This is a genomic window from Vagococcus bubulae (assembly GCF_003950315.1).
Lineage (GTDB): Bacteria > Bacillota > Bacilli > Lactobacillales > Vagococcaceae > Vagococcus > Vagococcus bubulae.
Window position 1 is genome coordinate 1 of record NZ_NGJT01000008.1, and the last position, 57,671, is coordinate 57,671.

The 57,671-nt window shown below is 34.4% G+C and carries 50 protein-coding genes and 1 tRNA gene; 7 read left to right on the forward strand and 44 right to left on the reverse strand.

From position 1 onward, the window contains the following. Positions 1–129: 129 nt before the first annotated feature. The 4 genes from rpoC to CBF36_RS05620 form a co-directional block, all read right to left on the reverse strand. Complete coding sequence (gene rpoC, locus CBF36_RS05605; protein ID WP_125957357.1) at positions 130–3,780, reverse strand: DNA-directed RNA polymerase subunit beta'; 3,651 nt, start codon at positions 3,778–3,780, stop codon at positions 130–132. A 45-nt stretch (positions 3,781–3,825) separates the two neighbouring features. Beyond that, positions 3,826–7,401, reverse strand: coding sequence for a DNA-directed RNA polymerase subunit beta (rpoB, locus tag CBF36_RS05610; protein WP_165865392.1), 3,576 nt, complete (start codon positions 7,399–7,401; stop codon positions 3,826–3,828). Positions 7,402–8,107: 706 nt separating this feature from the next. Next, positions 8,108–8,710, reverse strand: a complete 603-nt coding sequence (locus CBF36_RS05615; protein ID WP_125957360.1) for a class I SAM-dependent methyltransferase — start codon at positions 8,708–8,710, stop codon at positions 8,108–8,110. Between the two features lie 3 nt (positions 8,711–8,713). Next, entirely contained in the window at positions 8,714–9,277 is a 564-nt protein-coding gene (locus CBF36_RS05620) for an SGNH/GDSL hydrolase family protein (protein ID WP_125957361.1), read from the reverse strand. A 92-nt stretch (positions 9,278–9,369) separates the two neighbouring features. Between CBF36_RS05620 and CBF36_RS05625 the strand changes: the two genes are divergently transcribed. The 3 genes from CBF36_RS05625 to guaA all read left to right on the forward strand — a co-directional run bounded on the left by CBF36_RS05625 (position 9,370) and on the right by guaA (position 12,436). Beyond that, entirely contained in the window at positions 9,370–9,912 is a 543-nt protein-coding gene (locus CBF36_RS05625; protein ID WP_125957362.1) for an acyl-CoA thioesterase, read from the forward strand. Positions 9,913–9,924: 12 nt separating this feature from the next. Next, entirely contained in the window at positions 9,925–10,848 is a 924-nt protein-coding gene (gene coaA / locus CBF36_RS05630; protein ID WP_125957364.1) for a type I pantothenate kinase, read from the forward strand. Between the two features lie 61 nt (positions 10,849–10,909). Then, entirely contained in the window at positions 10,910–12,436 is a 1,527-nt protein-coding gene (gene guaA / locus CBF36_RS05635) for a glutamine-hydrolyzing GMP synthase (RefSeq protein WP_165865395.1), read from the forward strand. Positions 12,437–12,516: 80 nt separating this feature from the next. Here the strand turns inward: guaA and CBF36_RS05640 are convergent, their stop codons facing one another. The 3 genes from CBF36_RS05640 to adhE form a co-directional block, all read right to left on the reverse strand. After that, a complete protein-coding gene (locus CBF36_RS05640; RefSeq protein ID WP_125957368.1) occupies positions 12,517–13,320 on the reverse strand; it encodes a metallophosphoesterase family protein in 804 nt (267 codons plus the stop codon). A 426-nt stretch (positions 13,321–13,746) separates the two neighbouring features. Beyond that, complete coding sequence (locus tag CBF36_RS05650; protein WP_125957370.1) at positions 13,747–15,186, reverse strand: glycoside hydrolase family 1 protein; 1,440 nt, start codon at positions 15,184–15,186, stop codon at positions 13,747–13,749. 229 nt (positions 15,187–15,415) lie between these two features. After that, positions 15,416–18,001, reverse strand: coding sequence for a bifunctional acetaldehyde-CoA/alcohol dehydrogenase (gene adhE / locus CBF36_RS05655; RefSeq protein ID WP_125957372.1), 2,586 nt, complete (start codon positions 17,999–18,001; stop codon positions 15,416–15,418). Positions 18,002–18,219: 218 nt separating this feature from the next. Between adhE and CBF36_RS05660 the strand changes: the two genes are divergently transcribed. Further along, positions 18,220–18,990, forward strand: a complete 771-nt coding sequence (locus tag CBF36_RS05660; RefSeq protein ID WP_125957373.1) for a helix-turn-helix domain-containing protein — start codon at positions 18,220–18,222, stop codon at positions 18,988–18,990. A gap of 42 nt (positions 18,991–19,032) precedes the next feature. Here CBF36_RS05660 and CBF36_RS05665 read toward each other — a convergent pair whose 3' ends face one another. Genes CBF36_RS05665 through ulaG form a run of 7 tightly spaced genes read right to left on the reverse strand, consistent with a single transcriptional unit; the run spans position 19,033 to position 24,625 of the window. After that, positions 19,033–19,749 (reverse strand): L-ribulose-5-phosphate 4-epimerase, encoded by a 717-nt coding sequence (locus CBF36_RS05665; RefSeq protein ID WP_125957375.1) that lies wholly within the window; start codon positions 19,747–19,749, stop codon positions 19,033–19,035. Further along, a complete protein-coding gene (locus tag CBF36_RS05670; RefSeq protein ID WP_125957377.1) occupies positions 19,736–20,596 on the reverse strand; it encodes an L-ribulose-5-phosphate 3-epimerase in 861 nt (286 codons plus the stop codon). Before CBF36_RS05670 ends, CBF36_RS05665 begins: the two co-directional genes overlap by 14 nt. Positions 20,597–20,601: 5 nt before the next feature. Continuing rightward, positions 20,602–21,240, reverse strand: a complete 639-nt coding sequence (locus CBF36_RS05675; protein ID WP_125957378.1) for a 3-keto-L-gulonate-6-phosphate decarboxylase UlaD — start codon at positions 21,238–21,240, stop codon at positions 20,602–20,604. Between the two features lie 12 nt (positions 21,241–21,252). After that, positions 21,253–21,552: a PTS sugar transporter subunit IIB gene (locus tag CBF36_RS05680; RefSeq protein WP_125957380.1), complete on the reverse strand. Its 300-nt coding sequence runs from the start codon at positions 21,550–21,552 to the stop codon at positions 21,253–21,255. Between the two features lie 26 nt (positions 21,553–21,578). Continuing rightward, complete coding sequence (locus CBF36_RS05685) at positions 21,579–23,069, reverse strand: PTS ascorbate transporter subunit IIC (protein WP_125957382.1); 1,491 nt, start codon at positions 23,067–23,069, stop codon at positions 21,579–21,581. 17 nt (positions 23,070–23,086) lie between these two features. Then, positions 23,087–23,542 carry a PTS sugar transporter subunit IIA gene (locus CBF36_RS05690; RefSeq protein WP_125957384.1) on the reverse strand — a complete coding sequence of 152 codons (456 nt, stop codon included), beginning with the start codon at positions 23,540–23,542 and terminating at the stop codon, positions 23,087–23,089. 15 nt (positions 23,543–23,557) lie between these two features. After that, positions 23,558–24,625, reverse strand: a complete 1,068-nt coding sequence (gene ulaG, locus CBF36_RS05695; protein WP_125957386.1) for an L-ascorbate 6-phosphate lactonase — start codon at positions 24,623–24,625, stop codon at positions 23,558–23,560. A gap of 181 nt (positions 24,626–24,806) precedes the next feature. On the opposite strand from ulaG, the gene CBF36_RS05700 reads away from it, so the two are divergent. Next, complete coding sequence (locus CBF36_RS05700) at positions 24,807–25,568, forward strand: DeoR/GlpR family DNA-binding transcription regulator (protein ID WP_125957387.1); 762 nt, start codon at positions 24,807–24,809, stop codon at positions 25,566–25,568. Positions 25,569–25,609: 41 nt separating this feature from the next. Here the strand turns inward: CBF36_RS05700 and CBF36_RS05705 are convergent, their stop codons facing one another. The 28 genes from CBF36_RS05705 to CBF36_RS05840 form a co-directional block, all read right to left on the reverse strand. Further along, entirely contained in the window at positions 25,610–26,272 is a 663-nt protein-coding gene (locus CBF36_RS05705) for an HAD family hydrolase (RefSeq protein ID WP_125957389.1), read from the reverse strand. 17 nt (positions 26,273–26,289) lie between these two features. Continuing rightward, on the reverse strand, positions 26,290–26,961 hold the full coding sequence (locus tag CBF36_RS05710) for a fructose-6-phosphate aldolase (RefSeq protein ID WP_125957391.1): 672 nt from the start codon (positions 26,959–26,961) through the stop codon (positions 26,290–26,292). A 16-nt stretch (positions 26,962–26,977) separates the two neighbouring features. After that, positions 26,978–27,337, reverse strand: coding sequence for a PTS glucitol/sorbitol transporter subunit IIA (locus CBF36_RS05715; protein WP_125957393.1), 360 nt, complete (start codon positions 27,335–27,337; stop codon positions 26,978–26,980). A 30-nt stretch (positions 27,338–27,367) separates the two neighbouring features. Further along, positions 27,368–28,366, reverse strand: coding sequence for a PTS glucitol/sorbitol transporter subunit IIB (gene srlE, locus CBF36_RS05720; protein ID WP_125957394.1), 999 nt, complete (start codon positions 28,364–28,366; stop codon positions 27,368–27,370). A 17-nt stretch (positions 28,367–28,383) separates the two neighbouring features. Continuing rightward, positions 28,384–28,938: a PTS glucitol/sorbitol transporter subunit IIC gene (gene srlA, locus CBF36_RS05725; protein ID WP_125957396.1), complete on the reverse strand. Its 555-nt coding sequence runs from the start codon at positions 28,936–28,938 to the stop codon at positions 28,384–28,386. A gap of 2 nt (positions 28,939–28,940) precedes the next feature. Further along, entirely contained in the window at positions 28,941–29,423 is a 483-nt protein-coding gene (locus CBF36_RS05730; protein WP_125957398.1) for a transcriptional regulator GutM, read from the reverse strand. Further along, positions 29,424–31,271, reverse strand: a complete 1,848-nt coding sequence (locus CBF36_RS05735; protein ID WP_125957399.1) for a BglG family transcription antiterminator — start codon at positions 31,269–31,271, stop codon at positions 29,424–29,426. An 18-nt stretch (positions 31,272–31,289) separates the two neighbouring features. Further along, on the reverse strand, positions 31,290–32,090 hold the full coding sequence (locus CBF36_RS05740) for an SDR family oxidoreductase (RefSeq protein WP_125957401.1): 801 nt from the start codon (positions 32,088–32,090) through the stop codon (positions 31,290–31,292). Positions 32,091–32,632: 542 nt separating this feature from the next. Further along, positions 32,633–33,619, reverse strand: a complete 987-nt coding sequence (locus CBF36_RS05745) for a DUF561 domain-containing protein (RefSeq protein ID WP_270279656.1) — start codon at positions 33,617–33,619, stop codon at positions 32,633–32,635. Continuing rightward, positions 33,620–34,855, reverse strand: a complete 1,236-nt coding sequence (locus CBF36_RS05750) for a hypothetical protein (protein WP_125957404.1) — start codon at positions 34,853–34,855, stop codon at positions 33,620–33,622. 61 nt (positions 34,856–34,916) lie between these two features. After that, the gene (locus tag CBF36_RS05755) at positions 34,917–35,570 is read right to left on the reverse strand and encodes a 3-oxoacid CoA-transferase subunit B (RefSeq protein WP_125957406.1); all 654 of its coding nucleotides are present in this window, start codon (positions 35,568–35,570) and stop codon (positions 34,917–34,919) included. Next, on the reverse strand, positions 35,570–36,301 hold the full coding sequence (locus CBF36_RS05760; protein WP_125957407.1) for a CoA transferase subunit A: 732 nt from the start codon (positions 36,299–36,301) through the stop codon (positions 35,570–35,572). The genes CBF36_RS05755 and CBF36_RS05760 overlap by 1 nt, the downstream gene beginning before the upstream one ends. Positions 36,302–36,310: 9 nt before the next feature. Then, positions 36,311–37,093, reverse strand: a complete 783-nt coding sequence (locus CBF36_RS05765) for an enoyl-CoA hydratase-related protein (RefSeq protein ID WP_125957409.1) — start codon at positions 37,091–37,093, stop codon at positions 36,311–36,313. Positions 37,094–37,108: 15 nt separating this feature from the next. Further along, positions 37,109–37,960, reverse strand: coding sequence for a 3-hydroxybutyryl-CoA dehydrogenase (locus CBF36_RS05770; RefSeq protein ID WP_125957411.1), 852 nt, complete (start codon positions 37,958–37,960; stop codon positions 37,109–37,111). A gap of 25 nt (positions 37,961–37,985) precedes the next feature. Then, positions 37,986–39,164 carry an acetyl-CoA C-acetyltransferase gene (locus CBF36_RS05775; RefSeq protein WP_125957412.1) on the reverse strand — a complete coding sequence of 393 codons (1,179 nt, stop codon included), beginning with the start codon at positions 39,162–39,164 and terminating at the stop codon, positions 37,986–37,988. Between the two features lie 208 nt (positions 39,165–39,372). Next, positions 39,373–40,275 (reverse strand): LysR family transcriptional regulator, encoded by a 903-nt coding sequence (locus tag CBF36_RS05780; protein WP_125957414.1) that lies wholly within the window; start codon positions 40,273–40,275, stop codon positions 39,373–39,375. A gap of 128 nt (positions 40,276–40,403) precedes the next feature. Beyond that, the gene (locus CBF36_RS05785; protein WP_125957415.1) at positions 40,404–40,544 is read right to left on the reverse strand and encodes a FeoB-associated Cys-rich membrane protein; all 141 of its coding nucleotides are present in this window, start codon (positions 40,542–40,544) and stop codon (positions 40,404–40,406) included. 10 nt (positions 40,545–40,554) lie between these two features. Beyond that, positions 40,555–42,699, reverse strand: a complete 2,145-nt coding sequence (gene feoB, locus CBF36_RS05790; RefSeq protein WP_125957417.1) for a ferrous iron transport protein B — start codon at positions 42,697–42,699, stop codon at positions 40,555–40,557. Positions 42,700–42,701: 2 nt separating this feature from the next. Further along, positions 42,702–43,172, reverse strand: coding sequence for a FeoA family protein (locus CBF36_RS05795; protein WP_125957418.1), 471 nt, complete (start codon positions 43,170–43,172; stop codon positions 42,702–42,704). Positions 43,173–43,371: 199 nt separating this feature from the next. Further along, a complete protein-coding gene (locus CBF36_RS05800; RefSeq protein WP_125957420.1) occupies positions 43,372–44,814 on the reverse strand; it encodes a glycoside hydrolase family 1 protein in 1,443 nt (480 codons plus the stop codon). A 12-nt stretch (positions 44,815–44,826) separates the two neighbouring features. Continuing rightward, the gene (locus CBF36_RS05805; RefSeq protein WP_125957422.1) at positions 44,827–46,707 is read right to left on the reverse strand and encodes a beta-glucoside-specific PTS transporter subunit IIABC; all 1,881 of its coding nucleotides are present in this window, start codon (positions 46,705–46,707) and stop codon (positions 44,827–44,829) included. A 4-nt stretch (positions 46,708–46,711) separates the two neighbouring features. Then, a complete protein-coding gene (licT, locus tag CBF36_RS05810; protein ID WP_207854469.1) occupies positions 46,712–47,590 on the reverse strand; it encodes a BglG family transcription antiterminator LicT in 879 nt (292 codons plus the stop codon). Between the two features lie 209 nt (positions 47,591–47,799). Beyond that, positions 47,800–47,873, reverse strand: a tRNA-Arg gene (locus CBF36_RS05815). Between the two features lie 62 nt (positions 47,874–47,935). Further along, on the reverse strand, positions 47,936–48,259 hold the full coding sequence (locus CBF36_RS05820; RefSeq protein ID WP_125957424.1) for a PTS sugar transporter subunit IIB: 324 nt from the start codon (positions 48,257–48,259) through the stop codon (positions 47,936–47,938). Positions 48,260–48,280: 21 nt separating this feature from the next. Then, positions 48,281–49,573 (reverse strand): DEAD/DEAH box helicase, encoded by a 1,293-nt coding sequence (locus CBF36_RS05825; protein WP_125957426.1) that lies wholly within the window; start codon positions 49,571–49,573, stop codon positions 48,281–48,283. Between the two features lie 4 nt (positions 49,574–49,577). Further along, positions 49,578–50,606, reverse strand: a complete 1,029-nt coding sequence (locus CBF36_RS05830) for a Gfo/Idh/MocA family protein (RefSeq protein WP_125957427.1) — start codon at positions 50,604–50,606, stop codon at positions 49,578–49,580. A gap of 197 nt (positions 50,607–50,803) precedes the next feature. Next, entirely contained in the window at positions 50,804–52,567 is a 1,764-nt protein-coding gene (locus CBF36_RS05835) for an ABC transporter ATP-binding protein (protein WP_125957428.1), read from the reverse strand. Then, positions 52,564–54,294: an ABC transporter ATP-binding protein gene (locus CBF36_RS05840; RefSeq protein ID WP_125957430.1), complete on the reverse strand. Its 1,731-nt coding sequence runs from the start codon at positions 54,292–54,294 to the stop codon at positions 52,564–52,566. Before CBF36_RS05840 ends, CBF36_RS05835 begins: the two co-directional genes overlap by 4 nt. Before the next feature lie 380 nt (positions 54,295–54,674). Between CBF36_RS05840 and CBF36_RS05845 the strand changes: the two genes are divergently transcribed. Together CBF36_RS05845 and rnjA are read left to right on the forward strand one after the other, a co-directional pair. Continuing rightward, entirely contained in the window at positions 54,675–54,890 is a 216-nt protein-coding gene (locus CBF36_RS05845; RefSeq protein WP_125957432.1) for a DNA-directed RNA polymerase subunit epsilon, read from the forward strand. A gap of 2 nt (positions 54,891–54,892) precedes the next feature. After that, on the forward strand, positions 54,893–56,575 hold the full coding sequence (gene rnjA / locus CBF36_RS05850) for a ribonuclease J1 (protein ID WP_125957434.1): 1,683 nt from the start codon (positions 54,893–54,895) through the stop codon (positions 56,573–56,575). 57 nt (positions 56,576–56,632) lie between these two features. On the opposite strand, the gene CBF36_RS05855 is transcribed toward rnjA, so the two are convergent. Together CBF36_RS05855 and CBF36_RS05860 are read right to left on the reverse strand one after the other, a co-directional pair. Continuing rightward, positions 56,633–57,070: a GNAT family N-acetyltransferase gene (locus CBF36_RS05855; protein ID WP_125957435.1), complete on the reverse strand. Its 438-nt coding sequence runs from the start codon at positions 57,068–57,070 to the stop codon at positions 56,633–56,635. Beyond that, positions 57,067–57,606, reverse strand: coding sequence for a DUF2179 domain-containing protein (locus tag CBF36_RS05860; RefSeq protein WP_125957437.1), 540 nt, complete (start codon positions 57,604–57,606; stop codon positions 57,067–57,069). The genes CBF36_RS05855 and CBF36_RS05860 overlap by 4 nt, the downstream gene beginning before the upstream one ends. Between the last annotated feature and the right edge of the window lie 65 nt (positions 57,607–57,671).

Here is a 57,671-nt window from a genome sequence, read left to right on the forward strand (position 1 = left end):
ATCAAGTTTTTCAGGTTAAATAAGAAAAGTGAGAGAATTTCTTCCCTCACTCCAATTAATTCTATTTCATTTTTGAGACTTCTTTTTATCCCTATTATTGTCCATCAACACGATTTGACATAGAGCCTTTTATTCTTGATTTTTTAACGCTTCTGCAGCAGCCATTTGTGCTTCAATATCACTGATACTGTACACATTTTCACTTGCTACGCCCACTTCTTTTGGTTCCATGTTACGGTATTTCGCCATACCAGTACCAGCTGGAATGATTTTACCAATGATAACATTTTCTTTCAATCCAAGTAAGTGGTCTTTTTTACCTCTAATTGCAGCATCAGTTAACACACGAGTTGTTTCCTGGAATGATGCAGCAGATAAGAAACTGTTTGTTTCAAGTGAGGCTTTAGTGATACCTAACAAGACTGGACGTCCAGTTGCAGGTGTTCCACCAGAAACAAGTGTATTGTAGTTACGATCTTTAAATTCACTAATATCAACTAGTGTACCTGGTAAGATATCAGAATCACCTGGATCCATAACTCTTACTTTACGTAGCATTTGACGAACCATAACCTCAACGTGTTTATCTCCGATTTCTACCCCTTGCATACGGTAAACTTTTTGTACTTCTTTAAGTAGATAATTTTCAACAGCTAATACATCTTTTACTGTTAATAATTGTTTTGGATCAATTGATCCTTCTGTTAATGGAGTACCACGGTCAATAATATCACCTTCAGCTACTTTCATACGAGAAGTGTAAGGAACAGAGTAAGATCTTGTATCTGTTTGACCTTTAACCACCACTTCTTTTGTACGATCTGCTTGGTCTTCTGTAATTTCAATAACTTCACCAGCAACTTCAGAAATAACGGCTTGTCCTTTAGGATTACGAGCTTCAAAAATCTCTTGGATACGAGGTAAACCTTGAGTGATATCATCTCCGGCAACCCCACCCGTATGGAATGTACGCATGGTTAACTGAGTACCAGGTTCACCAATTGATTGGGCTGCAATTGTACCAACTGCTTCTCCAACTTCAACTTCAGAACCAGTCGCTAAGTTACGACCATAGCAATGTTTACATACACCATGTTTTGTATTACATGTGAAGACTGAACGAATCGTAATTTGTTCAATACCTGCATCAACAATTTGTTTTGCAATATCTTCTGTAATGATTTCATTAGCGCCAACAATTACTTCTTTTGTTTCAGGATGAATCACTGATTTACGAGTGTAACGACCTAGCATACGCTCTTCTAGTGTTTCAATGATTTCATTTCCTTCTTTCATCACTGAAATATCTAAACCACGGTCAGTTCCACAGTCAGTTTCACGAATAATAACATCTTGGGCCACGTCAACTAAACGACGAGTTAAGTAACCTGAATCGGCTGTCTTAAGGGCTGTATCGGTCATACCTTTACGAGCACCGTGAGTCGAGATAAACATTTCTAAGACGGTTAACCCTTCACGGAAGTTAGATACGATAGGTAACTCCATGATACGGCCATTAGGAGCAGCCATAAGTCCACGCATACCGGCTAACTGAGTAAAGTTGGAGATATTACCACGGGCTCCAGAATCACTCATCATAAAGATTGGGTTACGTGCATCTAAACTTTCCATCAGTTTTTCTTGAATAGCATCTTTGGTCGCATTCCAAATACCAATAACTCGTTCATAACGTTCATCATCTGTGATTAAACCACGACGGAATTGTTTTGTTACTTTTTCTACTTGATTATGTGCTTCTTCAATCATTGCTTGTTTTTCATGTAACACAACGATATCGGCAATCCCTACAGTCATACCTGCATAAGTAGAATGTTTGTATCCTAAGTCTTTCATTCTATCTAACATTTTAGATGTTTCAGTAATTTTGAAACGTTTGAAGACTTCGGCAATAATATTACCAAGATTTTTCTTCTTGAATGGTCCAACTTCTGGTTGTTCTTTAATGAATGCTGGAATATCTGCTCCAGCTTCAACAAAGTATTTATCAGGTGTTTGAACAGTCAAGTTATAATCAGTTGGTTCGTTTAAATAAGGGAATTCTGGTGGCATAATCTCATTAAAGATTGCTTTACCAACAGTTGTTGTTAAGATACGTTCACGTTGCCATTCTGTAAATGGTTTTTCAGGCATTGAGCTTGTTTGTAAACCAATACGAGTATGCAAGTGGACACAACCATTTCTCCATGCTAAAACAACTTCGTCTAAATCACGGAAAATCATTCCTTCACCGATTTGTCCTGGCTCTTCCATTGTTAAATAGTAGTTACCAAGGACCATATCTTGAGATGGTGTAACAACTGGTTTACCATCTTTTGGATTAAGGATATTTTGAGCAGCAAGCATTAACATACGTGCTTCAGCTTGTGCTTCTTCATTTAATGGAACGTGAACCGCCATTTGGTCCCCATCGAAATCGGCATTATAAGCCTCACATACTAATGGGTGAAGACGGATTGCGCGTCCTTCAACTAAAACTGGCTCAAACGCTTGGATACCAAGTCTATGTAGAGTCGGTGCTCGGTTAAGTAATACAGGATGTTCTTTAATCACATCTTCTAATACGTCCCAAACAGCGTCTTCTTGACGTTCGATTTGGCGTTTTGCATTTTTAATGTTGCTTGCAATTTCACGTTTAACTAATTCATGCATTACAAATGGTTTGAATAATTCAATTGCCATTTCTTTTGGCAACCCACATTGATACATTTTTAAGAAAGGTCCAACAACGATAACTGAACGACCTGAGTAGTCAACACGTTTACCTAATAAGTTTTGACGGAAACGACCTTGTTTCCCTTTCAACATATGAGATAACGATTTAAGCGGACGATTACCTGGTCCTGTTACTGGACGGCCACGACGACCATTATCGATTAACGCATCTACCGCTTCTTGAAGCATACGTTTTTCGTTTTGAACGATAATTCCTGGTGCATTTAAGTCTAATAAACGTTTCAAACGGTTATTACGGTTAATCACACGGCGGTATAAGTCATTCAAATCACTTGTTGCAAAACGTCCACCTTCTAATTGAACCATTGGACGTAAATCTGGTGGGATAATTGGCACAACGTCCATTACCATCCAGTCAGGATTGTTTCCTGAAGTACGGAATGCTTCTAAAATGTCTAAACGACGAATAGCACGCGTTCTTTTTTGCCCAGATGCTTTTTTCAATTCTTCTTTTAATTCAGCGACTTCTTTTTCTAAATCAACTTGTTCTAATAAACGTTTGATTGCTTCAGCACCCATACCTGCTTTAAACGCTTGACCATATTGTTGACGTTTTTCACGGTATTCACGCTCAGTTAAAAGTTGTTTTAATTCTAAGTTAGTGTCACCTGGATCTGTTACCACATAAGAAGCAAAATAAATGATTTCTTCTAATGCTCTAGGACTCATATCTAATACAAGACCCATACGACTAGGAATTCCTTTAAAATACCAAATATGTGTTACTGGAGCTGCAAGTTCGATATGACCCATACGTTCACGACGAACTTTAGAACGTGTTACCTCAACCCCACAGCGGTCACAAACGATTCCCTTGTAACGGATACGTTTATATTTACCACAAGCACATTCCCAGTCCTTAGTAGGACCGAAAATACGCTCGCAGAAAAGACCATCACGTTCTGGTTTTAAAGTACGGTAGTTTATTGTCTCTGGTTTTTTCACTTCACCATATGACCAGCTCCTAATTTTTTCAGAAGAAGCTAGTCCAATTTGCATACTTTCAAATTTATTTACATCGATCAAAAGATGTCCCTCCGTTTCTTTGTCTATCAGAATAATTCAGCTGGATTATTCTTGGTTTTCTTGTGCATCTTTCAACGATTTTTCTGCTAATGCTTTTTCTTCTTGCTCTTTAGCATATTTTGCTAAAGCATCAACAGTAATCAAATCATCGTCCTCATCATCCATATCACGTAATTCAATCTCTTGATCGTCTGCATCTAATACTCGCATGTCTAATCCTAAAGCTTGTAATTCTTTAACAAGTACGCGGAATGATTCTGGAACACCTGGTTTTTGAATTGGCTCACCTTTAACGATAGATTCGTAAGTTTTCACACGACCAACAACGTCATCTGATTTATATGTCAAGATTTCTTGTAGAGTGTAAGCTGCTCCGTATGCTTCAAGAGCCCAAACTTCCATCTCTCCAAAACGTTGTCCACCAAATTGTGCTTTACCACCAAGTGGTTGTTGTGTAACTAATGAGTAAGGTCCAATAGAACGAGCATGTAACTTGTCATCAACCATGTGAGCAAGTTTCAACATGTACATTACACCTACAGAAATACGGTTATCAAATGGTTCACCAGTACGTCCATCATAAAGAACTGTCTTAGCATCACGAGATAATCCTGCTTCTTCAACTGTACTCCATACATCTTCTTCATTCGCTCCATCAAATACTGGTGTCGCAACATGAATGTTCAATGAGCGAGCAGCCATACCTAAATGTAACTCTAATACTTGTCCAATGTTCATACGAGAAGGTACCCCTAATGGGTTTAACATGATATCAACTGGTGTTCCATCAGGTAAGAATGGCATATCTTCTTCTGGCATAATACGAGATACTACCCCTTTATTACCATGACGTCCGGCCATTTTGTCTCCTTCGTGAATTTTACGTTTTTGAACGATATAAACACGAACCAACATGTTAACGCCTGGAGATAATTCGTCTCCACCTTCACGAGTAAAGATTTTAACATCATGAACAATACCGCCACCACCATGTGGAACACGTAGAGATGTATCACGAACTTCACGAGCTTTTTCTCCGAAGATTGCATGCAATAGACGTTCTTCTGCCGATAATTCTGTTACCCCTTTAGGAGTGACTTTACCAACAAGTAAATCGCCATCTTGAACTTCTGCACCAATACGGATAATACCCATTTCATCTAAGTTTTTAAGAGCATCTTCCCCAACGTTTGGTAACTCACGAGTAATTTCTTCAGGTCCTAATTTTGTGTCACGTGCTTCTGATTCGTATTCTTCAATATGAATAGATGTGTACACATCATCTTTAACTAAACGACGACTCATAATAATCGCATCTTCGTAGTTATAACCTTCCCACGTCATGAATGCTACTAAAACGTTTTGTCCTAATGCCATTTCTCCTTCTTCCATAGAAGAACCATCAGCTAAAGTATCGCCTTTTTCAACGATTTCACCTTTTCTAACGATAGGGCGTTGGTTGTAACTTGTCCCTGCATTTGAACGGTGGAATTTAATCACATTGTATTTATCTAATGCGCCATCGTTACGACGAACACGAACTTCACGGGCATCAACATATTCCACAACACCATCATGTTTACATAAAAGAGCTGCTCCAGAGTCATGCGCTGCTTTGTATTCCATACCAGTCCCAACAAGTGGTGAACGTGGTTGAATTAAAGGAACAGCCTGACGCTGCATGTTCGCACCCATAAGAGCACGGTTAGAGTCATCATTTTCCAAGAAAGGAATACATGATGTCGCTACCGCAACTACCTGTTTAGGAGAAACGTCCATGTAGTCAACTTTATCTACTGAAACTTCCAAGTTTTCACTTTGGATACGAGCCATTACAACATCTTCAGCAAACGTTCCATCGTCATTTAATGGCGAGTTCGCTTGCGCTACCATGTAATGGTCTTCCTCGTCGGCTGTTAAGTAATCAATATGCTCTGTTACTCGTCTTGTTTCACGGTCAACACGACGATATGGTGTTTCAATGAACCCATATTTATTAACTTTCGCATAACTTGACAAACTATTGATTAACCCAATGTTTGGTCCCTCAGGCGTTTCAATCGGACACATACGACCATAATGCGAATAGTGAACGTCACGAACTTCATATCCGGCACGGTCACGTGTTAAACCACCAGGCCCTAAAGCTGATAGACGACGTTTATGTGTTAACTCACCTAATGGATTTGTTTGATCCATGAATTGTGATAACTGAGAAGAACCAAAGAATTCTTTCATTGAAGCCACAACTGGACGAATATTAATCAATTGTTGTGGTGTTAATGTTTCAGTGTCTTGAATAGACATTCTTTCACGAACCACACGTTCCATACGAGATAATCCAATACGGAATTGATTTTGTAATAATTCTCCAACTGAACGAATACGACGGTTTCCTAAATGGTCAATGTCATCCACTTTACCGATATCTTCCATTAAGTTTAAGAAATAACTGATTGTCGCTACAATATCAGCAGGACGAACAGTGCGTACATCTGCATCAAGTTGACCATTACCAATCACGTTAACCACACGTTCTGGGTCTTTTGGAGATAATACTTTAATCACTTGGACAGTCATTGCTTCTGTTACAACACCATCTTCACTAGGATAGTACGTTTCGTTGTTTAAACCATTGTCTAAATGTTTTTCTAATTCATCCATCACTGAATGAGTAATAACTGTTCCTTTTTCTACAAGGATTTCCCCTGTTTCAGGATCAACTAATGTCTCAGCTAATGTTTGATTTAATAAACGTGTTTTCAAGCTAAGTTTTTTATTAATTTTATAGCGACCTACTGCTGCCAAATCATAACGTTTTGGATCAAAGAAACGAGAATTTAATAAGTTTCTTGAACTTTCAGCTGTTTTAGGTTCACCTGGACGAAGTCTTTCATAAACATCTTTCAACGCTTCCTCAGTACGAGAATCGCTTGAATTTTTATGAATATCTTTTTCGATTGTTACCTGTAAGCTTTCACTTTCGCCAAAAATCTCTGTAATAGTTGTATCAGAACCAAAACCTAACGCTCTAACTAAAACAGTTAAAGGAATCTTTCTAGTTCTATCAATACGAGCATAAGATAAGTTTTTTGCGTCTGTTTCAAGCTCTAACCATGCTCCACGGTTAGGAATAACAGTTGTCCCAAATCCCTCATGTCCATTTTTTTCTTTCTTCTCATTGAAATAAACTCCGGGTGATCTTACTAACTGTGATACCACTACACGCTCAGCACCATTGATAATAAATGTTCCCATCTCTGTCATTAATGGGAAATCGCCAAAGAACACTTCTTGTGACTTGATTTCTCCAGTCACTTGATTATCCAAACGCAATGTTACGTGGATAGGAGCTGAGTAGTTAGCATCATGCGCGCGAGCTTCCTCAACTGTATACTTTGGTTCTTTCATTTCATAATCGACAAATTCTAATGATAACTTGTCACTAAAGTCTGTAATTGGCATAATGTCTTCAAACATTTCGCGCAAACCTTCATCTAAAAACCACTTATAAGAATCAGTTTGAATTTCAATTAAGTTTGGCAATTCTAGTACTTCACTAATCCTAGAATAGCTACGTCTTTCTCGGTGTTTTCCGTATTTAACTACGTGTCCAACCAAATTAGTCACCCCTCTGAGTTTTTTCAAAAATACCTTATGTTACAAATGTTAAAAACACATAACAATTTCATTACTTATCTGTTTTAAAGTAAAAAAAAACCAAAAATAGACGGTGAACATATCTCGATATGGTCGATCTATCTTTGTTTTCCTATAAAATAAAGGCTAATGGACAATATTTCATCGCCTTTTACATTCAAAACATAAAGGTTTCTGCAACTAATCATTTTAGCCTAAATCAATGCAAATGTCAACAGAATACCAAATAAAAAAAGCTAGAATTTCTTCTAGCCTCTCCCCCATAAAACAATCCATCATAACAAACTAACCCGTACTATATTTTTCCCCTACAAAAAATACCTACATGAGTTAATTAATCTGGACTGGCGTTCCAGCGCGTTATCTAAATTTATTCCCCTTTATAAACATTAGATAAGCTATTAAATGTTATCTTGTTTTCATTATATTTGAACCATGTACTTGTATGCCCTTACCCATACTTGTATAGTGTCTTAAACACTTGTTCGTTCTTATAGACATAAATAATCAATAAGTTTTATAATAAACCATCACTAAACGGAACCGCAATTTTATTATAATGATTTTCTATGCTTTTTTTATCCCACTTTTTTCCTATGCATATGCAAACCGTTCGTTTAATCATTTTTGAATACCATTTCTTACAACTTAACGTTCGTGTTTTAGTTTATATTTTATAACTTTTAAAAATATAGTATCCTTTTGAACTTGTTACTACTTCTACTTGTCCAAAGACTTCTTCCATTTTTTTCTTTGCACTTGGCGCTCCTTGTTTCTTCTGAATAACAATCGTTAAGGTACCATTTTGTTTTAAATGTTCCTTCGCTCCTTCAATGATACTATGAACAATTTTTTTCCCAGCTCGTATTGGAGGATTACTAACAACTGCTGCAAAATCTTTTTTTGTTACGTTATCGTATACGCTTGATTCATATACTTCGATATTTTCAATTTTATTTAACTCAGCATTTTCTTTAGCTAAATCCATTGCTCTTTCATTCACATCCACCATGTGAACAAGACGTTTAGTCGAATCAGCTAGAGATAAGCCAATCGGGCCGTAGCCACAACCAACATCTAAAATTGCCCCTTCAGGTAAATCCACATCCGAGAAAGCTTCTATTAAGACACGTGAACCAAAATCCACTGTATCTCTTGAAAAAACATTACTATCAGTTATAAATTGATATGTTTTTCCTAATAATGGGTATGTCCATGTTTTTCTATCATGAGCTGTTTCTGGTTTGTTTGTATAATAATGGGCACTCATTTTTCACACTCTTTCTTTAATTTTTTCTACTATTAATCTTGCTAACAAATCATAACCATCATCTGAAAAATGAAGTCCATCTGTTTCTAAAAAACGAGTTGGAGAGTCTGAGGCAATCATTTCTTCTAATATATCTACATAACTAATACTAAATGATTTTGCTACACGTTGTGCTGCATTATTGTATTGCATTAAATCAACTAAAGGCCGTTCATCATGATACATCATTTGATGAGCATATGGCGGACCAATTAATACAACTTTTTTTGCACCGATTTGTTCTATTAAGTAAGCCAAATTTTCTTCATACTGAATAACTGAAATACCTGAAAGTTTTGCAGCGTCATTTGCACCAAAAAAGATGGTCACAATATCTGGTTCATATGACACAACATGATCTTGAAACCGACTCAATGCTCCTTTAGTTGTGTCTCCTGGTATCCCAGCATTAATAATCTCCACTTTAGTATTAAGTAAGTGTTCAATTTTAGTGTTTAAAATAGTATCAATTTCACCATTTCTATAGCCTGCAGTGATACTATCTCCAAATAATATGATTTTTTTCATCTTTCAAACCTCATTTCCTTATCTTAGCGTTTATCTATGATATAATCAGTTAGACTTTATAATATCATACCACGAAAAAAGGAGTTTTTAACGTGTTTGTACCACTACCTAATGAAAAAAAATGCAAAGATTCTTATGCTATCCAAACACATCGCGTTTTTCCAAATGATCTTAACTCGTTTGGTGCGCTATTTGGAGGAAAACTAATGGCTTTAATTGATGATACGGCCTCTATTGCTGTATCTCGTCATTGTCGTATTCCAACGATGACTGCCTCAACAGATAGTTTGGACTTTTTACATCCTATCTATGAAAATGATGCTGTAACTGTAGAAGCTTATGTTTCAGGTACAGGAAAAAAATCGATGGAAGTTTTTGTCAAAGTCACTGGAGAGGTTTTAGATACTGGACAACATTATTTAGCTGCAACATGTTTTATGACGTTTGTTGTCGTGAAAACTGATGAAACATTTACTAGTGTGCCAACTATTATTCCAGAGTCAGTCGAAGAAAAAATGATTCATAAAGGATACAAAAAAAGACGTGAAAACAGACTAAGAGAATTGTCATTTAATAAAGAATTAGGTCGATACATCTCTCAACAATTACCTAATCTGATTGAAGATGATAAGTAGAGGGCACTGTTTATGGATGAAAAAACAAATTTTTATCATTTAACTCGTGATGAGTGGCAAGGTTTTTATCGTAATGGAACAGCTCCTTTAACAGATGAGGAGCTACAACAAATTAAAAGTTATAATGATACAATTTCCCTTCAAGACGTACAAGATATTTATATTCCGCTCACTCATTTAATCAATATCTATATGAAAGAATATGAGTCTCTTCATCTTAGTAAGGGATTATTCATGCAAAAATTTCTACCTCCCTCTCCTTTTATTATTGGAGTAGCTGGTAGTGTGGCTGTTGGGAAAAGCACGACAGCTCGTTTGCTACAAATGATGCTCTCTCGTATATTTAAACGACGTCATGTTCAACTCATTACAACGGATGGTTTTTTATACTCAACGGATGAATTAATCCAGCGAGGCATTTTAAATAAAAAAGGATTTCCTGAAAGTTATGACATGGAAAAATTATTATCGTTTTTAAATGCCGTTAAAAATGGTGGAGATAATTTAAAAATTCCAATCTATTCTCATGAAGTTTATGATATTATTCCAGGAGAATTTGAAACAATTTCGCAACCAGATATCTTGATAGTTGAAGGGATTAACGTCCTACAATTACCAGCTAACCAACACATTTATATCAGTGATTTCTTTGACTTTTCGGTGTATGTTGATGCTGATCCAAAACTCATTGAAAGTTGGTATTTAAAACGCTTTGAAGATTTATTGGTTCTTGCAAAAAATGATAAAACTAATTATTATTATGAATATGCTAATGGTTCGCGTGAAGATGCATTAGCAATGGCTCGTCGTGTGTGGAAAGATGTCAATCTAAAAAACCTCAATGAGTTCATTTTGCCAACTCGTAGCCGTGCCGATGTTATTTTGCATAAAGCACAAAATCACGAGATTGATGAAATCTATTTACGTAAGTTTTAATAAAATTAATATATAGAAAGAAAAGGTGAAGTAAGTGACGAAAGTATCTGAACTTAAAGATATGGAAAAGATTATAGTGTTAGATTTTGGTAGCCAGTACAATCAATTAATTACGCGACGTATTCGCGAATTGGGAGTATTCTCAGAATTATTGAGCCACAAAATTACTGCAGCAGAAATCAAAGAAATTGCTCCTAAGGGGATTGTTTTCTCTGGTGGACCAAACAGTGTGTATGATGATGGTAGTTTCCAAATTGATCCAGAAATATTTGAATTAGGAATTCCTATTTTAGGTATTTGTTATGGGATGCAATTAATGACACATAAATTAGGCGGAGTTGTGTCTGAAGCTGATAGCCGTGAATACGGTAAAGCAATGTTATCTTTAACAACTGAATCAACATTATTTGATTCTCTACCAAAAGAACAACAAGTTTGGATGAGTCATGGTGACTTAGTAACAGAAGTACCTGAAGGATTTACTGTTACTGCTACAAGTGAAAACTGTCCAATCTCTGCTATGGAAAACCATGCGAAAAAAATGTATGCTGTGCAATTCCATCCAGAAGTTCGTCATTCAATCAATGGTAATGACATGCTACGTCAATTTGCTTTTGACATTTGTGGCTGTAAAGGTGATTGGTCAATGGACAGCTTTATCGACATCGAAATCGCTAAAATCCGCGAACAAGTTGGAGACAAAAAAGTCTTACTTGCTTTATCAGGTGGGGTTGACTCAAGTGTTGTTGGAGTTTTACTACAACGCGCGATTGGTGACCAATTAACTTGTATCTTTGTTGACCATGGTTTATTACGTAAAGGTGAAGCAGACCAAGTAATGGAAAGTTTAGGCGGAAAATTTGGCTTAAACATCATTAAAGTGGATGCTAAAGATCGTTTCTTAGATAAATTAAAAGGTGTATCTGATCCTGAACAAAAACGTAAAATCATTGGTAATGAGTTTATCTACTTATTTGATGATGAAGCAGCGAAACTTGATGGGATTGAATTCTTAGCTCAAGGAACACTTTATACAGACGTTATCGAAAGTGGAACTGATACAGCTGAAGTTATCAAATCACATCATAACGTTGGTGGACTTCCTGAAGACATGGCGTTCAAATTAATTGAACCATTAAACACATTATTTAAAGATGAAGTTCGTGCATTAGGTACTGAACTTGATATGCCAGACTCAATCGTATGGCGTCAACCATTCCCAGGACCTGGATTAGGTATCCGTGTCTTAGGTGAAATCACTGAAGAAAAATTAGAAATTGTCCGTGAAAGTGACGCTATCCTACGCGAAGAAATCGCAAAAGCCGGTTTAGATCGTGACATTTGGCAATACTTTACTGTTTTACCAGGTATCCGTTCTGTTGGGGTTATGGGAGACGGTCGTACTTATGACTACACTATCGGTATCCGTGCGATTACATCAATCGACGGAATGACTGCTGACTTTGCTCGTATTGATTGGGACCTATTACAAAAAATCTCAGTTCGTATCGTAAACGAAGTCGATCACGTTAACCGTATCGTGTACGATATTACAAGTAAACCACCTGCAACTGTAGAGTGGGAATAACAGAAAAGAGCTTAGAAACCTTTATCTATAAAGGTTCTAGGCTCTATTTTTTTTTAACCAATCAATACTTTTCCTTATTATTAATTATCCAAAATTCTATCAAACTTTGAGTCAATCATTTTTATAATATCTTCATTTCTCCAACTTAATGATAATCTTTCTAACTTGTTATTTTCATATAATAAAATTTCACCTGATCCCAATTGCTCATAATATGGTTTTTGGTTTAAAGGAGTAACTGTAAATGTATCAATTCCCACTATTTCGATTTTGGAATTTTTAACGATGTTTACATTTTTTTGTGGTGTATGTCCAACAATTTGTTTAGGATAATCAAGATTAGGAAACCTTGTTAATTCTTCAAAGTCTGCCCACAAAGGACTTCCAGAAATATATTTTCCACCTCTATAAATTCCTACATGATTGCTCAACCAAGCTACTTTTTCGATACTTTTTTTAGAAATTTTCTCTAAATGCCACGCTTCTAGTCTATAATCCTCTGTATAACCTGCGTGACTTACAAGATAATTTCCCAATTCATAAGATACTTGTAATCCTAGCTTCATTAACTGCTCTCTAATTTTCATAAAGTAATCAGGATTTTTTAAAGAATAAATTTTAGGACTAGAAATCAAATAATCCGAATCGTGATTTCCTAGTAACATGATTACCTCGACACCATTATTTCCTAGCCTTTTCTTAAAATCTAACAAATAAGCTAATTCATCCATATACAACTTTATGTTTTCTGTTTGATTATATGCATCAGTATAATCTCCTAATAAAATCAATTGTTCACAATTAAATTCTTTCAATTTTTTTTCGGCCATTGGCAAAATAATTTGTGCGGTCAAGTGTAAATCCCCAACTAAGATAGTCCTCATACTATTCTCTCATTTCATATCAACTATTAGACAAATAAACGATTTATACATAAACATAGATTACTCTAGATTTCCCTATTCGTCCATTAGTTCAATAGTAGTATTTTGTGTATAAAATTTCCCAATACCTCAATTTTAGGAAAATATAAAGAACTAGCTTTCTTTTCATTAAATTCTCCAATATAACCAAGATGTTTTAAAATGTAATAGCCAATAGATGGACTTCGACTAATTCCTTGCTCACAATGAAGAACAAAAAATTTATCATATTCTATTCTGTTAGTCTATTGCCCCCCAACTGGTATATTTCGGTCAATTTAATCAGCAATAAACCTTTTAATTAAACAATAAGCATCAACTAAATAACTAAAAAGATGATAGATTTGATAATAGTCTCAAATCCACCACCTTATAAATTCTAAATAATTAACCTAGATCCTCACCATTTGTTGCAATGACTTGTTTGTACCAATCAAATGATTTTTTCTTAGAACGATTTAATGTTCCATTTCCTTCATCATCTAAATCAACATAGATAAAACCATAACGTTTACTCATTTCACCTGTTGAAGCTGATACTAAATCAATACAGCCCCAAGGAGTGTATCCCATAACGTCTACACCATCTTCAAGTGCTCGGCCAATTGCTTCAATGTGATCTCTTAAATATGAAATACGGTAATCATCCTCTACATATCCATTTTCATCTACTTCATCATGAGCACCTAAGCCATTTTCAACAATAAATAATGGAACATTGTATCTGTTATATAGATTGTTCATTGCGATACGTAGGCCTTCTGGATCTATTTGCCATCCCCAGTCACTTTGTTTTAAGAATGGATTTCTAACACCCCCCATTAAGTTTCCACCAACAGTTTCAGGTGTTTCTTGAGTCACATCAATAACAGCTGACATATAGTAACTGAAGCCAATATAGTCTACAGTATTAGTTTCTAGCAATGCTAAGTCTCCTTCTGCTATTTCTAGATCAGAGAAGTTAACCCCTTTACTTGAAAGGAATCGCTTAGTGTAAGCTGGGTATTTACCTCTTACTTGTACATCAGCACAGTAGTAATTAAATTCTTGATTTTCAATAATTGTCGCCATTTCATTAATTGGATTAGAGTCCATACTATAAGTTGTTCCATAAATAATCATACAACCTACTTGTAATTCAGGATTTAAAGCATGAGCAAATTGAACTGCTTTTGCACTAGCTACAAATTGATTGTGCCAAGCTTGAGCTACATTTGTATAGTCTTTTGCACCATTTGATTTAACTAACCCTTGACTTAAAGCTGGTACATGACTTGCAGAATTAATCTCATTAAATGTCATCCAATATTTTACTTTATTATGATATCGAGATAACACTGTTTCTGCATATCTTTCGTAAAAATTAATTAACTCACGATTTTTCCATCCACCATATTTTTTTGCTAAATTTAATGGCATTTCATAATGTGAAATAGTCACAACTGGTTCAATACCATGTTTCAAACACTCATCAATCACTTGATCATAAAATTTTAACCCTGCTTCATTAGGCTCTAATTCATCACCTTGAGGGAAAATACGAGACCATGCAATAGAGAATCGGTAACATTTAAACCCCATTTCTCCAAATAATGCAATGTCTTCTTTAAAATGATCATAGTGTTCAATCCCTCGATGATTTGGGTAAATTCGTGCATCAGCTAATTCCCAATTAAATTCTTCGCTTGTTAAGATTTTAAATCGATCTTTTCCTCCTGGCATCACATCCGCTACAGATAGCCCTTTTCCATCTCTGTCAAATGCCCCTTCTAATTGGTTGGCAGCTGTTGCGCCACCCCATAAAAAACTCTCTGGAAATTTAATCATAAAATAATCTCTCCTATCTATTTTTTGTTTAAAAATACGATTAATTAGTTATTATGAATACATTGATTGTACTACTAATTAATTTTCATCATCTCACTATTCATATCTACTTTTTTTATTTTCTAATAACATATAAATCATACCTTTATTAAAAAGTGATATCAACAATTAATCCTCATTTTAAACAAAAAAATCCTCTGACTTTTTGCCAGAGGATTCAATCATTCATTTAAACGCCTTCGTAAGCGTCCACTATAATTTGTTTCAATTCACTTACTAACGGTTCTTTTGGATTTGCTGTTGTACATTGATCTTCAAAGGCTAATTCTGCCATATTATCAACAGTTGAATCTAACGCGTCTTGTGTTACCCCTTGTGATTTCAGACTCATATCAATGCCAACACTCTTACCTAAGTCAATAATTGCTTGAATTAAACTATCAACTAATTCTTGTGTAGTATTTCCTTTAAGTCCTAAAATACGAGCAATGTCTGCATAATCTTCATCTGCTTTAAAGTATTCATATTTAGGGAATGCTGCATGTTTTACTGGTTTTGTCGCATTGTATTTTACAATGTGTGGTAATAAAATCGCGTTTGTACGACCATGTGGAATGTTATATTCTCCACCAATTTTATGAGCAATTGAATGACAAATTCCTAAGAATGCATTGGCAAATGCCATCCCTGCTAGCGCTGAAGCATTATGCATTTTTTCTCTTGCGTCGAAGTCTTGTGTTTTAACAGATGTTTCTAAGTTTTCAAAGACTAGTTTAATGGCTTCAATACTTAATCCGCGAGAATAATCTGATGCCATAACTGACACATATGATTCTAACGCATGAGTTAACACGTCCATTCCTGTATCTGCTGCGATTGCTTTTGGCACAGATGTTACAAATTGTGGATCAATAATTGCCACATCTGGAGTTAAAGCATAGTCTGCTAATGGGTATTTCACGTGAGTTTCACTGTCAGTAATAACCGCAAATGGTGTTACTTCTGCACCAGTACCTGATGTTGTTGGAATACAGACTAATTGTGATTTAACTGCTTTAGGGAATTTATAAATACGTTTACGAATATCTAAGAATTTTTGTTTTGCACCAAAGAATTCTGCTTCTGGATGCTCATAGAATAGCCACATACCTTTAGCTGCATCAATCGCTGACCCACCACCTAGAGCGATGATTGTATCTGGTTGGAAATCAACAATTTGTTCTGTACCTTTATAAACAGTATTTGTTGAAGGATTTGGCTCAACTTCAGAGAAAATTCTTACTGAAACATCATTATCACGTGTATTTAACATACGTGTCACTAAATCTGCATAACCTAATTTCACCATACCTGGGTCACAAACTAAGAACACTCGCTCAACATTATCCATAGCGCGTAGGTATTGTAATGAATTTTTCTCAAAGAATATTCTTGAAGGTAATCTGAACCATTGCATATTTTTTCTCCTTCTTGCGATTGTTTTGACATTAATTAAGTTAACGGCTGACACGTTACGTGATGTGGAATTTTTACCTTGAGATCCACAACCTAAAGTTAATGATGGAATCATTTCATTATAAATATCTCCAATACCACCTAATGCTGCTGGTGAATTAACTAAGATACGGTTGGCTCTCATACGCATACCAAAGGCTAATTCAACATCTAAGTTAGTTGTATGAATACTTGCTGTATGACCTAAACCAAACTCCAACATATTCTCACATAAAACAAACGCATCTTCTTGAGATTTTGCTTTTACCATGGCTAAAACTGGTGATAATTTTTCTAATGATAATGGATATTTTGCACCCGTTCCTTCTAGTTCGGCAATCAACACTTGTGTTTTTTCTGGCACTTTAATACCTGCAAGCTGTGCTATCTCAGTTGCTGGTTTCCCAACAATTGCAGCATTAACAGCTGTTTTTGTTTCATTCATTACGACATCTTCTAATTGTGATAATTCGCTTGGTTTAACAAAATAAACATAGTGACGTTTAAATTCTTCTTTTACTTCATTATAGATTTCTTTATCAACTATCACACCTTGTTCTGTTGCGCAAATCATTCCATTATCAAATGATTTTGATAAAACTAAATCTTGAACTGAACGGCGGATGTTAGCTGTTTTTTCTAAATAAGCTGGTGTGTTACCTGGTCCAACTCCTAATGCTGGTTTTCCAGTTGAATAAGCAGCCTTCACCATACCACTACCACCTGTTGCTAACACAATAGCCACATCTAGATGATTCATTAAAGCATTTGTTCCTTCTAATGAAGGTGTATCAATCCATTGAATACAGTTTTCAGGAGCTCCTGCTGCTATCGCCGCATCTCTTACAACAGTTGCTGCCGCTGCTGAAGATTTTTGTGCACTTGGATGGAAAGCAAAGACGATTGGATTTCGTGTTTTAATAGCAATTAATGATTTAAAGATAGTTGTAGAGGTTGGATTCGTTGTTGGTGTCACACCACAAATAATACCGACTGGTTCGGCAATTTCAATTAGTTCAGATTGTAAATCCTCTGAAATCACACCAACTGTTTTATCATCTTTGATGTCGTTCCAAATACTTTCTGAAGCAAACATGTTTTTGATGGCTTTATCTTCAAAAACACCTCTACCTGTTTCTTCCACAGCTAATTTAGCTAAAGGCATATGTTGATCCATTGCTGCAATTGCCATTTTTTGAACGATTGTATCGACTTTTTCTTGGTCAAAAGCCATCATCTCTTTCAAAGCAACTTTAGCATTACCTACTAACTTATCTACTTGAGTAATAATTGTATTCTCTGTCTTTTTTTCAGAAACCATGAATCTTCCTCCTATCATTTGTTTGCGCTTTCATTTGCATTTATAGTATATTAAATTTCACAAAGATGTAGGTAGGACTTTTTTAAGATGTTTTTGGATTTTTTTCTGTTTATTAATTAAACACCCTGTCTTTATATGATATACTAAACTAAACAGTCACTTTTTTTATTTTCACCACCAGTCAGTTTGTGAATTTTTGCATTAAAGGAGTGTTATTTATGTGCTATATGATGATTGTTACAACTAACGAGCAAGTCAATGACCAGATAAAAAAATTAGTAAATACCTATTTTATTAACGTCTTTTTACTACCTGATTCCACCTCTTATGACGATGCCATCTGTGTTACTAATAACTACTTTCCCGAAATTATTCTCTTAGATATTTCTCTAAAAGATACCAATCCATTCGATTTACAAAAAAAATTACAAGCTATCCGTCCAAATTGTCGTTTTATCACTATCGACCATGAAGAAAATTTTTCTCATATCAAACAGTCCATGCAATTAGGTTCTCTTGACTATTTAACCTTTCCATTTAACGAACAAGAAATACTTGAATCCATCCACCGAGCGATTATTTCATTAAATCAAGTCTCTTTACTTGGTAAATCAACCAAAGATAGAGTCTCTACAAATAATGATATGACCTATTCTATGATTGATTATATTCATTCAAACTACCATACTCAATTAACACTTGAGAAGTTAGCTGATTACTTACATCTAAATAAATATTATGTGTCAGGTTTATTTAAAAAAGAAACGGGTATGACGTTTAATCATTATTTAACCGAATATCGCATTGAGCAAGCAAAAATTCTATTAAAAGAATCAAATGACTTATTGGCAGATATTAGTCAGCAAGTAGGTTATAATGACCCTGCTTATTTTAGTCGCATCTTTAAAAAGAAAACGACTATGTCACCCATTAGCTATCGCCAATTACATTACGGGGACACTAGACCTGTTGTCTCTATGATGAATTAAAAGAACACCTTATCTACTAAAAATATAGATAAGGTGTTCTATTTAATTTTGTCCGTAGTATGCGCCAGCACCATGTTTTCTAAAATAATGTTTATCTAATAAATATTGCGGAATTGTTGATATATGAGCATTCACCATTTCAGTTTCCCTAGCCATTGTGCAAACTTCATCTAAAATCAGACTGTTTTCAACTGCTTTTTTGGGTGTTGCTCCCCAAGTGAATGGTCCATGACCATAAACTAGTACAGCCGGTACTTCATTTGGTGAAAGGTTTCTTTCCTTAAATGTTTCAACAATAACATTTCCTGTATTTTCTTCGTAAGCTTCTTCTACTTCTTTATCTGTTAGTTGGCGAGTGCAAGGGACATTCCCATAAAATGTGTCCGCATGAGTTGTACCATATGCTGGTAAATCACGCCCTGCCTGTGCCCACATGACTGAATTAGTTGAGTGTGTATGTACAACTGCTGAAATTTCTGGCATTTCTCGGTATAATACCACATGAGTTGGTAAATCAGATGACGGTTTTAATGACTCTTTTTCTAACAGCTTGCCATCTAAATCTGTTACTACCATTTGATCTGCCGTCATCTCTTTATAGTCAACACCACTTGGCTTAATGACAATCACGCCTAACTCTCTATTCACTTCACTGACATTGCCCCAAGTTAGCTTTACTAACTCTAAATCAGGCAATTGAAGATTTGCTTCATAAACACGTTGTTTCATTTCTTTAATTAGTTGATTATTCAATGTCATAACCTGCCTTTTTTAAGATAGGATATAAATATTCTTTAGCTTTCATGATTTCTTTTTCATAATCATCACTCGATTCACTCCACATTTCAATTAAGAATGTTCCATCATATTCCAAACGTTTTAAGCATTTTAATAATCCTAAAAAATCTACACACCCATCGCCAAAAGGAACATCTCTAAATTGACCAGGAAACGTATCTGTCACCTCGTAAGTATCCTTTAAATGAATAGACGTTATATAATCTATCCCTTTTTCTAGCTCAACTGATGGAGAATTTTCAGGCCATGCTGACAGATTCCCTAAATCTGGATAAACTTGTAAATAAGGTGAATGAATTTGTTCTTTGATTTCAATGAATTTTGAAATAGAACTCATAAAAGGATCATCCATAATTTCAATAGATAACACAACACCATATTGTGAGGCTAAAGAAACGGCTTCTTTTAATCCTTCAATAAATAATTCTCGTGATTCAATCGTTTTATCTTCATAATAAACATCATAACCTGCTACCTGAATCACTTTTATGCTCAATTTGTGAGCTAAATGAATGGCTTTTACCATCATTTCTTTTGCCATCTTTTGATTTTCTTGATTAGCGGAACCGTACGCAAATCGTCTATGTCCACTCAAACAAATTGAATTGATTCGTGTACCAGATTTAAACATACTTTCTCTCAACCTATCAATTTCATCATCTGTCCAATCAAGACGGGCTAAACGTTCATCCGTTTCATCTATTGACATTTCAATGAAGTCAAAACCAAGCTCTTTAACGATAGTAAAACGTTCATCCCATGAAATGTTTTTAGGTAAAGCTTTTTCATAAATACCTATTTGAGCCATTCAACCTACCCCCAAATACGTTTGATTTCGTCTTTAAACTCTTGAGCTGCCTGTTTAGGATTCTCAGCTGCCGAAATTCCTCGACCTGCAATAAAGTTATACACATTTATTCCTTCAAATAATTTTAATGTATCCACATTTAATCCACCTGTCACAGATACATCAAATCCCATATCAATCAATTTTTTTACTTTAGTCAAGTCTTTTTCGCCCCATGTTTCACCTGAAAGCAGTGCATCACGACTTTGATGGTAGATAGCTTGTTTAATCCCAATATCTCGCCATTGTTGCGCTTGTTCATAAGTCCAATCACCATATAACTCAACTTGTAATTCTTTTACCTCTTTTTGAGCAGCTTGCATAGTGGGAATCGTCGCACAACAGATAACTGTCATGAAATCGGCTCCAGCATCTGAAACGTTTTTCGCTACCGTACCACCAGCATCTGCACATTTGGTATCAGCTACTATAATTTTGTCTGGGTACATACTTCTAATACAACTAATGGCTTTGCTACCTTCTTGAAGACAGAGGATTGTTCCGACTTCAATAATATCTACCACGTCACCCACATTAAAAACATCCGCTAATGCTCCTTCTAAATCATTGTGATCTAGAGCAATTTGTAATTTTGGTAATGTCATATTAATAGCTCCTTATTTTCTATTTTTATAAAGATCCGTTTCAGCAAATTTTTCACCAATCTCTTTTGCTGACATCACATTTTTAATCCCAATTACTGTCACACCTTTTTTCTGTGCTTGTTCAAACATATTTAAAAAGTTTACTGGTGTAAACACCACATCATATTGACTTGCTGAACTTTTCCCTTCTGAAATAGAGCAGTGATGAATTTTGGTAATAGGGATACTCAATTCTTTCATCGCTTTTTCCACACTTCTCATCATCATTAAACTAGTTCCTGATCCATTTGCGCAAGATACTAAAATTCTCATTGTAAAACCCTCCGTATATTTTTATTTTAATTTTTATTTCCAAATTTTTCTGTGTACTCTTCATAATCATCGACAATCATGAAATACCCTTCTGGATTTTTTCTGTATTGTAATTGTGGAATTAATAATAGTCCAATCACGACAACAGCTACCCCAACATAACCTAAAACTTTCATGATAACTGTGAATAATGGCCATGCAGTTGCCCAGTCAAACATTCCAATGTAACCACCGTATTGAGATAAGCCAATCCATGTTGCAAATAACGCTGACATTCCCACTTGAATAAGACCTGAAATGAATGGGAAAATACAAGCTGCTTTAAATCCACCTCTATTGTTTGCGTAAACAGCAATAACAGCATTATCAAAGAATAATGGGATAAATCCTGCAATAACAATGGTTGGTGATTTAAATAATATTAGTAAAGCAATCATGACAAATTGTCCTAATGCCCCAAATAAGAAGCCGATTGTCACGGCATTTGGTGAACCAAAACCAAATGTTGCTGCTACGTCAATCCCTGGTACAGCTCCTGGTAAAATAGTATTTGAAATTCCTTGGAATGATTGAGTTAACTCATCAACGAATGTTCTAACACCTAATTGTAAAATGGCTAAATATACAGCAAAGTTTAGTGACGTTGTCATAATATAGAATAAGAAACTTTGTCCTTCTTTCATAAATTCAGCTTGAATGAGATAATCTTGACCTAATACAAGTAAAATAATTCCAAAGAAGAATAACATTAAAATTGATGTTGCCACCATGTTTTCATTAAAAATAGATAAAAATCCTGGTAATTCAATATCTTCCAATTTCTTATCTGCATTTTTAGATTTGCCTTTTTTCTCATCACGTTTTTTCATAAATTCAGCTAACTTAGCAAAGATAAAAATACCAAACATTTGTTGATGGGCGATAGCAAAACCTGCTCCATCCGTTAAATCTTGTGTAATATCCACTGTTAAGTTAGAAGCCACTGCCCAATAACTACCTAAAATAAGTCCCATGAAAATTAGCACTTCAATTCTACCTAAATCTGGGAAACAGAATAATAAAATCCAAAAGGCTGTTGCTGCTTGTTGAATTTGCACATTACCTGTTGTAAAGACAGCTCTTAATTTTGTGTATTTTTGGAAACGAACCAGTAAAATATTCATAATAAACGCAATTAAAAGTAGAATCATGACATCTCCAAATGTTCTACCAAATGTTTCCATTAAACCTGCATCAACTGCATTTTGTCCAAAATACGGGTCTGTTACCATTGCATCTAAGTTAAACCGTTCTTTCAGCCCAACTAAGATAGGTCTAAAGTTATTAACCAATCCACCTGAACCGACAGATAAAATAAAGTAACCGACTGTAGCCTTTAAAAATCCTGCTAAACACTCATACCATGGTCGTTTTAACAAAATATAACCTAATAGAACAATAAACCCAATTAAATATGCCGGTTGTGTTAAAATATTTTCAGCAAAATAAGTCCAAATACTTAATAAGAAATCTCCCATTCCTTTTTCCTCCTATATCATAGATCATACTTTGTCATGACACGTTTATAATCTTCAATATTTTCCGTGTCCACTAAGTCTTCTATCAACCCTTCTGTCATTAATAATTCTGATAAATTTTGAATGTTTGTCATATGTTCTTCTGGATTTTTGGCTGCTAATGTAAAGAAAAGTATGGCTTCTTTTTGTTCTTCATCATCAAATGTTACTGGTTGTTTTAATTTAGTGAATGAAATAGCTGTTCCAAACACACCTTCACTCTTTTCAGAAGAGTGAGGCATGGCAACTTGAGGAACAATCACAATGTATGGTCCATGTTCTTCCACACATGAAATAATTTCTTCCACATACGTTTCATTGATAATGTTTTTATGTTGTAGCAAATCACAACTTTCTTGTATTGCTTCTTTCCAATCAGTAATCTCTTTATCTGAGTATTTCACTAAATCATTGTCATAAAAATATTTCAACATAGTTAGCTCTCCTTTTTATAAGAATGAAGTAAATGGTGTGTCATTTTCTACTGTAAACACATCATCAAATCCACGATAGAAGTTAAATTCTAAATCATCTTTGTTGGTTGGGTAAGTGAATTTCCCTCCCACTTGCCAAATATATGGTTTGAAATCATATTTCAAACGATCTTTTTTGAATTTCCAAATTTCGGTAATTTCTTTTGGATCTGCCATAAAGTTTGCCCAAATATCATAATGAACTGGGATTACCACTTTAGCATTTAATGATTCAGCCATTCTTAACATATCAACAGATGTCACTTTATCTGTAATCCCCCTTGGATTTTCTCCATAAGCTCCTAAACAGACATCAATTTTATGCTCGTTTCCATGCTTAGCAAACATATTTGAATAATGTGAATCTCCTGCATGATAGATATTTCCGCCAGATGTTTCAAATAAGTAGTTAACTGCAATTTCATCCATATCTTGTGGCATTTTTCCTTTTAACACTTCATTTGGATCATCACATGTCACTAAGGCTGTTCTATCGAAGGCTTCTAAAGCGACAATATTCACATCTTTAATTTTCACTTCATCTCCTGGTTTTACAATGATTGTTTTTTCTTCAGGAATTCCCCATTTCAACCAAGTATTCACTACTTCTTTTGGTCCAACAAATTTTGCATCAGGGCAATTTTGGTGAACAGCTGCTGCAGTGTTAATATCTAAATGGTCTGAGTGAATATGGGTAACAACTAATGCACTCACATTTTTTATTTCAAATGGATCAATGACAAAAGGTTGTGTACGTAGATTCGGTTGCATTTTTTGAACCCCACTCATACGCATCATTTGATGGCCTTTTTTCATTGTGCCATCTCCATGAGTTCGTTTTCCTGTCCCACACCATAAATCACATAAAATGTTTGTTCCTTCGTGAGATTTTAACCAAATCCCTGTACAACCTAACCACCACATAGATACTGTTCCAGCTTCAACAACTGTTTCTTCAATTTCTTCGTTTAAATAAGTTCCCCACTCAGGAAAAGTTGATAAAATCCAGTTTTCTTTTGATACTTCATTAACATTATTAGCCATATTTTGATTCCACCTTTTTCTTTTTTCGTTTTCTACACTTTTAATATAAGGTAAAAAAATCACAATGAAAACCCTTTTTTATGACCGTTTGATTTTTTTATGATTGTTTTGTTTAATGTATGCGTTTTTAGTATATAATAAATTTATAAAAATCATATAAGCGTCAAAAAGGAGGTTGGCTATGAAAAGTTCTATTGATACAATTGCAACGAGGCACGAAAAAATTCTTTCTATACTAAAAGAAAAAAAAGAAATGAGCACAGAGCAACTAGCAAGTGATATAGGCGTTTCACTTAGTACAATAAGAAGAGATTTAAACATTTTGGAAGAAAAAAATGATGTGATTAGAAAATATGGGTATTGTATTTATAATGAAGTCAATCATAATTATGATGAAACAGGACCTGAAACAATCAAAAAACAAATTGGGCGAGCAGTAAAAGATTATATTCGAGATTATAATACGGTGTTTATTAATTCAAGTTCGACAGCATTGGGAGCATTAGACTATTTTACAGCTAAACACTTGACGATTGTTACCAATAATTTAAAAGTAGCCTATAGTTCTCATGACAATGAGTATAATTACATTTTAACGGGTGGTGAACTACGATTTCCAAAAGAAGTACTAGTCGGTGACATCGCGACAAATACGATTACATCCATGAACGCAGATGTCTGTGTCATCGGTTGTAGTGGTGTTAGTATTGAAAATGGCGTCACAACAAAAATTTTTCACGAAGCAAAAATTAATGAATTGATGATTAACCAAACGTTTGAATGTCGTATTTTAGTTGCAGACCATCGTAAAGTTGGGAAAACATCTAAATTTAAAATCTCTGATATTTCTATCTTTGATTACCTTATTACGGATAAATATTGTCCAACTGATATTATCAAACAAATTGAATCGATGGGGGTAACTGTTATCCAAGTGCAATAAAAAAGCGTGTGATTAGTCTATTCTAACTAATCACACGCTTTTTATGATATTACTGATTCAACAAATTTAGGTGTCAACACTCTCAAATCATCGGTTATTTTATCCGCTTTTGATTGATCAATTGGATCATATTCAGGATTTGAAAAAGCCAGACAATACATATCAGCATGTTTAGCTGCCAAAATTCCATTGGTTGAATCCTCTACAACTAAACATTTATCAGGTGTTACACCAAATTCTTTTGCTGTTTCCAAAAATATTTTAGGATTTGGTTTTGATTCACCCACTTCTTCGGCTGATTTTATTAAAGAAAAATAATCTTTTATCCCTAGTTGAGTCAAATGTTCTAAAATCAGTTTTTTACCAGTTGATGAAGCAACTGCCATAGGGACATTCCCCTCTTTTAATCCTTTTAATGTCTCTAAAACACCAGATATCAACTCTACTGGTTCTGTTTCAAACAGATATTCTAAAGACTCTTTACCTTGGACTTTTAATTCATCAACACTTTTGGGTAAATCAAAATCGGATTTTATCCCACTCCAAATGTTTGTTTGAGTCATCCCACAATATTTTCTAAAATCACTGATACTAGCTTTTTTACCGAAAAATTCGACCACACGTTGTTCACTTTTCATGTAAAACTTCTCTGAATCAATCAATACACCATCCATATCAAAAATAACTAATCGATTATCCGTCATTGTCTTCCTCCTAGTAGTTACTCAATAGAATACTTGTTATATAAACTAAACCAATCTTCTCTAAAGTCTGCCACGGCTTGATCCACAGATGACAAATTCATTCCACTGTCTAATATATCTGTTCCAATTGTGACAGCATGAGCGCCTGAATAAATAGCCGAATTCACCTGTAAAACATTTTTAAAACTAGCAGCTAAAATTTTTGTTGATGATTGACTTGTTTTAATAACCTCACTTAATTCTAACAAGACTTCACTAGATTGAACACCTAAATTTTCCATTCGATTATAGTAAGGAGCGATATAATCCGCCCCCACATTAATCGCCATGATTCCTTGAAAGGTTGAATAAATAGCTGTAGCAGTCACACCTATTTCCATTTTTTTCAACTCTTTCATCACTTTTAATCCATCCAAGGTTGTTGGAACTTTTATATAAATATCTGAATCAATCTCCCTAATCAATGCCTTAGCATCTGTCATCATCTCTTCATATGTTTTTCCTATCACTTGAACATGTAACGTTTTATCAAAACCTATTACTTGTCGAATGGCTTTCATATGTTGATAGAAGTCTACTCGACCTTCCTTTTTAACAATAGATGGATTGGATGTTACCCCATCAATTTCTAAACAATCATTATACAAACGAATGGTTTCAAGATTAATTGTATCTAATAAAAATTCCATTTAATAACCACCTTTTTTATTGAATTGAAATAATTGTGCCAATACTAATCGTTGGTAATGCTTTTTCTTCAACATAAAGTGTTCCAGGTAATTCCGCTTCTGTTGATCCATCAAATTTGATGGTGATATGACCTAAATCTGAGAGATTTTTTTTCACAACATCTCCTACAGCTGTAATGGCATAAGTATTGTCATCAAAACTCACTGTCATACCTTTTTCAATATCTTTTTCGATATTCTTTACTTCAATGTTAAAGCAATAATCTGATAATGTACTTGGGGCATTTTCACCAAATAAGATAATCATGTTTTCTGATTTAAACATTTCTGCTTCGCTACCAATGTTAATTACGTTTGTTTCAAATACTTTTTCCATTTAAAAAATCTCCCTAATCGTTTAAAAATTTTATTGATATAATCCAAAACTTGCTAACCATGCTACTACAACACGGGGAACACCATTTAAAAATCGTGAGTACAATACTGATGGCACACCAACTTCTACTGTTTCAGCTTCTGCTTCTTCTAATCCTAACCCTACTGGGATAAAATCACACGCATTTTGTGTATTAATAGCAAATAATGCTGGTAATGCTAATTGTGGTGGTATATTTCCACGTCCAATTTCAACACCAATTAATGTTCCGATAACTTGACTGATAACAGCACCAGGTCCAAGCAATGGTGATAAGAATGGTAATGAACAAATAAATCCAATGACCATTAAACCAATTGCATTCCCTGCAAGTGGTGACATGATTTTAGCAAACCAATCACCCACACCTGATCCTTGGATAATTCCGATTAATAATGACACAAAGGCCATAAACGGAATCACCGTATTAATCATTGTTTGAACACCTTCACGAGCTGATTGGTTAAAGGTTGCTACGACTTTACCCGCTCCCATACCAATTTTAGCAATAAAACTTTGTTGTTCAGCACGTTGTTCAGTGATTTTTTTGTCTGTGCTGTATTTATATTCTTTTTTCGGCTCTTCTGTTTTAGTAGTAGCCGTTGTACTTTCTTTAGCGTCTACTAACTCAATTTGATTTAATCCAACTGCCGATACATAGATGGATTCTGTAATATATTGTGCTAATGGACCACTTTTTCCAGTTGGAACAATGTTAATTGTTGGAATTTCTTTTTTAGGGTAAATGCCACATCGTAATGTCCCACCGCAATCAATAATAGCTAAAGCGATTTCAGAATCAGGAATAGATGTTTTAAATCCATTTACTGCTTCCATGCCTGTTAATTCAACAATTTTATCGACGATAGCAGGTTTTTCTCCCCCACCAGTGATATAAATAAATTTATGTTTTTCTTCAGTTGGTGTAATAATAAGCGGGCCACCAAATCCCCCACTACCTTTTGTTACTTTTATACTTTTATATGACATCGTTAATCCCTCTTTTCCTAGTTTGCTAATGTATCAACTGTTTTGCTTAATGTAATGCCTTGTTGTTTACAAACAAAAGCTGTTGTGTAGTCAGTTACCCAACCACCAATAAAGTTCATCACAATCCCTACTAACATATAACGGATAGCTAATTCCATTGTGTTTAGTCCTAATTGTTCAATTCCTGATGCAATCCCTAACCAAACAAATAACTCACCTGGGTTAATATGAGGAAAGACACCATTACTAGTGTGGCAAAATTGTGCTTGTGCTGCATAATAACTTGGTTTGTAGTATTCAGGTAAAAAACGAGCCATTGTAAATGACATTGGGTTTCCTAACATAAACGCTGAAATGAATGGTAACAATAAATAACGAGTAAATGGATTTTTAGCGGATACTTTCGCTACCTTAACCACACGTTCCTCTCCTAGAAAAGCAATTAATGTATTCATTAATACCATCAACATTAAAACAACGGGTACAATCCCTGACATCCAACTAATAAAGGTTTGAGCTCCTGTTTGGAACAATCCCATAAATCCTTCAGCAAACTGTGTAACATATTCCATTATTAAACACCTCTTTTTAATTTTGTTTGAATTTTTTCTTTAAATAAATTCGCTTGTATCTTAGCTAACACAAATGGTGATACTGGCTTTTCTTCCACATAATTGCCTTCTTCAACGCGAATATATATCTCTCTTGCATTGACAATCGCTTGTCTCATCAATTTATTTTCTTGTTGAACCAGATCATTATCTGACACAAGAGACGTGATAAATTGTCCATTGAATTGTGGCATTTGTTTAAATTTTGCCATTACCGTAACTCCTTGCATTTTGACTGATTCAATGATTTCGCCTTCTTTTGATACGGCAAACATAACGATGGTTCCAGCCTTAAGTTTACCAGCTCGACGACCGATAGCTACTTTCCCTTTTCTTCGTAGCTGCTGATAGGTTTGATTAAAATGTTTAATTTGTTTCATACCAAAAACTATTTGAAGCAAATAAGCTCCTATACCAAACGCTCCTAATACTATCATGAAATTCATTTACACTACCTCTTTCCATAACCAGTCATAAAACTCTTCTGAACTATTTAATTCATATAATTCTTTCGACTTTTCTTTATCTGATGTGATTCTTAACATATTATCGTATAATTGCAATAATTCGGCTTCGACTTTTTTGGTCATTTCTTGTGGTATTCCAACCATAAAAATAAATCGTATCTCCTCATCACTGCTGCACTTATTCCCTAAAACACCTAAATGAAACACGATTCGATTATTTCCTTTATTCAAAGCATGAGGAAATGCAATCCCATTACCAAAAACAGTGGTTTGCTTATTTTCCCTTTCAATAATCCGTTCCTCAAATTGTGCATCAACTTGCTTTTTATCCCGTAACACTTCAATCATTTGTGATAGTTGTTTGTGATATGTTGAAGCTTTTTTCATGTGAGTGAAAGAAAAATCGACATGCTCAAATTGTAGCTGATTCATTTTATTCACGCGTCGCCATTCCGAATGTAGCCATTCATCATTAAATAAATTTGTAATCCGAATTAATGGAATCTTATCATCTATGTTCTTTAAAGGAATTGTTGTAAAAACAGCAAAATAATTTGATAAATCTATTTCTTGATACTCTATTTCTGTATAGGTTTCTAACTTGATGTGACTGCCTAAGACTTGATTAATTTGTTGCTTCATTAAATTAGCTGTTCCTTTACCTGTATTGCAAACAATCGCAATTTTTTTATCTTGAGGGCGATTTTTTTTCATCATCAGTTCAAAATAAACGGCTAAATAACTAATCTCAGCTTCAGAAGATTGTCTACCTATTATTTCTTCAATCTTTTCCATAGCAACTTTTGCTACTTCATACGCAAATGGGTATTTTTTCTCTAACTCTCCATAAAAATAATCATAATTATCAATACGGAAAATCAAACGATTTAATAAATACAACAAATGAAATCGCATCTCTGTATATAACTCTTCTTCATCAAATTCAACACTCATCAAGTTAGAAACATGTTGCATCATCTGGTCAAAAATTTCTCTGATAAACGGCTCGTTCATATAAACTTTTTCCACAGCACCTGTGTTGCTGATATTTAAAGGAAAACTAATAAAATCAATATCATACTGACTTAATGTCATTTCATACAACGATTCTATTTGATAAATTAATTGATCAAATGATTCGTCATGCCACTGATAGTTTGTATAATGTGGAATAGGTTTATTTAACTGATGTTGCTGATGAATCCTCATCAGTGTGATTTCCAACACTTTTTTCCAAGTATTCACACTGTTGGTTGGTATATTATTTTCAAGTGAGTACGTTGTCATGTAAGAAGAAATATTAGGAATAAAGTAATTGCTTGGGTAGTAATCATAAACGTGATGTAGATACAACAACCGAATATCAAATTCATTTCCTTCTATCTTCAATCCTTTGTTAGGTGTTCCTGAGATAGACACACCAAATTTTTCAATCACTTTTTTTATTTCCTTCAAGTCTCTTGTGACAGTTCCTCGACTTGTTTCTAATTCTTGTGCCAAGTCATCAATCAATAAATAATCATTTGTATCAATTAAACGTTTTAAAATATAAGCAACCCGTTTTTTAACGGAATTAAAATCCGTTTCTTGTTTTAGTTCGCCATTCATAATACTTTCAAATGCTGTGTAGTCAATTATTTCCAATAAATAGTAATCATTGATTTTATTAATTTTTAAAACTGATTCTAGCTGCCCTTTTAACAACGTTAATTCTTTTTTTAATGTTGGCAAGCTAACCCTTACAATATCTCTTAGTTCTGTTTCTTTTATTTTCTCGTAAGAAACCAATACATTTAATATGTCATACCATGTATCAATCTGAGCCAAGTGAACCCCTCACTTCTTTTATCCTCTTGTTTTACCTCCAGCAACATTAGTTGTTACTCCTGTGACATAACTTGCTCTGTCAGACATGAAATAACATACTAGATCAGCTACTTCTGATAATTTTCCACTTCGACCTAATGGAATGGTGCTTGTTTTACTATATCCAGCTCTTAACTCATCTACAGTAATGTTTCGTGTATAAGCTAATGCTGTTTCATAAGATAATGTTCTTAATCCTGTTTCTTCCATAATGCCTGGTGCAATACCGACAACACGTACACCTTGTTTTCCAAGTTCTTTTGACCAAGAACGAGTAAAACTATTCACGGCTGCTTTTGTTGCGGCATAACAACTTTGTCCTTCTGATCCTTCTAATCCAGATTCTGAAGACATATTGATAATGACACCTGATTTTTTCGCAACTAAAATACGTCCTACAGCTTGACTCATTAAGTAAACACCTTTTTGGTTAACTGCGACCATTTTGTCAAAGATGGCATCTGATAACTCATATTCACTGTGTGATTCTTTAGCATCAACCAATAATCTTGGAATATTAATGCCGGCATTATTAACTAAGCAATCAACTGTTCCAAACGTTTCAACTACTTTGTTTACCGCAGACTCAACTTGTTCTCTATTTGACACATCTACTGGTAAAAATAACAAGTTTTCATGTTTTTCTTTACCTTCAGATAAATCAAAATTAGCGACTTTCACATCTTCAGCTAATAACGCTTTCACAATTGCTGCACCAATACCTGAAGACCCCCCTGTAACAATTGCTACTTTTCCCATTGTGTTTAACCATTGACTCATCTTTACCACTCCTACTTCTTTGATAAATAAAGTATAGAACGATTTTTTAAATAAATTAATACAACATTTTTTTCACAAAAATAAAATAGTCGATATTAATTTATACAAAAAAATAAAAAAGACAGGTTTTTAAAAATAGGTAAAGACAACAAAAACGCCTCTCTTTTTTACTAACAAGAGGCGCTTTTGGCTAACTTATTATACTAAACTCCCTATGAAACAAAACTTACACTGACTTTTTTTCTAACATCTAATCTTTTAAATTTCTATTCATACCGACTTAAACTTTGTGAAAAATAATAACCTAAAAATAGGTAAGTATTTTTAGGTTATAGTCAAATGATAACTATATATAATATTATTCGGCTAAATAATGTTAGTTTATCCATGTCTATTTGATTGACAATATTTAGTAAAAAATAACATCAATAAATATTATAAAAAAATACTGAACAAATTCATTCTACACTATCGCGAAAAAAAAATAAATAAGAATTCTAAAATGATTGTTTCATTTCGGAATTCTTATTTTCATTCTTTATCTACAACTCTGGTAAAACAACTTTTCTATAGTCATTCAGTATTTCCTCATGTATCTCTTTTACACTTTTAAGTTTATTAACTTGGCAAACGATTTGTCCTGCCATTAAAGAACCATTTTCAACATCACCATCAACAACAGCTTTTGTTAGAGATCCCATTGTTAATTTTTCAAGCTCTTCTCTAGCCACATCTTTATTTTCAAGTTCGATATAATGGGCTGTCATCTCGTTTCGAATCGTTCTAACAGGTGCACCATTTTTTCTACCTGTAACAACCGTTGATGTTTCTACTGATTCTATGACTTTATTTTTATATTCTTGAGCAATTGGACACTCCTCTGAACCTAGGTATACTGTTCCCATCTGAACACCAGAAGCTCCTAGAGCAAATGCAGCTGCCATGCTTTTTCCACTTGCAATTCCCCCTGCTGCTAAAACAGGAATTGTCACAGCATTTGTCACAGCTGTCACCAAAGGCATCGTTGCAACTTCTCCTATGTGTCCACCAGCTTCCATTCCTTCAGCAACAACCGCATCTACTCCCAAATCTTCCATCTTTTTAGCTAATTTTGCACTAGGAACAACTGGGATGACGATGATATTTGCTTCTTTTAATCGTGACATATATCGTTTAGGTGTCCCTGCACCTGTTGTGATTATTTTCACATTATTAGCTATAATAACATCAATAATTTCATCACAGTTCTCCATCATCAACATCACGTTTACGGCAAATGGTTTATCTGTTAGTGTTCTCGTTTTGTCTATTTCTTGTTTTAATTGTTCTCCACTCATACCTCCAGATGCAATGATGCCTAACCCACCAGCATTTGACACGGCAGCTACTAGCTGTGAAGTTGATATTTGAGCCATTGCTCCTTGAAAGATGGGGTATTGAATTCCTAATAATTCTGTTATTTTTGTCATGATTGTTCTCTCCTTTGTATTATTTAAGACCAAGAGATTACTCTCTTGGTCATTAATCATTTAATTTTCATATTGTTTGATACTTCTAGCTACTGGCCATTTATCAAAGAACGTATTCATAAACAACATCGGCATCATATAAACAAATTGTCCACCCATAATCCCCAACATAGGATGACCAATACCTAAATCATTGCCACCAAATGGCCAAACATGAACATATTTAATCCAAAGTATCCCTAATAAGCTTCCAATAACGAGTACAATGATTAACTGACTCATTATCCTTTTGAATACTGAAGGCATCACAGACTGATTTGGGTAATCATCAAAATGATGGTGCCACGTTAATAATACATTAATAATAGTTAAAACAAAACTAGCTACGGCTAAATCCGGTGCTAATTCAACTGAATTAGCTAATGGTGTTAATAAATTTCGTAATAATGGTAAAAAGATACTTGCCCCAATCACTGCAATCACAAGTCCAATCAATCCAGAAATCGGTTGTTTCGTTGTTACTAACTTCTGTGGGTAACCTTCCCCACCTTCAGCTGGTAATAAGAAAAAGAAAATAAATAATTGACACCATGCTAAAGCAGTTGGCCAACTTCCAAATGGCGCAGTGGTTATATCTACTCCGTCTAATTGCAAAGTTAAAAAACTAGGAACAATAAAAGCAATCCAATTTAATAACGCAAGAAATAATCCTAAAAACAATGTTCCAAAAGCAACAGCCCATGGCTCTTTCGTGTATTTACTAAAAGGGTAGCGTCCAAATAAACTAGCTAATGGAATTTGTGCTAATATAACTGATAATGCAAAAAAGTTAATCGCTGCCCAACCTTTAATTGCTAATAATCCTTCAATATCATTTCCAGGTCTAAATAATAATTGCCAACTAAATGGTTCCCACCATAACCCTAAAAATGTGACAAATAAACTAAACCCAATAATGCCAGATAAAAAAGCTAAACCAGTGTATCTCATACCTGCTTGTGGTTGTTTTGTTGTTTTAGCATATTTTCCATAATTTCCCATATTTAACGTAAACCAAACCCAAGTTGATATAATAATCCAAAAATAAGTGCCTTCTACCGATTCTTTTAGAAAATGATTTTTTACCTCACCACTCAAGTTAGCTACTTGACTTCCCCCAATAGCTAAAAGAATCATTTTCCATAAGTTAGACCAAATAATCCAACCAATAGATGCTACTAAAACAATCACAATCACAGATAATATCCCACTAATTATCGGATTTTTCGATCTCTTTTCCATTACATACTTTTCCATGGCTTCCTCCCTTTTATTATTGAGGGATTAACTTTGACTAACCCCTCAATAACTCGATTCGTTATAAAGTCATCTCTTTCACATCATCAGATACAATGACGGTTGCTTCTGTTTTTTCTAATACTTCTTCTACAGACACTCCAGGTGCTACTTCAGTTAATAAAAGTCCACCTTCCACTACTTCAAATACAGCTAAGTTCGTAATAATTAAGTTCACAACGCCTGCTGCTGATAAAGGTAATGTACAGCTTTTCAGTATTTTTGAATTTCCTTTTTTATCAGTATGTTGTAGAGAAGCCACTACTTTTTTAGCTCCGACTAATAAATCCATTGCTCCACCCATACCTGGACTTAATACACCAGGAATTAACCAGTTAGCAATGTCTCCATTTTCTGCAACTTCTAATGCTCCTAAAACGGTCATATCTACATGACCACCACGAATAATTGAAAAGGATGTCATCATATCAAATGTTGAAGCCCCAGGTAATAACGTAATAGGGGCACCTCCTGAGTTACCTAAATCAGGATCAGACGTTTCGGCTGTCGGTGTTGCACCAAAACTCAAAGCTCCATTTTCCGCTTGTAAGAAAACATTGATTCCTTCTGGGATATAATTAGCTGCAGCATTAGGAATACCAAAACCTAAGTTAACAACTGAGTTATCTGTAAATTCTTGTGCTATTCTTCTTGAAATAATTTCTTTAGGATTCATTAGTCTACCTCCACTTTTAATTGATTCGTACTTGACCATAATTCATTAAAGTATGCGTGTGCTTCTTCAAATGTATCGCCTTGAACAATGTAGTCCACCAAAGGACCAGGTACTTCTACATAATCAGGTTCAATATCTCCTACTTCAACGATTTCATTTACTTCAGCAATGACTGTATTTGCGGCTAAAGCCATTTGTAAAATAGCTGATTTACTTGTGCCGCGTGCTAAAATATTACCTTCTTTGTCTGCTTTAAATCCTCTAATCAATGCGTAATCCGCTTTCAAAGGTTTGTAGACTAAATATTCTTTTCCATCAATTTCCATTAATTCATGATCTTCTTGTTGTTGTGTTCCTACACCAACTGGCGTAACAACCGCTCCTAAACCGGCACCACCTGCATGAATTCTCTCAGCTAGTGTTCCCATAGGACAAAACTCAATTTCAACTTCATTATTTAAGTATTGACGACTTAATTCTTTTGATGTTCCCACATGTGCCCCAATATATTTCTTAACTTGTTTATTTAAAAATAACTCTTCTACGTCATGTACTTTCCCTGGATAAGACGCCACTGACATAATCAATGTTAAATCGTTGATGTCTTTATTCTCTGCCAACTTTTCGATTAAACGAATAGGAGAACCTACTCCTAAAAAACCTGAAATCATAATGCTTGAATCTGGTTTGATTAATTCAATTGCTTCAGATACTGTTTTAATTTTATTCATGGTAATCTCCTATCTTGTTTCAAATTTTGGTTTTCTTTTTTCTATAAAGGCATACATACCTTCTTTTTGGTCTTCTGTTGAAAATAGTGCGCCAAATGAAGCGGCTTCATAATCTAATCCTTGAGAGATAGTCATGTTGATTCCTTCATTCATCACTTTTTTACTCATTTCGACAGCTAAAGGTGCTTGTTTGGCAATTTTCTTCGCTAATTCCAATGTGGTTGTCATTAATTCTTCTGCTTCAACAATTTCATTTACTAAACCAATACGTTCTGCTTCTTCTGCTGAGATGATTTTACCTGAGAAAATTAATTCTTTAGCTTTCGGCATACCTACTGTTCGAGATAAACGCTGTGTGCCACCAAATCCTGGGATAATACCTAATCCGACTTCTGGTTGACCAAATTTTGCATTATATGAAGCAATACGAATATCAGCTGATAGAGCTAATTCACACCCACCACCTAATGCAAAGCCATTTACTGCAGCAATAACTGGAATTTTAAAGGTTTCAATTTTACTAAATACGCGATTTCCTTTTTCTGAGAAAACTTTTGCTTGCATTGTGTTCATGTCTGACATTTCTGTAATGTCTGCTCCTGCCACAAAGGCTTTTTCACCATTACCTGTGATAACAAGTAATTTGATGTCTTCTTCTTCAATTTTTTCTAAAATGATTTCTAACGCTTCTAACACTTCAGTATTTAATGCATTCAATGCTTCTGGGCGATTGATTGTTAAAATCCCAATTTCATCTTCTTTTTTATAATCCACACATGATAGTCTTGTCATTTAAATGAACTCCTTTTAGTTATAGTTAAAAAATCCCTGACCTGTTTTACGTCCTAACCAACCTGCTTCAACATATTTTTGGATAATTGGAGATACTCGGTACTTAGGATCTTTAAAGCCCTCGTATAAAACATTCATAATAGCTAACACAACGTCTAATCCGATTAAATCGGCTAACGCAAGAGGACCTATTGGATGATTAGCTCCAAGTTTCATTGCTTCATCAATTTCTTCTGCACTAGCAACCCCTTCAGCTAACACAAAAGCTGCTTCGTTAATCATAGGGATTAAAATGCGATTCACGACAAAACCATAAGAATCTTTCACTTCTACACCAGTTTTTCCAATTGCTTTAGTTAACTCTAAGATAGTTTCTTTTGTTTCAACTGAAGTCGTTAACCCTGAAATGACCTCAACTAGTTTCATAATTGGTGCTGGATTGAAAAAATGCATTCCGATAACTTTTTCAGGTCTTTTAGTTGCTAATGCTATTTCTGTAATCGATAGTGAGGATGTATTAGTTGCTAGTATAGTATGCTTATTTGCAATCTCATCAAGTTGTTTAAAAATTGATAGTTTAATATCTTTTCTTTCTGTTGCGGCTTCAACAACTAAATCAACATCTTTCGCTGTTTCATAACTAGTTGAAACTTGGATACGTGACATCATTGCTTGTTTATCATCTTCTGTCATACGTTCTTTCTTAACTAAAGAAGCTAATTGTTTCTCTATTTTATCTCTGTTAGCTGTCACAATTTCTTCACTGATATCATTTAGATAGACAGTCATACCTGCTTTAGCAAATACTTGTGCAATTCCTGATCCCATTTGTCCAGATCCTACAACCATAACTTTTTCAATATTCATCAAAACACGACTCCTTTAGTTTTATTTATCTTTCAACAATTAGCGATACACCTTGTCCTCCACCAATACACAAAGTAGCTAACCCAGTGTGAACATCTCTTTTTAGCATTTCATGAATTAAGGTTACTAATACACGCGCGCCACTCGCTCCAATTGGGTGTCCTAATGCAATAGCACCACCATTAACATTCACAATTGATGGATCTATACTTAATTCATTCACCACACAAATTGCTTGTGAGGCAAATGCTTCATTTGCTTCAACTAAATCAATATCTTTTATTGTCATATTGACTTTTTCTAAAGCCTTTTTCGTTGCTGGAATAGGACCAGTTCCCATAATGGTAGGGTCAACTCCAGCTGTTGCATAGGATTTAATACTTACTAATGGAGTCAACTTAAGCTCATCTGCTTTTTCTTTACTCATCACAATCAAAATAGCAGCCCCATCATTTATCCCTGATGCATTTCCTGCAGTTACACTACCATCTTTTTTAAATGCCGAACGTAATTTGTTCATACTTTCTTCAGTCACTTGTTGTCTAGGGTATTCATCTGTATCAACAATTAAGTCATCTGATCGTTTCTGTGGAACACGTATTGGCAGGATTTCATCTTTAAATCTTCCCTCTTTTATCGCTTTTTCCGCTTTATTTTGACTTTCAACGGCTAATTTATCTTGTTGTTGTCTTGAAATGTCATATTGTTCTGAAATATTTTCAGCTGTAATCCCCATATGAATATCGTTAAACGCATCTGTTAATCCATCTTTCACTAATGTGTCAATAACTGACGCATCTCCCATTCTTTTTCCCCAACGTAAATCATCCAGAACATAAGCTGCTTGGCTCATACTTTCCGTTCCTCCAGCAATGACAATGTCATTATCGCCAACCATAATCGATTGCGCTGCTAGCATGACTGAACGTAATCCTGATCCACAGACTTGATTAATTGTTAAAGCTGGGACTTCTTTTGGTATTCCAGCTGCCATTGAGACTTGTCTTGCCACATTTTGACCTTTTCCTGCACTTAATACATTACCTAAAATGACTTCATCTACTTCACATGGGTCTAACTTAAGTTGCTCCAACGCCCCTTTGATTACTTGAGAACCCAGTTCAACAGCTGAGACATTTTTATACATTCCCCCAAATGATCCTATAGCTGTTCTTAATGCTGATACAATAACAACTTCTTTCATAATGAACGAACACCTTCCCATTCTTGACATTTAAACTTCTCATGTATTTGCGCAAATCACATTCTTAATGTACCGCTTAAGGTAAGCGTTTACAATTTAATAAAAATGATTGATTCATTTAATAAAATTAATAGTTCGTCATTTAACAGAGTTTTTTTAACAAAAAAATACGATAAATAATATTTAAAATATCATTTATCGTACTATTTTAGTTATTTTTTCTTTGTGAAAAACAATGAAGAATGGCACCTTTAACATATCTTTCTAAACTAGAATAATCTTCTTTTACTGGTCTAGTTAATAATATTTTAAATGGAATGCTATTACTAAATTTTTTCATAACTAATCCTTCTGTCAATTGATATTGCAATGGCGAGGGCAATAGCACTACTGCTGTAGATTCTTTTGCAACCGCTGTCAAAAAGTTCCACGAAGATGAGGTAAACTTCATTTCTTTTGTGACGCCTTCTTCTTTCAATTTATCAATAATCAACTTATGAGATGAAAAGTCTTTAGTAAACGTAGCTAAAGGATACGACTCAATTTCACACCAATCCAATTCTTTCTTTGTAGATAACGGATGATTGTCACTAACAAACGCACATATCTCATCTGTAATTAAAGTAAATTCTTCATATTTTTCTTTATTCAAATACGTTGGGTCAACTAAAACTGCTAAATCAAGTTCGCCTCTTAATAATAAATTATGTAATTTCTTTGAACCTGCTTCAACAATCTCTATCTTGACTTCTTCATTTTCAACAATAAATTTTGTAAAAAAACTAGTAAAGTAAATTCGTAGAATCATAGAAGGAATACCAATTCTAATACGTCCCTTCTTTTTAAGTGACTCTCTTCTAACCATATCATGCATTTCAAAATGTAATTTAGTCATTTGAAGTGCATATTCATAGTATTTTTCACCACATGGAGTCAATCCTTTTAGTCGCCCATTTTGTCGGTAAAATAATTCAACATCTTCCGATTTTTCAAAATTAGAGATAAGTTGACTAAGCGATGATTGAGAGATATTTGCTTTTTTTGAAGCTAATGTCAAGTTTCCACCCGATTCTACTACTTTGATAAAATAACTCAATTGAAAAATATCCATTTTTCCCCCTCCAATCCCTTTGCCTTTATTTTACTATAAAATCTAATTTTTTATATACTTTTAGATTTTTAAATAACAAAGCCCTCACGTTAATAGTTAAAATTAACTTGAGGGATTATGATGATACTCTATTTATCTGAAATCGTTTCTTTTTTTATCGGACAGTCCGCCGAAGAACAATCGCATGTTTTTTCTTTTTTTACACCGTACTTATATACAACCCTAGCTACTCCTAAAAAAATAATTCCAGCTAAAATAATTGTGCCCATACTATCACTCCTATAATATACTGATACCTTCTACACCGACTAATTTTTCTTTTCTAGGTTTTCTTGTTATTAATATAATCATACCAATAACTAACATACTTGCTACAACTTGTCCTATACCAAACGTACCACCTTCAAATAGGAAATGGCCAAATTGATAAACAACTAAACTAACGACATAAGCTAATAAGCATTGATAACTTATCGCAAGCGTTGTCCATCTCCAATCATTCATTTCTCGACGTATTGCTCCAATCGCAGCAAAACATGGTGCACATAATAGATTAAATAATAAAAATGAATACCCTGCAACTGGTGTTAAACTAGCACTTAATAATGGCCAGTATTCTTGTCCTGTCTCAGAAACTTCTTGCATATGGCTATAAAGAATACCAAACGTTCCCACCACATTCTCTTTAGCAACTAATCCTGTCACTGTTGCCACTGTTGTTTTCCAATTTCCCCATCCAAGTGGTACAAAGATAAAGGCAACAGCTTGACCTAAAGATGCTAAAATACTTTGATCTGTTTCTACCATTTGTCCTCTAAAGTTAAATGAAGATAAAAACCAAATAATAACGGAACTAGCAAAAATAATCGTCCCTGCTTTTTTCACAAAAGATTTTGAGCGCTCGATCATTTGTCTGACACTATTTTGAAATCTTGGCATATGATAGTCAGGTAATTCCATAATAAATGGAGCTGTGTCTCCACTGAATAATGCCGTTTTCTTTAATATAATACCGGATAAAACAATCGATCCTATCCCCACAAAATAAGCTGATGGTGCAACCCAAGAGCTGTGTGGGAAAAAAGCACCTGCAATAAGACCAATAATAGGTAACTTAGCTGAACATGGCATAAACGTTGTTGTCATAATCGTCATACGTCGATCTTTTTCATTTTCTATTGTTCGGCAAGCCATCACTCCTGGAACACCACAACCGGTTGAAATCAACATTGGAATGAATGATTTGCCAGATAAACCAAAACGTCTGAAAAATCGGTCCATGACAAACGCAATACGTGACATGTATCCACAATCTTCTAGTAGTGATAAACATAAAAACAGGACCATTAACTGTGGTAAAAATCCTAGTACCGCACCTACTCCGGCAATAATTCCATCAAGAACAAGCGATTGTAGCCAAGGAGCAATAGCCATCATCTCCATTAACTTGGTGACATTATCTGGAACAATTTCTCCAAATAATACATCATTTACCCAGTCAGTCCCAATCGTTCCAATGGTTTGGATGGATAAATAATAAACTAACCACATCACAAACGCAAAGATTGGTAAAGCTAGCCATCTATTCGTTACTATTTTATCAATTCGATCACTCATACTTAATTTGTAATCCGTCTCTTTCAAACAACACAAACTGACAACTTGACTGATATAATTATATCGTTCATTGATAATAATGCTTTCACTATCGTCTCCAATAATTTCTTCTGTCATACTGATAATGTCTTCAATTTCTTTTTTCACTTCATCAGACATGACGTTTCGTGAACAAACTGTTTCATCTCTTTCAAATAACTTGATACTGTACCATCTTTTTTGATGAGTTAGTATATTGTCTGGTAATAACTCACTTATTTCAGACAAAGCCACTTCTAATCGATTGTCATATAGAGGAAAATCGGGAATTCTTCCATGAACAAATAGCTTATCTATTTCTACAAGGGCGTCAGATAGCCCTTCTTTTTTAGTCACACTCATTTTTACTACAGGAATCCCTAAAGAATAAGCTAATTTTTCTTCATTTAACCGAATTCCTTTTTTCTCAACCACATCCATCATATTTAATGATAGAATCATTGGAATCCCTAACTCTAATAATTGCGTCGTTAAATAAAGGTTTCTTTCTAAGTTACTTGCATCAATGATATTCAGAATACCAGATGGATTATCTTGTAATAGATAATCCCGTGCGACTACTTCTTCTGGTGTATAAGGTGACAATGAATAAATTCCTGGTAAATCTTGCAGAACAATATTTGGGTTCTTTTTTAATTTACCTTCTTTTTTTTCTACTGTCACACCTGGCCAGTTCCCTACTGATTGATTAGACCCTGTTAACTCGTTAAATAAACTTGTTTTTCCACTATTAGGATTTCCAACTAATGCGATTTGTTTTTTTGTCATAGCTACACCTCTTTAACCAAAATTAACGATGCTTCTTGTTTTCTCAAACTAAGTTCATAACCTCTAACCGTAATTTCAATCGGATCACCTAAAGGAGCATATTGTTTCACCTGAACGAGTACACCCTTTGTTAGTCCCATATCCATCAATCGCCGTTTTAATGCTCCTTTTGCAGTAAAATCAATCACTTGTGCATGTTTACCAATACCAATTTCATCCAATGTTTTAAGCTCGCCAGAATTTTTTTCTATATCTTCACTAACTTGGATAAATTCTGCAATAGTATCATCTATTCCTATTTTTGTCCCTTTAAATAGAACAATAAATGGTTGATTTTTTTTATTCGATAATAACACCATCTCTGTTCCTGGTAGTAATCCCAAATTTTTTAAATGTTTTCCATGAGATTCTTGACCATTAAACGCAACAAATTGATAGACTTTATTCATCTGACAATCCTTCAATTTTTTCATTTTTTCACCTATGTTTATTTTTTCTATTAATCAATAATGAAAACCATTCTCATTTAATAAACTAATCATACACTTGTCAGGAAAAACCGTCAATCTATATTGTGAAAAAAATCATTTAGGTTTTAAAAAATAACACTATACTAAAAAATCCTATGAAATTGCTACTTAAATAGTAAGCATTTCATAGGATAAATTTTATCTAATCAAACAAACTCGCTCCGTTTGTTTCAATCACTTTTTTGTACCAGTAGTAGCTGTCTTTTTTATAACGTTTTAAGCTACCACCTTTTTCATCACGATCAACGTACACAAAACCATAACGTTTTTGATATCCATTTAACCAACTTAATAAATCAGTAAATGACCATGTACAATACGCAATAATATCACAGCCTTCATCAATCGCTATCATCACTTCTTTTACATGTTCCTCTAAAAATGAAATACGATATGGATCATGAATGCTACCATCACTTTCTAATGTATCAAAAGCACCTAATCCATTTTCAGAAATCACGATTGGCAAATTATAACGACTTGTAATTTCTTTACATGCATAACGTAACCCTTCAGGATCAATCGTCCAATCCCAATCTGTTGTGGTTAAATAAGGATTATTAGCTGTTTTGTATACCCCTGGAATACCTGTTTGCTCATTTGTTCCTTTGACACCTGTTGTATTCATTTTGGCATATGGTGTCACACCATTTAAATCATTGTATTCACAAACTGTTGTTTGATAATAATTGACTCCCATAAAATCAATTAAAGAAGCGGCTTGTTTAAATAAGCTTTCATCTTCTTTAGTCACAACTGGGGCAACCCCTTGTTTTTCAAGGTATCTAAAAGCATTTTTAGGGTAACGTCCATAAGCATAGACATCCATCCACCAAAAGTTCTTCAAATTATCAAAATCAACTTTTGACATAGCATTATCAGGATTACAGTCTAATGCATAACTTGGACTATAAGCAAAGCTTGCACCAATTTTTCCATCTGGAATAATCTCTTTAAAAGCAATAACAGTTTTGGCATGCGCTAGAAAAGCATGATGATTGACTTGATAAAATGTTTTTTGATCATCAAATTTTCCTGGTGGATGCATCGCTGTTAGCCATCCCAAAGAAGTAAAAATATTTTGTTCATTCATTGTAATCCAATAAGTAACCTTACCTTTAAACTGTTCAAATAAAAATGTTGAGTAGTTAACAAAATCATCGATTACTTTAGGACTTTCCCATCCGCCGTACTCTTCAACTAAAGCTTGTGGAATATCCCAATGATACAAAGTAATCATTGGCTCAATACCGTATTTTAAGCACTCATCTACGATATTTTGATAAAATGCTAGGCCTTTGTCATTTACTTCTCCTCGTCCTGCTGGAAAAATTCGAGTCCAAGCAATTGAGAAACGATAGGTTTTTAATCCCATGTCGGCCATTAGTTTAATATCTTCTTTATAACGATGGTAATGATCAACTGCTGTTTCACCAGTTGATCCCTCAAAAGTTTTCCCTGGAATTTTAACAAATTCATCCCAGTTTGACACGCCTTTTCCATCTTCTAAGTGTGCTCCTTCGATTTGGTAAGCCGCCGATGCACTTCCCCATAAAAAATCTTTCGGAATTTGATACTTTGTCATGTTTTCACCTCATTAGATTATTGTCAATATTTTATCTGATTCATTAACTGAACCAGTTTTATCTACGTTAACTTCTTTAAAATCATTTGAATTAGTAATCACGATAGGTGTAGTGGTATCATAGCCTTTTTCTTTGATTTTTTCTAAATCAAATTTAAGTAACACATCACCTTTTTTCACTTTGTCACCGACGTGAACTTGTGGTGTAAAATGCTCTCCATTTAAATTGACTGTTTCAAGTCCAACATGAATTAAAATATCTAATCCTGTTGTTGATTTAATCCCAATCGCATGTCCTGTTTCAAAAAAGACATCAATCGTCCCATCACATGGTGCCACTACTTCTCCTTTTTCAGGAATAATTGCCAAGCCTTGTCCTAATAGATTATCTGCAAATGTTTTATCATTTACTTTTGATAGTTCAATCGCTTCACCTTGTAGCGGACTAAATACTTCTTTTATTTGGTTTAATGGTTCAATAGTTGCTTCTTCTACTTCTTCTTCATAAGACTCATCTTTAATGTCTTCAAACCCTAGTAAATAAGTAGCGATAAATGAAACAGCGATAGTCACACCCATCGTAATTAAAGCATAAAGGATTGACGCACGATTGCCTTTTTCAATATATTGAGGGAACGTAATGATAGCTGGTGTGGCAATACCATAAGCTTTTAATTGAAATAGTCCGCCAATAATCCCACCTGTTGCTGCTCCAATACAAGCTCCCATCATTGGACGTTTTAATCGGACCGTTACTCCGTATAATGCTGGCTCAGTAATCCCTGCTAATAAAGCTGAAAAGGCAGATGAACCGGCAACTTGTTTTAAATCTTTATTTTTAGATTTAATGGCTACAGCTAATGAAGCCCCACCTTGAGCTAAGTTTGAACATAATTCTGCAATACACATAAAGGCTTCATAACCTGTTGTGGCAATCATGCTTAATTTAATCGGTGTAAACACATGATGCATTCCTACCATAACAATAAATGGGTAAACCCCTGCAACTAAACCTATTGCAACAAACCCTAGTTTATCATGAATAAAGTATATCACGTCTGATAAAACATTACCTATAATAGCCCCAATTGGTCCCACTATCACTAAAGCAATTGGTGCTGCAATCAGTAAGACTAACATAGGTTTTAAGAAATTTTTTGTAATAGCTGGTGTGATTTTATCCACAAATGGTTCGATGTAAGACAAAATCCACACGCTTAAAATAATTGGAATAACAGAGTACGCATAGTTTGCGTAAGTCACTGGAATGATATTAAAAAATTTAACAGTTTCTCCAGCATCTTTGGCAGTATTCATCAATGTTATAAAATTTGGGTGAAGCATAATTGCTGCTATTGTCGCAGCGTAATAAGGATTTGTTTTAAATTTAGATGCCGCTGAAATACCAATTAGAATTGGCATAAAGAAGAATGCCCCATCACCAATCACTGAAAGTAATTGATACGTTTGACTTCCCTCACTTAACCAACCAATCATTGGTAACACAGTTAAAAGCACTTTAATCATCGCCGCACCAATCAGTGCAGGAATAACTGGTGCCATACAACCAGAGATAACATCTAGTATTTTAGAAAAAATCCCTTCATCATTATCTTTTTTAGGTGTATCGTCACTGTTTTCTGTTTTAAAGTTTCCTAATTTAACCACTTCTTTGTAGACAGCACCCACTTCATTTCCAATAATAATTTGATATTGTCCGCCTTTTTTCATAATACCAAGAACGCCTTTTATACGCTCTACTTTGGTATCATCTACAATCGACTCGTCTTTTAACACAAATCTTAAACGTGTCATACAATGTACTACGCTAATCACATTTTTCTCTCCACCGACTTCTTTTAAAATATCCGATGCTACTTTTTGATAATCCATTTTCTTAACCTTCCTCGCTTGTTATTTTGGCATTTTTTGTAATTTTTTCTATATGTAACAATAAATACAATTGTTCATCCGAATTTAGATGATAGTGATAGTTTTTAGATAAATAATTATCGATTTTAACCACACACTCATAACTTTCCACATACTTTTCTTTAAATAAATCAAACATATCGTCATTCTCACTAGTGTAAACTTGCTTATCAATAACCCGTTGTGCAAAGAATTTTAAATGTGTCACAAATCGATAGTAATAAATTGATTCTTCATTAAACTCCATCCGAAATGTAAACTTGATAATATTAATAATTTCTTGCATGAGTTTTGACATATCGTTAATATCGACTAAATTATCTAATTGTCCGTTGATTAAATGTTGTGCGATATAGGCAGCTTCATCTTCTGAAAACGCCACATCAAACCGTTGATTGACTTCTTTAACACCTAGCATGCCCACTTCAAATTCATCTTTAAATAAGCGTTTGATATCCATCAGCAATGGATTAGCAACCTCAATCCCTTTATTAATACGTTCGACTGCACCATGAAGATGTTCTGTTAAAGAAACATAAATGATATCGTCTATTTTTTTACCATATTCTTTTTCCATAACAAAAATAAGTCGCTCAGTTATTTCTAAATAATCTTCTGGTATATCTGAAAACACATTTTTAAAGCGATCAATAATTTTGGAATTAATATTTGAAAAAATTTTGTATCGATTACTTGGCTCAACTATTTGACCATTCTTTTTACCAAATGCTATGCCAACACCCATGACAACCACTTCATTCCCTGTATCATCTTGAGAAATGAAGGCATTATTATTTAGTATCTTGATAATTTTAATGACTATCACTTCCTTTCTGAAAAGCAAAAAAGCAAAACCTCAAACAAGCCGTCATCTCCATTTAGAGAGTACGCCTTCGTCTGAGGTTTTGCCTGCTTGACCAGTTACAATCCTTATTTGATTTCATGATACCATGTGTTTTTATTTGCTTCAACACATTTTTAATTTTTTCATACAATATTCAAACATAACTAACAACTAAAGCATAATTAATTTATTAGCTTCAGTAAATTAAACGTCCCTGATACGATTTGAACGTACGACACCCGTCTTAGGAGGACGGTGCTCTATCCAGCTGAGCTACAGGGACATCAAAGATATTATGATTTTCTCACTTTTATCAGTAAAAGTCTAGTCACAATATCCTGCGTATTAGTTTACACCATCCATCAATTTCTCTGCATATTCAAATACTTTAGAGCCATCCATCAATCCATAATCTGTCATATCTATGTTTTTAACTGGAATATCTGAATTATTTAACGCTTGCTTGATGTCATTTTTTAAATACCTAACTTGTGGGCCTAAAAGATAGACGTCTGTTTGTTCATTTTGAATATCTTTTTCAACTTCTGATGCTGATATTGCTACGATATCGACATTTTTTTCTTTCATATCTGCTGCTCGTCTCATACGATTTACTAATAAATTCGTGCTCATACCTGCCAAACAGACTAAAACAATCCGCTTTTTCATGCCTTCCCCCTCATAAAAACATTATTTCCATTTAGCTCCTTTATTCTTTTGTTTCTTAGTTCTGTTTTTTTTCTTTTTCTTTTTTGGTGTTTCCATTTTTTCACGATTGCCTTCTTCTTTTTTAGCGATGGGTTTTACTTTTTCTTCTTTTACTGGTCGAACTTCTTTACTCTCTTCTTCCATGTGCGTATCTGGCTTTTCCGTCGCTAATCTTCCATGAGTTGCAAAAAACTCTGTTCCTGTTTTTCCGACTTCTTTATACAATCGATTTAGTTCTCGTTTTTCTCCATCATTAACTAAACTAATCACTGTTCCTTGTTTTCCCATACGACCCACACGACCTGCACGGTGAATGTAATCTGGAACACTTTGAGCTAAGTCATACTGAATGACATAATCCAAATCAGAAAAATCTAATCCTCTAGCTCCTAAGTCAGTTGTTAATAACAATGATACTTGTCCTGTTTCAAAGTCATGTATCGCGCGTTTTCGTTCTACTTGGTGTTGATCAGAAGCGAGCGTTTGATGTTTAATACCTAGATAATTTAATCGCTCAGATACTGCCCCTAACTCGCTCACTTGATTAAAAAATACTAGTCCTTTAAATCCATCTACATGAGCCAATCGACGCAATACTTCAGAACGTTTTCTAACAGGAGTCATAATAAAGCCATGCTGAATGCTTCCTTTAGTATTATCTTCTTCTGTCACATCAATCACACGTAACTCTGTTCTAAACAATGTATCCATTCTTGGTAATATTTGCTCGCCTGTAGCAGAGGTTGCCACAATTTGTGTGTCTGCTTGTACACTTTTAATAATACCTTTAGTTGAGTTAAAATCGGCATCACTTAACAAATCATCCACCTCATCCAAGACTAATGTTTGGATTAAATGAGCTTTAATTTTTTTTAGTTTAATTAATTCAAGTACTCGCCCGGGTGTCCCAACTAATACTTCTGGACGTTTTTTTAATCGTTCGATTTGTCGCTTAACATTTGCCCCACCGATAATGGCTTGAACATTTAATTCCAATCCTTTAGCCCATATTCTTGTGACGTCAGCCACTTGACTTGCTAATTCTTGTGATGGCAAAATAATTAAGAGTTGATTTCCATTTCCTTGAATCACTTTTTGTAATAATGGCAACAAATAAGCCACCGTTTTTCCTGATCCTGTCGGAGAAATACCTAACACACTTTCACTCTCTAATAACAATGGATATAGGGTACTTTGAATTAATGTCGGTTCCCCGTAGCTCTGTTTATCCCATTCTTTTTGCCAAACTTCTGGCAATAATTCTAACATACTCATACTTTTACCCTCTAATTTCTTTTGCGTCTGCCGCAAATATAATATCTGATTCTTTTCTCATCGTTTCCATCAATCCATGAACATCTTTAGCAAGTTGTACCCAATCTTGGTATATTTTTTGCTGTTTAATTCCCATTGGATTAACCATAATGTTTGCAAATGCTCTTGCTTCTTCTAACATCACATCTTCTGATTGCTCTGTTCCAAAATTAATTTCTAACAGTTCATTATTTTCTCGTTTCTTTTGAATGATACTACCAATACTATTGACTGCATCCAAACATAATGTACTATCACTTAGATACACTTCTGATGGTAAAAAGCTATCAGCATTTTTTCCAACAGTCATCGTCACATCAAACGTATCATAACGGAAAATCATTGTTCCTAACCCATCAACACCTGTGGGTAATTTTTGGTTAAAATAGTAGACAGAGTTTGGTTTACCAAACCAAGCTACTGCTGTATAAACTAAGTATACGCCTAAATCCATTAAGGCTCCACCCGAGTATTTAGCAGAAAAAATATTGGGTTCTTCTCCTCTTAAAAGAGCATCATAACGGGATGAATACTTCATAAACGTTAAATTAGCTCCAAGTATATCTTCTCTATTTTTCAAAAATGAAGCAACTCGTTGAAAATTATCTTCATGTATGTGTCTTGCCGCTTCAAAAAAGAATACTTCTTTTTCCTCAGCCAAATCAATTAATTCTTCTAATTCTTCTAGTGTTGAAACTGCTGGTTTTTCAACAATCACATGTTTACCATGAGTCATCAGTAATCTTGCTTGCTCGTAATGTAAACTATTTGGAGATGCTATATAAACTACATCAATATCTTCTGATTCACTTAACTCTGATAGATCAGTCATAATCTGAATGGTCTCTGAATGATCGTATTTACTAGCAAATTTTTCTGCCTTTCCCTTAGTTCGTGAGTATACTGCACTAAGTTCATACTCTTCACTTTTTATGGCTGCATTAACAAATGCATGAGTAATCCAATTCGTTCCAATAACACCTAGTTTCAACATGACGTATTCCCCTTTATTTTCTTTTATCGCGCAAATCATTTTAAATCCTTATACTTCGTAGTCAAAAGTATATCATTTTTCTTTAATTTATGTCTGACTAAATTAAAAATAAAAAACCACCTGTACTATAATCATACTGACTAATAGCCCTTACGTCTACCAGTAACGATTGATTATCTGACAAAGTGGTTTAATTTTTATTCGTCTAAATCTTCTGCAAATTGACTGTTATATAACTTCTCATAAAATCCTTTTTTCGCTAATAGACTTTCATGTGTTCCTTGTTCGATGATTTGTCCTTGGTCCATCACTAAAATTAAATCAGCTTCACGAATCGTGGATAATCTGTGAGCAATCACAAAACTTGTGCGACCTTCCATCACTTTTTCCATTGCCTTTTGAATGAGTCCCTCTAATCTTGTATCGACCGAACTAGTCGCTTCATCCAATATTAAAATTTTAGGATTAGAAATCACCGCTCGAGCAATGGTTAGAAGTTGTTTTTGCCCTAATGAAATATTATCGCCTTCTTCATTAATTGCCATTTCATAACCACTAGGCATTGTACGAATAAAATGATCCACATTAGCTGTTTTTGCTGCATCAACTACCTCAAAATCTGTCGCATCTAATTTACCAAACCGAATGTTTTCAGCAATCGTATCATTATACAACCAGGCATCTTGTAATACCATTCCAAAGAGTGAACGAACATCACTACGATTCATTTTTTTCGTATCAATTCCATCAATTTTAATGGCACCATCTGTCACATCATAAAAGCGCATTAATAAGTTAATTAACGTCGTTTTCCCTGCACCTGTTGGCCCAACAATAGCCACTGTTTGTCCACTTTTAACAGATACACTAAAATTTTGAATCAGTGGTCGATCTGCTTGGTAACTAAATGACACATTATCAAATTCAACATCTCCACGAATTACATCAGGTAATGGAATATCTGCTTCATTTTCGATTGATTCTGGTTCATCTAATATCGTAAACACTCGTTTTGTTGCAGCAGAAGCACTTTGTAACATGGAAGACAATTGGGTGATTTGTCCCATTGGCTGACTAACTTGCCACACATATTGAATGAACGCTTGTAAGTTACCCAAAAGTAAGGTGCCAGAAATCACATAAAATGACCCTAATACAGCAACTCCTATATAAGCACTGTAAGCTGTCAAATTCACTAATGGCATCATCAAGCCAGAGATTGCTGCTGCTTTAAATCCATTGTTTGTTAAACGTTGATTGACATCTTTAAAATCTGTAATGGTTTCTTCTTCTCGGCCATACAATTTCAACACATTAAAACCCGTTAAATTTTCCTGAACAAACCCATTTAACTCTCCTAAAGAATCTTGTTGACGTTTAAAATATGGTTGAGACCAATTAACAACTAATTTAGAAATAATCATAGATAATGGAATAATCAGCATAACTAGTACGGCTAACTTCACATTAATTGTTAACATCGCAACAACGGCCATCGTTATCCCTAAAAGTGCATTGACAATAGCGATTAATCCTTGTTGCAACGCATTACTCACAGCATCCACGTCATTTGTCACACGAGATAAAATATCCCCAAATTGATGTGTGTCAAAATAAGAAACAGGCAGTCGATTTATTTTCTGTGAGATATCTGTTCTTAAATCTTTCATTGAGCGTTGCACGACTTTTGTCATAAACCATTGTGCAAAGAAACTCGCTAAACTATATACTAGTCCAATAAAAAACAAGACAACTAATACTTTAAAAATGTAATTAAAATCAAGTGATTCGCCATTTTTTACATTTTGTGCAATACGAGTTGTAGGCAACCCTGTTACAAATGGCATTAAAGCGTTCATCACAACGGCTACCACTGCTAGAAATAACGCCCCAATAAAACTAAATTTATAAGGAGAAATGTACTGATACAGTCTTTTTAATTGTCCAAATGATTGTTTCATTTCAATTCCTCCTCTGTTAATTGTGATGAGGCAATATCGTAATAAACTTGACAAGTTTTCAACAACTCTTTATGCGTTCCTATACCTACAACATCCCCTTCATTTAACACAACAATTTTATCTGCATGCATGATGGTGCTCACACGTTGCGCTACAATTAAAACGGTGGATTCTGTTGTTTCTTTTTTCAAACGTTGTCGTAGCATCGCATCTGTCCGATAATCTAGTGCTGAGAAACTGTCATCAAATACATAGATAGCAGGTTTTCTAATAATTGCTCGTGCAATAGCTAATCGTTGTTTTTGTCCTCCAGAAAAATTAGAACCACCTTCTGTAATCGGTTCTAACAAGCCTTTTGGTTTTTGAGAAACAAATTCTGTTGCTTGCGCGATATCTAGCGCTTCTCTCATCTCTTCTTCTGTCGCATCTTGCTTACCAAAACGCAAGTTATCTGCAATAGTGCCAGAAAAAAGAACCGCTTTTTGTGGAATATACCCAATTTTTTCTCTTAAACTTTTTAGCTTATAGTCTCGTACGTCTACTCCATCAATTTTTATAGAGCCTCGACTCACATCATAAAATCTTGGAATTAATTGAATTAACGTCGACTTACCACTACCAGTACTCCCAATAAACGCAACAGTTTCTCCTGGATTAGCTGTAAAACTAACATCTCGTATCACAGGACTTTCACTATGACCTGGATAGGCAAAAGAAACCTTATCAAATTCAATGACACCTTGTGTCTTTGTTTCTGTCACACCAGATTGATTATCTTGAATGACAGGTTCAACATCTAAGACTTCTTGTACACGAGCAGCTGAAATCGCCGCACGTGGATACATCATAAACACAGAAGCAAATAGCATAAATGAAAATAACGCATGAAAAATATACTCGATAAATGCGATTAAATTCCCAACTTCTAAACTACCTGCATTGATTTGAACACTTCCAAACCAAATAACAAATACCATAATAATATTAAATAGCAAGAAAAAAGCCGGTTGAGCTGAAGCCATTAATTTAAATAACTTCATTGAGCTTGTTGCATAAGCATTGTTGACATGGTCAAATCGCTTCTCTTCAAATTTTTCATTAACAAACGCACGAATCACTCTTAAACCAGATAAATTTTCGCGTAATATTAGATTCATATTATCTAGATTTTTTTGTTGACGTTTTGATAAAGGTTCTGAAAACTTAGCAATCACTAACATCCCTAGTATCAAAAACGGTAAGCCAACAAAAACAAATATCGTCAACGATGGACTTGTTCTAACAATCATATATAAACTCGCAATAAACATAATGGGGGTAATGAATCCCATTCTTAAAATCATCCCCATAAAATTCATCACTTGAAAAGCATCATTTGTTGTTCTAGTAATAAGTGAAGACATACCAAAATCTTCATATTCTTTATGAGAAAAGCGTTGAATACTTTCCATCATATCCTCACGCATATGCTTAATAATCCCTGTATTAAGTTTTGCTCCAACAACAGCTAAACTTAAATTTAAAATGATTCCAACAACCGTTACAATCACCATTTGCCACCCAACTTGTTTCACAACTGCCATATCATTATTTGCTACACCTTGGTCTAACATTTTGGCGAGTAAAGTTGGTAGACCTAACTCTATTAGAATAAAGCCAAACACACAAAAAAAGTTTAATAACAAGAGCTTTTTTTGCTTCATGGCATAATTCCACATCGTTTTCATTTATCCACCCTCTTTTTCATTTAATATATCTTTAATACACCTTCTTTATCATAACTGATTTGTCAAAAAAAGTCAGTGCTTTGTTCATTAGGAAACAATATTTTTTATTGAAACCGTTATCCTAAGTTAGCATGATGAATGTTTCTATACAATTATTTGCAATTATGATAAAATGAACCTAATTGTTGGAGGTACGTACTCCAAAATACGACGGTGAAAAAGATAGTAAACATTCGTGGAATAAGACAAGATTCCATGTTATCTTAAATCAACGATTTAAGATAACTATTACTTTAAAAAGGTGTCTTCTTGCACCTAATTTTGTCGTGTTTTAACAAATTAAAGATAAAAATTTCATTTATTATAAAGGAGAATGTCAAATGATTTATAAAGTATATTACCAAGAGGACAAAAAATTTAGCCCACAAAGAGAAAAAACACAATCTCTTTACATCGAATCAGATTCACCTATCACTGCTCGCCGATTAATTACTGAGCATACTAACTACAATATTGAGTTTATCCAACCCCTAGAAGGAAACCATTTAGATTATGAAAAAGAGCACACTAACTTTGAGTTAGTGGAGTTTAATTAGTCATGAAACCCCAAATAAAAAACAATGAAACAGGTGTTTTTGGAATAGGTGGACTAGGGGAAATCGGTAAAAATACTTATGGCGTCCAATTTCAAGATGAAATTATCATTGTTGATGCTGGAATTAAGTTTCCAGAAGACGACTTATTAGGTATCGATTATGTCATACCAAATTACCAATACATTGTTAAAAATATCAAAAAAGTCAAAGCACTAGTGATTACTCACGGGCATGAGGATCATATTGGTGGGATACCATTTCTTTTAAGACAAGCAAATATCCCAATCTACGCTGGCCCTCTAGCTCTTGCATTGATTCGTAATAAACTAGAAGAACACGGCTTACTTCGTGACGCTGTCTTACATGAAGTGAATGAAGATACTGTGATCAAGTTTAGAAAAACTCAAATCAGCTTCTTTAGAACCACTCATAGTATTCCTGAAGCCAATGGAGTTGTTGTTAAAACTCCATCCGGAAATATTGTGTATTCTGGTGACTTTAAGTTTGACTTTACACCAGTTGGAGAGCCGGCGAATCTACATAAAATGGCTCGCCTAGGTGAAGAAGGCGTATTATGTTTACTTTCAGATAGTACGAATGCTGAAGTCCCTGAATTTACCAAATCTGAAAAAGTAATTGGCGAATCCATTACAAAAATCGTTGAAAAAGTAGAAGGTCGTGTGATATTTGCCACGTTTGCTTCTAATATTTTCCGTTTACAACAAACTGCTCAAGCGGCTGTCAAAACAGGACGAAAAATTGCTGTTTTTGGTCGTAGTATGGAAAATGCGATTGTGAATGGACGCGAGTTAGGGCACATTACCGTTCCTGATGATACCTTTATCGATGCTCGCGATATTAATAAATACCCAGCTAACGAGATTATGATTTTATGTACTGGATCTCAAGGTGAACCAATGGCTGCCTTAAGCCGTATTGCTAATGGGACGCATCGTCAGATTTCGATTCAACCTGATGATACAGTGATTTTCTCAAGTTCACCTATTCCAGGAAACACAACTAGTGTGAATCGTTTAATCAATTTGTTATCAGAAGCAGGAGCAAACGTTATTCATGGTAAAGTGAATAATATTCATACATCTGGACACGGTGGACAACAAGAACAAATGCTGTTTTTAAGATTATTAAAACCAAAATACTTTGTTCCAGTTCATGGGGAATATCGTATGCTAAATATCCACTCGAAATTAGCGCAAGCAACAGGGGTTCCTAAAGAAAACTGTTTTATTTTAGAAAACGGTGATGTCTTAGCCCTAACAAGTGACAGTGCTAGACGTGCCGGACACTTTAATGCAGAAGATGTGTATGTTGATGGTAGTGGAATTGGTGATATCGGAAACATTGTCTTAAAAGATCGCCGTATCCTTTCAGAAGATGGTTTAGTATTGGCTGTCGCAACAGTTGATTACAAATCACAAATGATTGTTGCTGGTCCAGATATTTTATCTCGTGGCTTTATTTATATGAGAGAGTCTGGTGAATTAATCCAAGAAACGCAACGTTTATTATTTAATGCTATTAGAAAAGCATTAAAACATCCTGATTGTGATGAAATCATGTTAAATGAAGTCATTGTGAATACCGTTCAACCATTTCTAATTGAAAAAACTGAACGTCATCCAATGATTTTACCAATGGTACTTGAAACGTCAGATAACTCATAATAAAAAACCTGTAAATGACCTTTAGCCTAGAGCTAATTCAACATTTACAGGTTTTTACTATATTTTTTTCATCCATTCCATGTCTATATGTGGAATGTTATCCTCTAAATAAACATCAGATATTGCTTCAAAACCAAATGATTCATAAAATGATTTTAAATACTCCTGTGCTTGTGCTTTTATTAATTGGTTAGTTGGTGTACAGGACAATCCATATGCCACTAGCTTTCTACCATAATGAAGATGCCTATCACTTTTTCGAACAATCACTCGGCCAATATGCCAATCTTGATTCTTTTGGTAGATTCTCATATAAGCAACTAACTCATCCGCTTCATTTTTTCCTAAAACATGTATAGCTGATAAATCTATCTCATCTACCTCTTGATATGGACACTCTTGTTCCACAACAAACACAGCCACTCTAAGTTGATATATAGAAAATAGTTCTTGATGGGTTAACTCATCAAAACGTTTTTGTTCAAATGCTATCATCTTCTCTTATTCCTTTCACGTACTTTTTTCGTCCAGAACCCTCCAGAAATATACCTAGGTTCATAAGAAATGATAAACGCTTTATCGTTAAAATCTTTAATAGCTTTATATAAAGAACGCTCTGATTTTCTAGCAGATAATATTTCTAAGACTAATCGTTCCCCTTCTCGTCCTTGAGCAATGGTTTGTGTCACGCCGTAGCCTTCATTTCTTAATAATTCTGGAAGTGCTTTGTTTTCTTCATTTAATGGCACAATAGCCGTCACCATGATATATCCTAAGGCCAGATAGTCTTCAATTTTTATACCTAACACTATCCCACAAGCATAACCTAATGCATACACAAATAAATTAACTGGATTATCAATTTGATTTAAAACTAAAGATAAACCAACAACATAGATAGAAATTTCAATCATACTAAGTAAGGGAGCAATAACACGTGACCCTTTCATTGTTAACATGAAACGAATGGTATTTAGCGTGACATAACAAAAATTAATCAAAAATATCATTAATAACGTCTTCACTTCCATTTATTAAACGCCTCCTTTTATATAAACCCTGTCCCCTCATAGTATCTGATAATGCTATACCATGC

What these genes read in the sequence shown, in the direction of transcription:
- CBF36_RS05615 (WP_125957360.1), bottom strand. Translation starts at nt 8,710, where the DNA reads ATGAGTGCCCATTATTATACAAACAAACCAGAAACAGCTCATGATAGA.
- CBF36_RS05620 (WP_125957361.1), bottom strand. Translation starts at nt 9,277, where the DNA reads ATGAAAAAAATCATATTATTTGGAGATAGTATCACTGCAGGCTATAGA.
- coaA (WP_125957364.1), top strand. Translation starts at nt 9,925, where the DNA reads ATGGATGAAAAAACAAATTTTTATCATTTAACTCGTGATGAGTGGCAA.
- guaA (WP_165865395.1), top strand. Translation starts at nt 10,910, where the DNA reads ATGGAAAAGATTATAGTGTTAGATTTTGGTAGCCAGTACAATCAATTA.
- CBF36_RS05640 (WP_125957368.1), bottom strand. Translation starts at nt 13,320, where the DNA reads ATGAGGACTATCTTAGTTGGGGATTTACACTTGACCGCACAAATTATT.
- CBF36_RS05650 (WP_125957370.1), bottom strand. Translation starts at nt 15,186, where the DNA reads ATGATTAAATTTCCAGAGAGTTTTTTATGGGGTGGCGCAACAGCTGCC.
- adhE (WP_125957372.1), bottom strand. Translation starts at nt 18,001, where the DNA reads ATGGTTTCTGAAAAAAAGACAGAGAATACAATTATTACTCAAGTAGAT.
- CBF36_RS05660 (WP_125957373.1), top strand. Translation starts at nt 18,220, where the DNA reads ATGTGCTATATGATGATTGTTACAACTAACGAGCAAGTCAATGACCAG.
- CBF36_RS05665 (WP_125957375.1), bottom strand. Translation starts at nt 19,749, where the DNA reads ATGACATTGAATAATCAACTAATTAAAGAAATGAAACAACGTGTTTAT.
- CBF36_RS05670 (WP_125957377.1), bottom strand. Translation starts at nt 20,596, where the DNA reads ATGGCTCAAATAGGTATTTATGAAAAAGCTTTACCTAAAAACATTTCA.
- CBF36_RS05675 (WP_125957378.1), bottom strand. Translation starts at nt 21,240, where the DNA reads ATGACATTACCAAAATTACAAATTGCTCTAGATCACAATGATTTAGAA.
- CBF36_RS05680 (WP_125957380.1), bottom strand. Translation starts at nt 21,552, where the DNA reads ATGAGAATTTTAGTATCTTGCGCAAATGGATCAGGAACTAGTTTAATG.
- CBF36_RS05685 (WP_125957382.1), bottom strand. Translation starts at nt 23,069, where the DNA reads ATGGGAGATTTCTTATTAAGTATTTGGACTTATTTTGCTGAAAATATT.
- CBF36_RS05690 (WP_125957384.1), bottom strand. Translation starts at nt 23,542, where the DNA reads ATGTTGAAATATTTTTATGACAATGATTTAGTGAAATACTCAGATAAA.
- ulaG (WP_125957386.1), bottom strand. Translation starts at nt 24,625, where the DNA reads ATGGCTAATAATGTTAATGAAGTATCAAAAGAAAACTGGATTTTATCA.
- CBF36_RS05700 (WP_125957387.1), top strand. Translation starts at nt 24,807, where the DNA reads ATGAAAAGTTCTATTGATACAATTGCAACGAGGCACGAAAAAATTCTT.
- CBF36_RS05705 (WP_125957389.1), bottom strand. Translation starts at nt 26,272, where the DNA reads ATGACGGATAATCGATTAGTTATTTTTGATATGGATGGTGTATTGATT.
- CBF36_RS05710 (WP_125957391.1), bottom strand. Translation starts at nt 26,961, where the DNA reads ATGGAATTTTTATTAGATACAATTAATCTTGAAACCATTCGTTTGTAT.
- CBF36_RS05715 (WP_125957393.1), bottom strand. Translation starts at nt 27,337, where the DNA reads ATGGAAAAAGTATTTGAAACAAACGTAATTAACATTGGTAGCGAAGCA.
- srlE (WP_125957394.1), bottom strand. Translation starts at nt 28,366, where the DNA reads ATGTCATATAAAAGTATAAAAGTAACAAAAGGTAGTGGGGGATTTGGT.
- srlA (WP_125957396.1), bottom strand. Translation starts at nt 28,938, where the DNA reads ATGGAATATGTTACACAGTTTGCTGAAGGATTTATGGGATTGTTCCAA.
- CBF36_RS05730 (WP_125957398.1), bottom strand. Translation starts at nt 29,423, where the DNA reads ATGAATTTCATGATAGTATTAGGAGCGTTTGGTATAGGAGCTTATTTG.
- CBF36_RS05740 (WP_125957401.1), bottom strand. Translation starts at nt 32,090, where the DNA reads ATGAGTCAATGGTTAAACACAATGGGAAAAGTAGCAATTGTTACAGGG.
- CBF36_RS05745 (WP_270279656.1), bottom strand. Translation starts at nt 33,619, where the DNA reads ATGATTAATGACCAAGAGAGTAATCTCTTGGTCTTAAATAATACAAAG.
- CBF36_RS05750 (WP_125957404.1), bottom strand. Translation starts at nt 34,855, where the DNA reads ATGGAAAAGTATGTAATGGAAAAGAGATCGAAAAATCCGATAATTAGT.
- CBF36_RS05755 (WP_125957406.1), bottom strand. Translation starts at nt 35,570, where the DNA reads ATGAATCCTAAAGAAATTATTTCAAGAAGAATAGCACAAGAATTTACA.
- CBF36_RS05760 (WP_125957407.1), bottom strand. Translation starts at nt 36,301, where the DNA reads ATGAATAAAATTAAAACAGTATCTGAAGCAATTGAATTAATCAAACCA.
- CBF36_RS05765 (WP_125957409.1), bottom strand. Translation starts at nt 37,093, where the DNA reads ATGACAAGACTATCATGTGTGGATTATAAAAAAGAAGATGAAATTGGG.
- CBF36_RS05770 (WP_125957411.1), bottom strand. Translation starts at nt 37,960, where the DNA reads ATGAATATTGAAAAAGTTATGGTTGTAGGATCTGGACAAATGGGATCA.
- CBF36_RS05775 (WP_125957412.1), bottom strand. Translation starts at nt 39,164, where the DNA reads ATGAAAGAAGTTGTTATTGTATCAGCATTAAGAACAGCTATAGGATCA.
- CBF36_RS05780 (WP_125957414.1), bottom strand. Translation starts at nt 40,275, where the DNA reads ATGGATATTTTTCAATTGAGTTATTTTATCAAAGTAGTAGAATCGGGT.
- CBF36_RS05785 (WP_125957415.1), bottom strand. Translation starts at nt 40,544, where the DNA reads ATGGGCACAATTATTTTAGCTGGAATTATTTTTTTAGGAGTAGCTAGG.
- feoB (WP_125957417.1), bottom strand. Translation starts at nt 42,699, where the DNA reads ATGACAAAAAAACAAATCGCATTAGTTGGAAATCCTAATAGTGGAAAA.
- CBF36_RS05795 (WP_125957418.1), bottom strand. Translation starts at nt 43,172, where the DNA reads ATGAAAAAATTGAAGGATTGTCAGATGAATAAAGTCTATCAATTTGTT.
- CBF36_RS05800 (WP_125957420.1), bottom strand. Translation starts at nt 44,814, where the DNA reads ATGACAAAGTATCAAATTCCGAAAGATTTTTTATGGGGAAGTGCATCG.
- CBF36_RS05805 (WP_125957422.1), bottom strand. Translation starts at nt 46,707, where the DNA reads ATGGATTATCAAAAAGTAGCATCGGATATTTTAAAAGAAGTCGGTGGA.
- CBF36_RS05820 (WP_125957424.1), bottom strand. Translation starts at nt 48,259, where the DNA reads ATGAAAAAGCGGATTGTTTTAGTCTGTTTGGCAGGTATGAGCACGAAT.
- CBF36_RS05825 (WP_125957426.1), bottom strand. Translation starts at nt 49,573, where the DNA reads ATGAGTATGTTAGAATTATTGCCAGAAGTTTGGCAAAAAGAATGGGAT.
- CBF36_RS05830 (WP_125957427.1), bottom strand. Translation starts at nt 50,606, where the DNA reads ATGTTGAAACTAGGTGTTATTGGAACGAATTGGATTACTCATGCATTT.
- CBF36_RS05835 (WP_125957428.1), bottom strand. Translation starts at nt 52,567, where the DNA reads ATGAAACAATCATTTGGACAATTAAAAAGACTGTATCAGTACATTTCT.
- CBF36_RS05840 (WP_125957430.1), bottom strand. Translation starts at nt 54,294, where the DNA reads ATGAAAACGATGTGGAATTATGCCATGAAGCAAAAAAAGCTCTTGTTA.
- CBF36_RS05845 (WP_125957432.1), top strand. Translation starts at nt 54,675, where the DNA reads ATGATTTATAAAGTATATTACCAAGAGGACAAAAAATTTAGCCCACAA.
- rnjA (WP_125957434.1), top strand. Translation starts at nt 54,893, where the DNA reads ATGAAACCCCAAATAAAAAACAATGAAACAGGTGTTTTTGGAATAGGT.
- CBF36_RS05855 (WP_125957435.1), bottom strand. Translation starts at nt 57,070, where the DNA reads ATGATAGCATTTGAACAAAAACGTTTTGATGAGTTAACCCATCAAGAA.
- CBF36_RS05860 (WP_125957437.1), bottom strand. Translation starts at nt 57,606, where the DNA reads ATGGAAGTGAAGACGTTATTAATGATATTTTTGATTAATTTTTGTTAT.